At 73.2% G+C, this 57,023-nt stretch carries 48 protein-coding genes and 3 pseudogenes (1 of these 51 running past the window's edge); 33 read left to right on the top strand and 18 right to left on the bottom strand.

Features of this window, described 5'->3' with window-relative positions; genetic code table 11:
• The 4 genes from CTZ28_RS20855 to CTZ28_RS20840 all read left to right on the top strand — a co-directional run.
• Positions 1-829, top strand: partial view of an acyl-CoA dehydrogenase family protein gene (locus CTZ28_RS20855; RefSeq protein WP_121891168.1) — the 3' portion only. Its footprint begins 353 nt before the window's first position; 829 of the gene's 1,182 nt are visible here — the last part of the coding sequence; its start codon lies beyond the left edge, outside the window; its stop codon occupies positions 827-829.
• Positions 826-1,911: an acyl-CoA dehydrogenase family protein gene (locus CTZ28_RS20850; protein WP_121891167.1), complete on the top strand. Its 1,086-nt coding sequence runs from the start codon at positions 826-828 to the stop codon at positions 1,909-1,911. Before CTZ28_RS20855 ends, CTZ28_RS20850 begins: the two co-directional genes overlap by 4 nt.
• A gap of 183 nt (positions 1,912-2,094) precedes the next feature.
• The gene (locus tag CTZ28_RS20845; protein WP_121891166.1) at positions 2,095-2,958 is read left to right on the top strand and encodes a phosphatidylinositol-specific phospholipase C/glycerophosphodiester phosphodiesterase family protein; all 864 of its coding nucleotides are present in this window, start codon (positions 2,095-2,097) and stop codon (positions 2,956-2,958) included.
• Positions 2,959-3,071: 113 nt separating this feature from the next.
• Positions 3,072-3,266: a hypothetical protein gene (locus CTZ28_RS20840; RefSeq protein WP_121891165.1), complete on the top strand. Its 195-nt coding sequence runs from the start codon at positions 3,072-3,074 to the stop codon at positions 3,264-3,266.
• A 33-nt stretch (positions 3,267-3,299) separates the two neighbouring features.
• Here CTZ28_RS20840 and CTZ28_RS20835 read toward each other — a convergent pair whose 3' ends face one another.
• Both CTZ28_RS20835 and CTZ28_RS20830 read right to left on the bottom strand, forming a co-directional pair.
• Positions 3,300-4,538 carry a phosphodiester glycosidase family protein gene (locus tag CTZ28_RS20835; protein WP_121891164.1) on the bottom strand — a complete coding sequence of 413 codons (1,239 nt, stop codon included), beginning with the start codon at positions 4,536-4,538 and terminating at the stop codon, positions 3,300-3,302.
• A 75-nt stretch (positions 4,539-4,613) separates the two neighbouring features.
• Positions 4,614-4,973 (bottom strand): DUF779 domain-containing protein, encoded by a 360-nt coding sequence (locus CTZ28_RS20830; protein ID WP_121891322.1) that lies wholly within the window; start codon positions 4,971-4,973, stop codon positions 4,614-4,616.
• A gap of 195 nt (positions 4,974-5,168) precedes the next feature.
• Between CTZ28_RS20830 and CTZ28_RS47110 the strand changes: the two genes are divergently transcribed.
• The 4 genes from CTZ28_RS47110 to CTZ28_RS20805 all read left to right on the top strand — a co-directional run bounded on the left by CTZ28_RS47110 (position 5,169) and on the right by CTZ28_RS20805 (position 11,553).
• Entirely contained in the window at positions 5,169-5,489 is a 321-nt protein-coding gene (locus tag CTZ28_RS47110; protein WP_121891163.1) for a MarR family winged helix-turn-helix transcriptional regulator, read from the top strand.
• A 168-nt stretch (positions 5,490-5,657) separates the two neighbouring features.
• Complete coding sequence (locus CTZ28_RS20815; protein WP_121891162.1) at positions 5,658-7,742, top strand: SpoIIE family protein phosphatase; 2,085 nt, start codon at positions 5,658-5,660, stop codon at positions 7,740-7,742.
• A 146-nt stretch (positions 7,743-7,888) separates the two neighbouring features.
• Complete coding sequence (locus CTZ28_RS20810) at positions 7,889-10,360, top strand: SpoIIE family protein phosphatase (protein ID WP_121891161.1); 2,472 nt, start codon at positions 7,889-7,891, stop codon at positions 10,358-10,360.
• Positions 10,361-10,638: 278 nt separating this feature from the next.
• Complete coding sequence (locus CTZ28_RS20805; RefSeq protein WP_121891160.1) at positions 10,639-11,553, top strand: hypothetical protein; 915 nt, start codon at positions 10,639-10,641, stop codon at positions 11,551-11,553.
• A 435-nt stretch (positions 11,554-11,988) separates the two neighbouring features.
• On the opposite strand, the gene CTZ28_RS20800 is transcribed toward CTZ28_RS20805, so the two are convergent.
• A complete protein-coding gene (locus tag CTZ28_RS20800; RefSeq protein ID WP_121891159.1) occupies positions 11,989-13,155 on the bottom strand; it encodes an MFS transporter in 1,167 nt (388 codons plus the stop codon).
• Between the two features lie 90 nt (positions 13,156-13,245).
• Between CTZ28_RS20800 and CTZ28_RS20795 the strand changes: the two genes are divergently transcribed.
• From CTZ28_RS20795 to CTZ28_RS20765, 7 genes and pseudogenes are all read left to right on the top strand, one after another.
• Positions 13,246-14,007 (top strand): DeoR/GlpR family DNA-binding transcription regulator, encoded by a 762-nt coding sequence (locus CTZ28_RS20795; protein WP_121891158.1) that lies wholly within the window; start codon positions 13,246-13,248, stop codon positions 14,005-14,007.
• A gap of 100 nt (positions 14,008-14,107) precedes the next feature.
• A pseudogene (locus CTZ28_RS20790) lies at positions 14,108-14,856 on the top strand (SAM-dependent methyltransferase); the annotation flags it as partial.
• 382 nt (positions 14,857-15,238) lie between these two features.
• Entirely contained in the window at positions 15,239-16,981 is a 1,743-nt protein-coding gene (locus CTZ28_RS20785) for a sensor histidine kinase (RefSeq protein ID WP_121891157.1), read from the top strand.
• Positions 16,982-17,097: 116 nt separating this feature from the next.
• The gene (locus tag CTZ28_RS20780; protein WP_259471716.1) at positions 17,098-17,517 is read left to right on the top strand and encodes a roadblock/LC7 domain-containing protein; all 420 of its coding nucleotides are present in this window, start codon (positions 17,098-17,100) and stop codon (positions 17,515-17,517) included.
• Entirely contained in the window at positions 17,514-17,870 is a 357-nt protein-coding gene (locus CTZ28_RS20775) for a DUF742 domain-containing protein (RefSeq protein ID WP_183154494.1), read from the top strand. The genes CTZ28_RS20780 and CTZ28_RS20775 overlap by 4 nt, the downstream gene beginning before the upstream one ends.
• On the top strand, positions 17,851-18,468 hold the full coding sequence (locus tag CTZ28_RS20770) for a GTP-binding protein (RefSeq protein WP_121891155.1): 618 nt from the start codon (positions 17,851-17,853) through the stop codon (positions 18,466-18,468). Before CTZ28_RS20775 ends, CTZ28_RS20770 begins: the two co-directional genes overlap by 20 nt.
• On the top strand, positions 18,465-19,721 hold the full coding sequence (locus tag CTZ28_RS20765) for a cytochrome P450 (protein WP_121891154.1): 1,257 nt from the start codon (positions 18,465-18,467) through the stop codon (positions 19,719-19,721). Before CTZ28_RS20770 ends, CTZ28_RS20765 begins: the two co-directional genes overlap by 4 nt.
• Before the next feature lie 189 nt (positions 19,722-19,910).
• Here CTZ28_RS20765 and CTZ28_RS20760 read toward each other — a convergent pair whose 3' ends face one another.
• The 4 genes and pseudogenes from CTZ28_RS20760 to CTZ28_RS20745 all read right to left on the bottom strand — a co-directional run bounded on the left by CTZ28_RS20760 (position 19,911) and on the right by CTZ28_RS20745 (position 24,565).
• A complete protein-coding gene (locus CTZ28_RS20760) occupies positions 19,911-21,137 on the bottom strand; it encodes a cytochrome P450 (protein ID WP_121891153.1) in 1,227 nt (408 codons plus the stop codon).
• A 203-nt stretch (positions 21,138-21,340) separates the two neighbouring features.
• Positions 21,341-21,516: pseudogene (locus CTZ28_RS48400) on the bottom strand (ATP-binding cassette domain-containing protein); the annotation flags it as partial.
• Positions 21,517-21,717: 201 nt separating this feature from the next.
• Positions 21,718-23,538, bottom strand: coding sequence for an endonuclease/exonuclease/phosphatase family protein (locus tag CTZ28_RS20750; protein ID WP_121891152.1), 1,821 nt, complete (start codon positions 23,536-23,538; stop codon positions 21,718-21,720).
• 271 nt (positions 23,539-23,809) lie between these two features.
• A complete protein-coding gene (locus CTZ28_RS20745; RefSeq protein WP_121891151.1) occupies positions 23,810-24,565 on the bottom strand; it encodes an alpha/beta hydrolase in 756 nt (251 codons plus the stop codon).
• A gap of 300 nt (positions 24,566-24,865) precedes the next feature.
• Between CTZ28_RS20745 and CTZ28_RS20740 the strand changes: the two genes are divergently transcribed.
• The 7 genes from CTZ28_RS20740 to CTZ28_RS20710 all read left to right on the top strand — a co-directional run bounded on the left by CTZ28_RS20740 (position 24,866) and on the right by CTZ28_RS20710 (position 32,464).
• Positions 24,866-25,585 (top strand): cupin domain-containing protein, encoded by a 720-nt coding sequence (locus tag CTZ28_RS20740; protein ID WP_121891150.1) that lies wholly within the window; start codon positions 24,866-24,868, stop codon positions 25,583-25,585.
• Positions 25,582-26,643, top strand: coding sequence for a hypothetical protein (locus tag CTZ28_RS20735; RefSeq protein WP_121891149.1), 1,062 nt, complete (start codon positions 25,582-25,584; stop codon positions 26,641-26,643). The genes CTZ28_RS20740 and CTZ28_RS20735 overlap by 4 nt, the downstream gene beginning before the upstream one ends.
• Positions 26,640-27,752 (top strand): hypothetical protein, encoded by a 1,113-nt coding sequence (locus tag CTZ28_RS20730; protein WP_121891148.1) that lies wholly within the window; start codon positions 26,640-26,642, stop codon positions 27,750-27,752. Before CTZ28_RS20735 ends, CTZ28_RS20730 begins: the two co-directional genes overlap by 4 nt.
• Position 27,753: 1 nt before the next feature.
• Positions 27,754-28,602 (top strand): hypothetical protein, encoded by an 849-nt coding sequence (locus tag CTZ28_RS20725; RefSeq protein WP_121891147.1) that lies wholly within the window; start codon positions 27,754-27,756, stop codon positions 28,600-28,602.
• A 106-nt stretch (positions 28,603-28,708) separates the two neighbouring features.
• Positions 28,709-29,230 carry a hypothetical protein gene (locus tag CTZ28_RS20720; protein ID WP_121891146.1) on the top strand — a complete coding sequence of 174 codons (522 nt, stop codon included), beginning with the start codon at positions 28,709-28,711 and terminating at the stop codon, positions 29,228-29,230.
• Between the two features lie 77 nt (positions 29,231-29,307).
• The gene (locus CTZ28_RS20715; RefSeq protein WP_121891145.1) at positions 29,308-31,077 is read left to right on the top strand and encodes an asparagine synthetase B family protein; all 1,770 of its coding nucleotides are present in this window, start codon (positions 29,308-29,310) and stop codon (positions 31,075-31,077) included.
• A 34-nt stretch (positions 31,078-31,111) separates the two neighbouring features.
• Positions 31,112-32,464 carry an aldehyde dehydrogenase family protein gene (locus tag CTZ28_RS20710; RefSeq protein ID WP_121891144.1) on the top strand — a complete coding sequence of 451 codons (1,353 nt, stop codon included), beginning with the start codon at positions 31,112-31,114 and terminating at the stop codon, positions 32,462-32,464.
• A 171-nt stretch (positions 32,465-32,635) separates the two neighbouring features.
• On the opposite strand, the gene CTZ28_RS20705 is transcribed toward CTZ28_RS20710, so the two are convergent.
• A complete protein-coding gene (locus tag CTZ28_RS20705; RefSeq protein WP_121891143.1) occupies positions 32,636-33,034 on the bottom strand; it encodes a hypothetical protein in 399 nt (132 codons plus the stop codon).
• Between the two features lie 303 nt (positions 33,035-33,337).
• On the opposite strand from CTZ28_RS20705, the gene CTZ28_RS20700 reads away from it, so the two are divergent.
• Entirely contained in the window at positions 33,338-34,243 is a 906-nt protein-coding gene (locus CTZ28_RS20700) for a universal stress protein (RefSeq protein WP_121891142.1), read from the top strand.
• Between the two features lie 141 nt (positions 34,244-34,384).
• On the opposite strand, the gene CTZ28_RS20695 is transcribed toward CTZ28_RS20700, so the two are convergent.
• Both CTZ28_RS20695 and CTZ28_RS20690 read right to left on the bottom strand, forming a co-directional pair.
• Complete coding sequence (locus tag CTZ28_RS20695) at positions 34,385-35,038, bottom strand: CBS domain-containing protein (RefSeq protein WP_121891320.1); 654 nt, start codon at positions 35,036-35,038, stop codon at positions 34,385-34,387.
• Between the two features lie 41 nt (positions 35,039-35,079).
• Positions 35,080-35,544 carry a Crp/Fnr family transcriptional regulator gene (locus CTZ28_RS20690; protein WP_121891141.1) on the bottom strand — a complete coding sequence of 155 codons (465 nt, stop codon included), beginning with the start codon at positions 35,542-35,544 and terminating at the stop codon, positions 35,080-35,082.
• Between the two features lie 275 nt (positions 35,545-35,819).
• Between CTZ28_RS20690 and CTZ28_RS20685 the strand changes: the two genes are divergently transcribed.
• The 4 genes from CTZ28_RS20685 to CTZ28_RS20670 all read left to right on the top strand — a co-directional run bounded on the left by CTZ28_RS20685 (position 35,820) and on the right by CTZ28_RS20670 (position 40,677).
• A complete protein-coding gene (locus CTZ28_RS20685; RefSeq protein WP_121891140.1) occupies positions 35,820-36,443 on the top strand; it encodes a DoxX family membrane protein in 624 nt (207 codons plus the stop codon).
• Between the two features lie 374 nt (positions 36,444-36,817).
• Positions 36,818-39,079 (top strand): formate C-acetyltransferase, encoded by a 2,262-nt coding sequence (gene pflB, locus CTZ28_RS20680; protein WP_121891139.1) that lies wholly within the window; start codon positions 36,818-36,820, stop codon positions 39,077-39,079.
• Entirely contained in the window at positions 39,076-39,822 is a 747-nt protein-coding gene (gene pflA / locus CTZ28_RS20675) for a pyruvate formate-lyase-activating protein (protein WP_183154493.1), read from the top strand. The genes pflB and pflA overlap by 4 nt, the downstream gene beginning before the upstream one ends.
• A 162-nt stretch (positions 39,823-39,984) precedes the next feature.
• A complete protein-coding gene (locus CTZ28_RS20670) occupies positions 39,985-40,677 on the top strand; it encodes a response regulator (RefSeq protein WP_121891138.1) in 693 nt (230 codons plus the stop codon).
• A 55-nt stretch (positions 40,678-40,732) separates the two neighbouring features.
• Here the strand turns inward: CTZ28_RS20670 and CTZ28_RS20665 are convergent, their stop codons facing one another.
• The 8 genes and pseudogenes from CTZ28_RS20665 to CTZ28_RS20630 form a co-directional block, all read right to left on the bottom strand.
• Positions 40,733-41,314, bottom strand: coding sequence for an Rv1733c family protein (locus CTZ28_RS20665; protein ID WP_121891137.1), 582 nt, complete (start codon positions 41,312-41,314; stop codon positions 40,733-40,735).
• Positions 41,315-41,509: 195 nt separating this feature from the next.
• The gene (locus tag CTZ28_RS20660; RefSeq protein WP_121891136.1) at positions 41,510-41,857 is read right to left on the bottom strand and encodes a cupin domain-containing protein; all 348 of its coding nucleotides are present in this window, start codon (positions 41,855-41,857) and stop codon (positions 41,510-41,512) included.
• Between the two features lie 252 nt (positions 41,858-42,109).
• Positions 42,110-42,386: pseudogene (locus CTZ28_RS47105) on the bottom strand (DUF6457 domain-containing protein); the annotation flags it as partial.
• Between the two features lie 62 nt (positions 42,387-42,448).
• Positions 42,449-43,084 (bottom strand): vitamin K epoxide reductase family protein, encoded by a 636-nt coding sequence (locus CTZ28_RS20650; RefSeq protein ID WP_259471714.1) that lies wholly within the window; start codon positions 43,082-43,084, stop codon positions 42,449-42,451.
• A 5-nt stretch (positions 43,085-43,089) separates the two neighbouring features.
• Positions 43,090-43,863 (bottom strand): respiratory nitrate reductase subunit gamma, encoded by a 774-nt coding sequence (narI, locus tag CTZ28_RS20645; protein WP_121891135.1) that lies wholly within the window; start codon positions 43,861-43,863, stop codon positions 43,090-43,092.
• Entirely contained in the window at positions 43,860-44,642 is a 783-nt protein-coding gene (gene narJ, locus CTZ28_RS20640) for a nitrate reductase molybdenum cofactor assembly chaperone (protein ID WP_121891134.1), read from the bottom strand. Before narJ ends, narI begins: the two co-directional genes overlap by 4 nt.
• Positions 44,639-46,183, bottom strand: a complete 1,545-nt coding sequence (gene narH / locus CTZ28_RS20635) for a nitrate reductase subunit beta (RefSeq protein ID WP_121891133.1) — start codon at positions 46,181-46,183, stop codon at positions 44,639-44,641. The genes narJ and narH overlap by 4 nt, the downstream gene beginning before the upstream one ends.
• Position 46,184: 1 nt before the next feature.
• On the bottom strand, positions 46,185-49,880 hold the full coding sequence (locus tag CTZ28_RS20630; protein WP_121891132.1) for a nitrate reductase subunit alpha: 3,696 nt from the start codon (positions 49,878-49,880) through the stop codon (positions 46,185-46,187).
• 331 nt (positions 49,881-50,211) lie between these two features.
• Between CTZ28_RS20630 and CTZ28_RS47100 the strand changes: the two genes are divergently transcribed.
• The 6 genes from CTZ28_RS47100 to CTZ28_RS20605 form a co-directional block, all read left to right on the top strand.
• Complete coding sequence (locus tag CTZ28_RS47100; protein ID WP_183154492.1) at positions 50,212-50,715, top strand: hypothetical protein; 504 nt, start codon at positions 50,212-50,214, stop codon at positions 50,713-50,715.
• A gap of 315 nt (positions 50,716-51,030) precedes the next feature.
• Positions 51,031-52,305: a TIGR04053 family radical SAM/SPASM domain-containing protein gene (locus tag CTZ28_RS20625; RefSeq protein ID WP_121891131.1), complete on the top strand. Its 1,275-nt coding sequence runs from the start codon at positions 51,031-51,033 to the stop codon at positions 52,303-52,305.
• A complete protein-coding gene (locus CTZ28_RS20620) occupies positions 52,286-54,907 on the top strand; it encodes a multicopper oxidase domain-containing protein (RefSeq protein WP_220795367.1) in 2,622 nt (873 codons plus the stop codon). Before CTZ28_RS20625 ends, CTZ28_RS20620 begins: the two co-directional genes overlap by 20 nt.
• Positions 54,907-55,353 carry a hypothetical protein gene (locus tag CTZ28_RS20615; protein ID WP_121891130.1) on the top strand — a complete coding sequence of 149 codons (447 nt, stop codon included), beginning with the start codon at positions 54,907-54,909 and terminating at the stop codon, positions 55,351-55,353. The genes CTZ28_RS20620 and CTZ28_RS20615 overlap by 1 nt, the downstream gene beginning before the upstream one ends.
• 43 nt (positions 55,354-55,396) lie before the next feature.
• Positions 55,397-56,386, top strand: a complete 990-nt coding sequence (locus CTZ28_RS20610; protein WP_121891129.1) for an Acg family FMN-binding oxidoreductase — start codon at positions 55,397-55,399, stop codon at positions 56,384-56,386.
• A gap of 222 nt (positions 56,387-56,608) precedes the next feature.
• The coding region (locus CTZ28_RS20605) for a cbb3-type cytochrome c oxidase subunit I (RefSeq protein ID WP_259471726.1) at positions 56,609-57,023 on the top strand (415 nt) is incomplete at its 3' end.

Genomic DNA, 57,023 nt, shown 5'->3' with positions numbered 1-57,023 from the left:
CGCCGGATCCGACCTGGCCGCGCTCGGCACCCGGGCCGTCCGCGACGGCGACACCTGGGTGGTCGACGGGCAGAAGGTGTGGACCTCCAGCGCCCATCTCGCGCGCTGGGCCATCCTCATCGCCCGCACCGACCCGGGCGTGCCCAAGCACCAGGGCATCACCTACTTCGTCTGCGACATGACCGACCCCGGCGTCGAGGTGCGGCCGCTGCGCCAGCTCACCGGCGAGGCCGAGTTCAACGAGGTGTTCCTGACCGGCGTCCGCATCCCCGACTCCCGCCGCCTCGGTGCCGTCGGCGACGGCTGGCGGGTGGCGCGGACCACGCTCATGAACGAGCGCGTCTCCATCGGCGGGATGCGGCTGCCCCGCGAGGGCGGCATGATCGGCCCGGTCGCCAGGACCTGGCGGGAACGCCCCGAGCTGCGCACCCATGACCTGCACCAGCGGCTCCTCGGCCTGTGGGTCGAGTCCGAGGTGGCCCGCCTCACCGCCGAACGCCTGCGCCAGCAGCTCGTCGCGGGCCAGCCAGGGCCCGAGGGCTCCGGCACGAAGCTCGCCTTCGCCCGCCTCAACCAGGAGATCAGCGCGCTGGAGGTGGAACTCCTCGGCGAGGAGGGCCTGTTGTACGACGACTGGACCCCGCGCCGCCCCGAACTCGTCGACTTCACCGGCCGCGAGGCCGGCTACCGCTACCTCCGCGCCAAGGGCAACAGCATCGAGGGCGGCACCAGCGAGATCCTGCTGAACATCGTCGCCGAGCGGGTCCTCGGCCTGCCCGCCGAGCCCCGCACCGACAAGGACGTCGCCTGGAAGGACCTGGCCCGATGAGCACCGATCCGGACCTGCTCCACTCGCCGGAGGAAGAGGCGCTGCGCGCCGCCGTCCGCGACCTGCTCACGGACCACTGCGACGCGGCCGGCGTCATCGCCCGCACCGAGTCGGACGCCCCGCACGACGTGCCGCTGTGGAAGTCGCTCGCCGGCGGCATGGGCCTCGCGGGCCTGCTGGTGCCCGAGGAACTCGCAGGCCAGGGCGCCGGCCACCGCGAAGCGGCCGTCGTCCTGGAGGAGTTGGGGCGCAGTGTCGCGCCCGTGCCGTATCTGACGAGCGCCGTGGTGGCCACCGAGGCGCTGCTGGCCTGCGGCGCCGACGACCTGCTGGCCGGGCTGGCGAGCGCGACGACGATCGGTGTGCTCGCGGTCGGGCTGCACACCGCACCGGGCGCCCCGTTCGACCGGGTGCGGCTCGAAGGTGGCGCGCTGCGCGGGGAGTTGACCGGGATCGCCGACGCGGCCGTCGCCGACGTGCTGCTGGTGCCCGCCGACGACGGCGGGCTGTACGCGGTCGACGCCGCCGCCGCGGCCGTCGTCCCGCAGGTGTCCCTCGACCTGACCCGGCCGGTGGCCCGCGTCGTCCTCGACGGAGCGCGGGGCGCACGCCGGCTGGGCGAGGCCGAACCCGCCGTACGACGGGCCCTGCGGGCCGGAGCCGGACTGCTCGCCTCCGAGCAACTGGGCGTAGCGGAGTGGGCGTTGACCGAGACCGTCCGGCATCTCAAGGAGCGCAGGCAGTTCGACCGGCCGGTCGGCGGATTCCAGGCGCTCAAACACCGGCTCGCCCAGCTGTGGCTCCAGGTCGTCCACCTCCGGGCCGCCGCACGGGCCGCGGCCGACGCGCTGGCCACCGGCACCGACACCGACGTCGCGGTGGCCGTCGCCCAGGCCTACGCGGCGCCCGTCGCGGTGCGTGCCGCCGAGGAGGCGCTGCAACTGCACGGCGGCATCGGCATGACCTGGGAGCACCCGGTCCATCTGTACCTCAAGCGGGCCAAGGCGGACTCCATCGCCCTCGGCACAGCGGGCGCACACCGCACAGCCCTGGCAGAACTCATCAACCTGCCCGCCCCCTGACCTGTCCCCGCGACAGCTGACGGCGGCCCGTCCCGGCCGGGGTGGGCTGTCCGGGGTGTGCCGGTTCGGGGAAGTGAACGTACGACGGCGGTCCGGCCAACTCCCCGCACGGACAGGGCACTCGGGTCGCGGCGGCACGCATACTCCCTTCGGTCCCACCCGGCCCCACCAGGGAGGCAGAGCATGGCCCTCACCACTCGCCGCAGAGCCCTCACGACCCTCGGCGCCGCCCTCACGGGCGCGGTCGCCCTGCCCGCCGCGCAGGCGTGGGCAGGCGACACCGCGCGCCGCCCCCGTCCGCTGTGGCGCGCCCACGCCCACAACGACTACGAGCATCCGCGCCCCCTCTTCGACGCCCTCGACCACCGCTTCGGCAGCGTCGAGGCCGACATCTACCTCGTCGGCGACCAGCTCCTCATCGGCCACGACGTGGCCGACCTCGATCCGTCCCGCACCCTCGAATCCCTCTACCTCGACCCGCTCGCCGCCCGGGTCCGGGCCAATCACGGCGCGGTGTACCGGGGCGCGCGCAAGCCCCTGCAGCTCCTCATCGACATCAAGACCGAGGGCTCCTCGACCTACCTCGAACTCGACCGCCATCTGCGGCGCTACAAGCATCTGTTCACCACCTACGCGCACGGGCGCGTGCACCCCGGGCCGGTCACCGCGGTGATCTCCGGCGACCGTGCCGCCCGTACGCCGATGGCGGCCCAGAGCGAGCGCCGCGCGTTCTACGACGGCCGGCTGGCCGACCTCGGCACCTCGGCACCGGCCTCCTTCATCCCGCTGATCAGCGACAACTGGACGCTCAACTTCAGCTGGCTGGGCGCGGGCCGGTTCCCGGACGTCGAGCGGCAGAAGCTGCGCTCCATCGTGGCGGCGGCACACGCACGCGGGCAGCAGATCCGCTTCTGGGCCACCCCTGATGCGGCGGGCCCGGCCCGGGACGCGCTGTGGGCCGAACTGCTCGCCGCCGGCGTCGACTACCTCAACACCGACGACCTCGCGGGCCTCGAGGCGTTCCTGGACGCCCACGCCGCGGCGTAGCGGGACCGCGAACACCACTCGATCGGGGGACACGTCAGCCCCCCGGACGAACCCTCCGCTACGCCACACTTACGGCCGAACGCCGCGAACTGGCGTGGCGGAGGAGGTTCGCGATGGCCATTTCCATCTCTGTGGTGCTGCTGCTTCTGATCCTGGCCGTGTTCTTCCTGCGCAACGGCGCGCTGAAGATCTCCCACGCCCTGATCTGTGTGCTGCTCGGCTTCTACCTGGCCAGCACCAGCATGGCCCCCACCATCCAGAGCGGGCTCACCGCGACCGCGGACCTGGTGAGCGGCCTGCGGCCGTGACCCGGCGGCCGCGGGCCGCGCACCCGGCCCGGCTCAGGGAGCCGAGAAGACCCCGATGCCGTTGGGCACCGGACGCTCGACGCCACCGCTCGGGTGGTTGCGCACCGACACCGTGCGCCTGCCGGGCGCCCGGGCGACCAGCGTCGTCGAACCGCCGCCGTCCAGGCTGAACGCGTCGACCGCGCCCAACCTCCGCATCTCGCCCGCCACTTCGGCGATGGTCAGACCGCTGCGATAGGCGGGCGCACCGTCCACGGCGAGCAGCAGCAGGCGCCGCCCGCCGGCCGCGATGCCGACGGCGGTGCGCACCGCGGCGGTGGTGCCGTCGAGGCCGGGCAGCGGCCGGCCGCCGCGCAGCACCGGATAGCCGCCGAGCGCGAAGCGGTAGCGGGTCCGGGGACCGGCCGCCACCAGCCGGTGCCGTACCGTCACCCGCTCGCCCACGGACAGCTTCCGCAGCCGCTGTGCTCCCGCCTCCCGGCCCACCAGGACCGTGGCGCCCGCGGCGACGGGACCACGGCCGGGGGTGCGGGAGGCGGCCACCACGCGTCCCTGACGGACCGTCACCTCGTAGGTGTCCCTGCTGCACGCGGCGGCCCGTTCGGTGTCCGTGCCGCAGGTGGCGCGCACCCGGGAGGCGCCGCCCCACTGCGCGGTGAACGCGCCCACCGAGTCCACCGGCAGCGCGTACTGGTTGAGGCCGCCGAGCGGCACCTGCCCGGCGGGCGTGCGGACGGAGCCGAGCAGTGTGAGCCGGTCCAGGCGGGCCCGCCGGTCGGTGCCCACGCCGAAGACCTCCTCGGTGGTCGTGCCGGGCGGCAGCGGGGGGCCGAACCGCTGGCCCCGCGGCACCGCGGCCTTGACCACCCGGCCGCGCGCGATCACCGGTCCCACGCTCGCGCCCGTCGCCTCGACGCCGGGGTGCTGGGTCTCGGTGATGTTGAAGAAGTCGCCGTTCACACCCGCGACCGCGCCCGCCGCGTCGGCCAGCGCCGAGACGGGGGAGCGGGCCGCGACCGCCCCCGGGTGCAGCAGGTCCAGGCGGACCCGCGGGTCGCGCAGATCGACGCCGAGCACATGGATGTGCGTCGTCCCCTTGGCGGCCGGCAGGTCGAACTGCCGGTAGGTCACGCCCGGCGCGAGCGCGGCGGCGCCCGGTACGGCGGCGGCCGGTGCCGCCCCCGTCAGGGCCGCACCGGCCAGGACGCCGAATGCCGTGAGGACCGTGAGTGCCGTTCTGCCTGCCGCGAGCCGCCTGTGCCGACGTGTCACTGCCACCCCTGATGTCTCGTCAACCGACGCTGGAGTCAGGGGAAGTGCAGCAGACTCCGATGTCCGCGGAGGTGCCTAGGCGTCGACCACACGCGAACGGGTGAGGAAGCGCACGCCTTCGGGTGCCTCCAGGGAGAAGCCGCTGCCCCGTCCGGGTACCACGTCCACGATCAGCCGCGTGTGGCTCCACACCTCGTACTGGCTGCGCGACATCCAGAACGTGACCGGCTCGGCGACGCCCTCGACCTCCAACTCGGCCAGCAGCACGTCCGAACCGCCGGTGCGGAACTCGCCGTCCGGGTAGCACATGGGGGCGCTGCCGTCGCAGCAGCCGCCGGACTGGTGGAACATCAGCGGGCCGTGCGAGGCGCGCAGCCGGCGGACCAGGTCGGCGGCCTGCGGGGTGAGTTCGACGCGCGGAGTTTCCTGATACATGATCACCATCCCGGTCGAGGGCTGCGAAGCCTCCAGTCTCACGGCTCGTCAGGTCACCGTCCACCGTGCCGCGTCGGCCTGTCAGCTCGCCGCGCGCTCCATGACCGGGCGCAGGCAGTCGATGCTGTACCCGGCGGTGATCGGCCGCGGACCCCGCCGTGCAGGAAGCCGTACTGCCGGCACAGCTCCTCGCGGATGTCCGGTTCCAGCGTCACCTCGCCGCCGCCGGAGGCGCGTTCTACTCGGTGCGCGACCGGCCGGGCCTTTTCCTCGGCCTGCGCGAGTCCCCGCTCACCGCCGTCGGTCCGCCGGCTCACCGCCGCCGGTCTGCCGGCGAAGGCGCCGCACCCGCGTGAGCACCGCGCCGTCGTCCTGGAACCGACCGAGGCGGGGAACACCGCGCTGGACGCCACCCGGCCCGTGGCCGACCGCTTCGACGCCGAACCGCGTGCCCTGCTCGGGCCGGGCGGATTCGCCCGCATCGCCGGGGTGCCGCGGCGGCCGGCGTTCCGGTGACCCCGACCCGCCCGCCGGCCCTGGCCGTCCTGCGGTGGCCGCCGCGCCGGCGGATGCGTGCCCGCCACCGGCGGAGAGACCATGGGGGCAGGTCGCGCCGGCCACCGCCCGGGGCCGGCGCCGCACGCTGCGCAGCGCTACCCGCTGCCGGACGGAGGGAGGACCGGGATGACTGCCGAATCCTTCCGGGCCGACGGCATTCTGCGGAGCGCCGGATCGCGCGAGCGGTACGGACTCCTCGACGTCCTCGGCGTCGCCGCGGTGGTACTGGACTCCGACGGCCGCATCGTGTTCTGGAGCGCGCCCGCCGAGGAGCTGTTCGGCTACAGCGCCGAGGAGGCGCTCGGCGCGTATGCGGCCCGGCTGTTCGTGCACGAGGCGGACCTGGACCTGATGAAGGCCCTGTTCGCCGATGTGATGGCGACCGGCGCCAACTGGGCCGGTTCCTTCCCGATCCGGCACAAGGACGGTGGCACCCGGCTGGTCGAGTTCCGCAACATGCGGTTGCTCGATCATCTGGGGGACGTCTACGCCCTGGGCATCGCCGCCGACCACGACACCCTCCAGCGGGTCGAGACCGACCTGGCCCTGTCCGAGCGTCTGGTCTCCCAGTCCCCCATCGGACTGTCGATCAAGGGCACCGACCTGCGGTACCTGACCGTGAACCCCGCGCTGGAGCGGATCAACGGCATCCCCGCCGAGGCCTGCATCGGCCGGACCGTGCGCGACATCCTGCCGAACCTGAACGTCGACGCCATCGAGGCCGCGCTGCACGGGGTGCTGGAGACCGGCCGCCCGATCATCGACCGGTACACGGTCGGCCGCACGCCCGCCGACCCCGATCACGACCACGCCTGGTCCGTCTCGTACTTCCGGCTGGAGGACTCCGGCGGGCGGGTGCTCGGCGTCGCCGGGGCCTTCGTGGACGTCACCGAACGCCACCGCGCCACCCTGGAGGCCGAGCGGGCGCACAAGCGCCTCGCCCTGATCGCCGAAGCCTCCGCACGCGTCGGCACCACCCTGGACGTCGACCGGACCGCCCGTGAACTCGCCGAGGTCACCGTGCCCGGACTCGCGGACGTCGCGGCCGTGGACGTCCTCGACTCGGTCCTGTCCTGCCATCCCGGCGCGCACACCGGCGGTCCCGCGCTGTTGCGCACCCTCGCCCTGGTCGCGGGCCACCCGACCGACGCAACCCGGGCCGCCGACGTGCCCGGGGAACTGGCCGCCTACGCCGCCGACCGGCTGGTCAGCGAATGTGTGCACACCGCCCGGCCGGTCCTGGTCGCACACGTGACCGACCGCGATCTGACGCGCATCGCCCGCGCCCCCGAGGCCGTCGCGCCGCTCGCCCGGGCGGGCATGCACTCCTATCTCGCGGTGCCCCTGATCGCCCGCGGCGAGGTGCTCGGGGCCCTGGACCTCAAGCGGGTCCGCAACCCGCAGCCCTTCGGCGAGGACGACGTCGTGCTGGCCGGGGAGCTGGCCGCCCGCGCCGCGGTCAGCATCGACAACGCCCGCTGGTTCCAGTGCGTGCGCAACACCGCGGTCACCCTGCAGCGCAGCCTGCTGCCCGAGGAACCGCCGCGGCTGGCGGGCCTGGAGGTCGCCACCCGCTACCGGCCCGCCCACGCGGCCGGCGAGGTGGGCGGCGACTGGTTCGACGCCATCGCCCTCGGCGACGGCAGGACCGTGCTGGTCGTGGGCGACGTGATGGGCAGCGGCATCGACGCGGCGGCCACCATGGGCCGGCTGCGCACCGCCGCCCGCACACTCGCCGACCTCGACTTCGACCCGGCGCAGGTGCTCCAGCACCTGGACCGGACCGCCGGCGGTCTCGAGCACTACATCGCGACCTGCCTCTACGCCGTCTACGACCCCGGCCGCGGGGAGTGCCGCCTCGCCAACGCCGGACATCTGCCGCCCGTCCTGGTACGGGGCGGCGGCCCGCCGCGGCTGCTGGACCTGCCCACCGGTGCCCCGCTGGGCGTGGGCGGGGTCACGTTCCTCAGCAGCACCGTCGGCCTCGCCCCCGGTGACCTGCTCGTCCTCTACACCGACGGCCTGGTCGAGACCCGCCACGACGCCATCGACGACCGTCTCGACGTCCTGCTCGGCCTGCTGCTCGGCCTCCTGGACGGCCCCGACCGCTCCCTGGAGGACCTGTGCGACCGGCTGCTCGACGCGCTGTGCGCCCCGGACGGCCGGGACGACGCCACCCTGCTCATCGCCCGGACGCTCGGCACCGACTGAGTGTTCCGCTGGAAGGGCCGAACCACAGCGGACTTCGTTCGACCCGCTCAGCTGCCGGGCGGACCGTGCCGGTAGGCGCCGGTGGCGCGGACCGTGCACATCCGGCGGGCAAGCAGGACCATATTGTCGTATAGAGGATGGGAGAGATGACAGCTGGGCGAAACGGATCCGAAGCGCCTCCGACGGCAGGGCCGCGCGATCTCTTCGACGCGTCCAACGACGCGGTGGCGGTGATCGCCGCACGGGGCACCGTCGTCGGGTGGACCAGCGGCGCACAGGCGCTGCTCGGCTATGCCGCCCAGGAGATCGTGGGCCACTCCGGCGCCCGGCTGCTGGCACTGGCCGGGGATCCGCTGCGGCTCGCCGGCATCGTGGAGCGATGCCGCGAGGGCATGGGCTGGAGCGGCCTGATCCCGCTGCGGCACCGGGACGGCCACCGCATCGAGGCCGACCTGCGGGTGTCGGCGTCGTTCCGGATCGGCGAGGACGAGTGCTTCCTGGTCTCGGCCCGGGAACAGCTGCCGCAGTGGACGATGGGCCAGTCCGTCCTCGACGGCTTCCTGACCCGTTCCCCGGTCGGCATGGCCGTGATGGACCCCCAGCTGCGCTACCTCTGGCTCAACGACACCCTGGAGCGGTTCGGCGGCGTGCCCCGTGAACAGCGGCTGGGCCGGCGGCTGAGCGAGCTGCTGCCCGGTCTGCAGGCGGAGACGCTGGAAGGCCTGATGCGCAAGGTGATGGTGACCGGGATACCGGTCACCGACTACGAGTACGAGGGCTGGAGCTGGGCCGATCCGCACCGCCAGCACGCCTACTCCGCGTCGTTCTTCCCGCTGGTCGACGCCGTCGGCGCGGTCACCGGCGTCTGCTACATGGTCCTGGACATCACCGAGCGCTGGCACGCGCGCCGGCTTCTGCTGATGGTCAACGAGGCCGGCAGCAGCGTCGGCCGGACCCTCGACGTGATGCGGACCGCGCAGGAACTGGCGGACTTCGCCGTGCCCCGCTTCGCCGACTTCGTCGTCGTCGACCTGCTGGAGCCCGTGCTGAGCACACAGGGGCACGGAGCGTGGCTGTCCGACGCCGGACCGGCCACGGCGCGGCCCGTGATGCGCAGGGCCGGCATGAGCTCGGTGCGGGACGGCTGCCCGGAGGCGCTCGCGCGGATCGGGGAGCGGGTGGACTTCATCCCCCCGCCCCACGACCTGAACCTGCTCGTCGAGGGCGACCCGATCTTCACCCCCGTCCTCGACCCCGCCGACCCGCTGTGGGCGTCCGAGGAGCCCGTCCGCGCGGCCCGGATGCGCGAGTACGGACTGCACTCCATGATCGCCGTGCCGATGCGGGCCCGGAACACCGTCCTCGGCCTTGCCTCGTTCATGCGCTCGCTCAATCCGGTCCCCTTCCACCCGGACGACGTCCTGCTGGCCCGGGAGCTGGTCGCGCGGGCCGCGCTCTGTGTCGACAACGCCCGCCGCTACAGCCGGGAGCACACGGCGGCGGTCACGCTGCAGCGCAGCCTGCTCCCGCACGTCCTGACGGGCGGCACGGCCATGGAGGTGGCCTCCTCCTATCTGCCGGCCAACGCGACCGGCGGGGTCGGCGGCGACTGGTTCGACGTGATCCCGCTCTCCGGCGCCCGGGTGGGCCTCGTCGTCGGCGATGTCGTTGGGCACGGCATCGCCGCCGCCGCGACCATGGGCCGGCTGCGCACCGCCGTGCAGACCCTCGCCGACATGGAGATGCCGCCCGACGAGCTGCTGGCCCACCTGGACGATCTCGTGCTGCGGCTGAGCGCGGAGGAGCCCGACGACGAGGCCGCCCACCAGACCGCGACGTCGTTCCTCGGGGCGACCTGTCTGTACGCCGTCTACGACCCGGTGACCCGGCGGTGCGCGATGGCCCGCGCGGGCCATCCGCCCCCGGTGGTGGTCACCCCCGACGGCCAGGTCTCCTTTCCGGAGCTGCCCGCGGGCCCGCCGCTCGGCCTGGGCGGGGTGGCCTTCGAGGCCACCGAGATCGAACTCGCCGAGGACAGCCTGCTCGGCCTCTACACCGACGGCCTGGTCGAGGGGACCGACCGCGACATGGGTGTGGGCATGGCCCGGCTCGGCCAGTTGCTGTCCCGGCCCGGCCTCGACATCGACACCCTGTGCCGCACCGCCGCGCAGCAACTGGTCGCCAAGCCGCAGCTCGACGACATCGCGCTGCTGCTGGCGCGCACGCACGGTCTGGGCGCCGACCGGGTCGCCTCCTGGGAGGTGCCCCTCGACCCGGCGGCCGTCGCCGATCTGCGCACCCGGGCGACCCGGCAGGTGACGCAGTGGGGCTGCCCGGAACTGGCCATGACGACCGAGCTCATCGTCAGCGAGCTGGTCACCAACGCGATCCGCTACGGCTCACCGCCGGTGCGGGTGCGGCTGATCCGTGACTCCCGGCTGACCTGTGAGGTCGCCGACGGCAGCAGCACCGCTCCGCGGCTGCGGCACGCCCGCAGCATGGACGAGGGCGGCCGGGGCCTGTTCCTGGTGGCCCAGCTCGCCCATCGGTGGGGGGCCCGGTACGCGGCCGACGGCAAGATCATCTGGGCCGAGCAGGAGCTCCCGCCGCCTTACTGAGACCGCCGCCGACATGGCGAACTCGTGAAGGATTGACGGGAGTTGTGAAAGGTGACAAGAATTCATCCAGCTCCTTCGCTGTGACTGAAGTGAGCGAAGGGGCGCGAGCGGCTCGGCCGGTCCGGCTGTCGCCCGCCGTATCAGGCGTGTCCGCCGTCTCCGCGGTCTCCATCGGTGCCTGCCGGTGTCGGCCGGGGTCCGTCGGGGTCCGCCGGTCCGCGTCGGTGTCCGTCCTCGCGCCCGCCACCTCCCACACATCACTTTCGCAGAGGCTCACCTTGTCGCGTTCGTATCGCCCCAGAACCGTCGCCGCCCTCGCCGCAACCGCCCTCGCCGCCGCCGTCCCCGTACTCGGGGCGGGCGCGGCGAGCGCCACGCCGGGCGGGGGCTGCCAGTCCGCCACGGTCCAGTACCGGATAGTCGGTGCCGACGGAAACGTCGTCGGCGCCGACTGGACCTCGCAGGGCGGATTCCACCAGTGGGACACCGCCCCGGGAACCGTCGAGGTCCGGCTGGCCGCGGGTCAGTCCGTGGCCGAGGGCTGCAAGTACCCCGTCTCGCTGGCCGAGTACACCACCGAGGGCCCCGACTGGGAGACCTCGGGCCGCCAGACCCTGGCCGACAAGGCCACCGTCTATCTGACCGCCGCGGACATCGCCGGCGCGGACGGCGCGCAGCGGACCTGGCAGCGGCTCACCGTGAAGTCGCCCGACTGCTACGGCCAGATCGACCTGTACGGCGACGACGTCACCTACGACGGCGGGACGGGCGAGGGCCACGGCCCGGCGCCGTACCGGCCCGACAACGTCGCCACCCCCTACCACCTCATCGCGGCGTGGAACGGCGGCGACAAGGCCTGCGCCCCGGGCACGCCCGACTCGCCCACCCCGACGCCCTCGCAGCCGGGCCCGACCCCGACGGAGCCCACGACGCCCGCCACCCCGGCGGACAGCACACCCCCCGCCGAACCGACCACCCCCAAGCCGGACAGGACGCCCCCCACCAGCGCGGACGTCCCGCCCCTGCAGTCGGCCCCGCCCACCGCCGAGCCGTCGCCCGACGACAGCTCCCCGCCGCTGGCGGAGACGGGTTCGAGCGCGCCGGTCGGCCCGATCGCCGGCGCCGCGGCCCTCGTCGTCGTCATCGGCGCCGCAGGGATGTTCGCCGCCGCACGGCGCTCGCGCCGCTCGTGACCCCAGGCCGGCCGGCCCGCAACGCCGCGGCCCGGCCGGCCCGGACGGACCACGGCCGACGACTACGGCACGCCGGAAGGCCAGGTTCCGCGGGGCCAGGTGGCTGAGCCGGCCGACGGCGGCGGGACCGGCTCCCGGGAGACAGGCGTCCGCGGCCGAGTCGTCGGCGTGCTCGATCGCCTCGAAGTGGCTCGGACGGACCGCGGCCGGCGGCCGTGGCGTGCTGAGTTGGGGGTGTGGCATCCATGTGGCGGTGACGCGGCACGTCGGAGGGCCGGCTTCCGTGGGGCCGGGTGGGTGAGTCGGCGATGACGGTGGGACCGGCGAGCATGCCGAGACAGCCGAGGCCGGCCACCCGGGAGGCATTGGCGCCCGCGGCCGGGTCGTCGGCGTGCTCGACGCCTCGAAGTGGCTCGGACTGACCGCGGCCGGCGGCTACGGCATGCTGAGCCGGGGACGCAGTACCCCCGCGGCGGCGACCGCGGCGACGCAGCACGCCACGGGGAGGAAGAAGGCCAGGTTCAGCGGGACCAGGTGGGTGAGCCAGCCGATCAGGGCGGGACCGGCGAGCATGCCGAGATAGCCGAGGCCGGCCACCCGGGAGACATTGGCGCCCGCGGCCGAGTCGTCGGCGTGTCCGGCCGCGCTGAAGAGCTGCGGGACGCAGCCGGACAGCCCGGCACCGAACAGGCCCCACCCGGCCAGGGCGAGCGGTATCCACGGTGACAGCGCGGCGGCCGACAGGCCCAGGGCGGCCACCGCGGCGCCGTAGCGCAGGATCGCGGCCGGGCCGAAGCGGGCCGAGACGCGGTCGGCGAGGAGGCGGCCGACGGTCATCGCCGCCGCGAAGGCGCCGTAGGCGAAGGCCGCCGCGCTGTCGGAGGCGCCGAGGACGGTCCGCAGATGCAGGACGCTCCAGTCGTTGGCGACTCCCTCGCAGAGCATGATCAGCAGGGCGAGCACGGCCAGGAACCAGATCCGGGCGGGCGCGGCGCCGCCCGTGCCCGGTGCGGCGCCGCCGCCGTCGGCGGCGGGCGCGGTGCGGGAGGGCAGCAGGCCGGGCGCGGCGCAGCCGGAGACCACGAGCCCGAGGACGGCCGCCGTGCCCAGCGTCGCCGCCGGGCTCCAGGACCAGCCGGCGGTGGCCGCGCCCGCGAGGGCGGCCAGCACACCGCCGACCGAGAAGGTCGCGTGGAACGCGGACATCACCGGGCGGCCGTACGCCTTCTCGACCTCGACGGCGTGGGCGTTCATGCTCACGTCCAGACAGCCGTTGCCGAAGCCGAGCACGGCGAGGGCGACGGCGAGCGTCCAGGGACCCGTGGCCAGTCCGGGCAGCACCAGGGCGGCGCTGCACAGGGCCGCCGAGGCGGGCACGACCGTTTTCGTGCCCAGCCGGTCCGCCGCCGGTCCGGCCGCCCGCATGCCCACGAAGGCCCCGGCCCCGAGCAGCAGCAGAAACCCGCCCAGCACGGCGTGGCTGATGCCGACGCGCCGCTCGATGGACGGGATCTGCACGATCCACATCCCCAGCAGGGTCCCGTTGAGGACGAAGTACGTGAAGGTGGCCAGACGCGCGGCGCGCAGTGATCGTCGCTCCATGCCGTGAACATATCGAACATCGATTGTGTTTTAAACATCGCCGATCTCACAGTTCTGCTGTTCGTTTCCCGGTGGTGTTCAATCACGGACATGGTGAACACGGACCGTCTGAGGCAGATCACGGACGCGGTGCGGGAAGCGGGCAGCCTCGGCGTCGGGGATCTGGCCGCCCTCACCGGGGCCTCGGAGATGACCATCCGCCGCGATCTGGAGACGCTCGCCGCCCAGGGCGTGCTGGAACGCTTCCGCGGTGGCGCCCGCAGCCTGCTGGTGCGCGGCGAGGAACCCCCGTTCGCGCTGCGCGCCCAGGAGGGCGTCGAGGCCAAGCGGCGCATCGCGGCGGACGTGGCCGGGCTGATCGCCGACGGCGAGACGGTCGTCCTGGACAGCGGCACCACCTGCCTCGAAGTGGCCAGGGCGCTGCGCGGCCGGCGGATCACCGTGCTGCCCCTGTCGCTGCCCGCGGTCAACGCGCTCGCCGACGGCCCCGGCCGGACCGCACTCCTCGTGCCGGGCGGGCGCCCGCGCCCGGGCGAGGGTGCCCTCACCGGACCGCTGACCCTGGCCTCGCTCGCGGCCCTGCGCTTCGACACCGCCGTCGTCGGCTGCTGCGGCCTGACCGCCGAGCAGGGCCTGACCGCGTACGACCTCGACGACGCCGCCGTCAAGCAGGCCGCGATCCGGGCGGCGCAGCGCACCGTCGCCGTGGCCGACGGAGCCAAGCTGTCCCGCACCGCCCACGCCTTCGTGGCGCCGGCCGGCGCCCTCCACACCCTCGTCACCGATGCCACGGCCCCGCGGTCCGAGATCGCGGCGCTCGGCGCCGCGGGAGTGGCCGTGCGGACCGTCTGACCGCCCAACGTCCGTCCCACGCCGTGAAGTTGATCTGAAATTCGTCGGCCGACCGTGGGCATGGGGGTGGCCGTGGCGGTCGCCGGGAGGGGAGCGCAGCGTGCGACAGGACGGCTTCCGCGCCGAGGAGATCGACACCAGCGGGCCGCACCCCGCCCGGATGGACACCTATCCGGTGGACCGCGACGTGGGCGACGCACTCGCCGCCGCGGCGCCCGAGGTGCGCGTCGGCCTCCGGGCCAACCGCGCCTCTCTGGGCCGGGCCGTCCGGTACGTCGTCGGCAGCGGCGTCCGCCAGATCCTCGGCATCGGCACCGGACTGCCCACCTCGCCCAAGGTGCACGAGGCGGCCCAGGAACCGGCCCCGGACGTCCGGGTGGCGCACGTCGACAACGATCCGATCGTGCACACCCACGCCGGCGTGCTGCTGGGCGGCTCCGGCGCGACCGGCCTTGTGCTCGGGGACCTGCGTGACCCGTGGGTCGTCGTGGGACACCGCCGGGTCATCGACTTCGACGACCCCGTCGCCGTGCTCCTGGTGGCCGTCCTGTACTTCCGCACCGACGCCGAGCGGCCGGGGGAGGTCGTCGCCGTCCTGTGCGACGTGCTCCCGGCCGGCAGCTCTCGCACGCCACGGGCGACTTCGCCGACCGCGGCACCGCCCAGGCCGTCTGCAGCAGGGCCACCGCCGGCCTGAACCTGCGCTCCCGTGCCGCGGTCGAGCGGTTCTGCGACGGGCTCGAACTCGTCGGACCCGGCCTCGCCCAGATCCCGTTCCGGCGCCCGGACGCCCCGCCGCCGGCCGGTTCCGACGCGATCGGAATCTACGGCGGCATGGCCCACAAGACGCCCTGGGCAACCATCGAGTGTCATCTCCCCGGCCATGATTGGCCGGAACTCACACCCTGTTGAGTGCCGAAAATGACGGAGGCCGTGGCCCGCGTCGTGAGGGGTGTGGCAACCGCTGTGAAAGCTGGGGCCTTTGGGGTAATGTTCCGCTCCTGATCGGCCGAAACTCCTACCATGTGATTTTCATTCGGTGGCCAAAATCCGACGAAGTTCGCTCCTGGGCGGAGTGTGCAGCTTGTCCGGCATTCGAGGTCAGCGGGATGGCTAGCATGTGCCGGGTGCCGTCCGGACGGCTTCACGCCACGTGTGCCGCCGTTCCGACCTGCGGTCGATACGTGTCGATCGACCTTGCCCTGTTCTCAAGGACCAGAGGGACCGCGGAATGTCAGTGCCTGCTCCCACCAGCCAGCCCCGGACCGCCAAGGCGTCCCGCACCGCACGGGCCGTACCCCCGGCCGTGCTGCTGGTGACCGCCGCGGCGGCCGGCGGTGTCTCGGCGGCGGCGCCCGAGCCCGCCCGGGGCTGGACGCTGGCGGTGGCCGGGGCCTCCTGGCTCTGTGTGTCCTGCGCCGTCCTGGTCACCTCCCGGCTCTCGCGGCGCGCCCGCCGCACGGCCGACCAGCAGGCGGCACAGATCGGCACCCTCAACGCACAGTTGGCCCAGCAGCACGCGGCCACCCTGCACGTGGCGAACGTCGCCCTGCCGGCCGTGGCGAAGCAACTGCGGGACGGGGCGGGCGCCGACGAGGCCCTGGCCAACGCCGCCTCCGTCGCCGAACCCGAACTGCGGCGCATCACACACACCTTCGCCACCCTCGTGCAGGACGCCGTACGGCAGGCCGCCGCGGTCCGGTCCGAGCACCATGAGGTCCAGCGCGAGACGGCGCGGGCGGCGGCGGAGCTGGAACAGCTGACGCAGCGGACCCTGCCCGCGGCGATCGCCCGGCTGCGCGAGGGCGCCTCGGCCGATGTCGTGCTCGCCGAACTGGAGTGGCCCAGCCTGCCGTTGCTGCGCACGCCCGCGGAGCTGTTCATACGGGAGATGGCCCACAGCGAGCGACGCGCCGCCGCCGCGCAGGCCGCCTCCGCCAAGGCCCTCAGCCGGGTCCAGGCCAAGGCCGTCAGCATGCTCGCCGACCTCCGCGAGATGCAGGAACGGCACGGGGAAGAGGTCTTCGGCGACCTGCTGCGCCTCGACCACAGCACCTCCCAGCTCGGCCTCATGACCGACCGGCTCGCCCTGCTCATGGGCGGCCGCTCCAGCCGCGCCTGGAACAAGCCCATCGTGATGGAGAGCATCCTGCGCGGCGCGGTCGGCCGGATCTCCGCCTACCAGCGGGTCCGGATGCACTGCTCCACCCAGGCCGCGATCTCCGGCTACGCGGCCGAGGGCGTGATGCACCTGCTCGCCGAACTGATGGACAACGCCGCCAACTTCTCGCCGCCCATCGACGAGGTCCACGTCTACGTGGAGGAACGTACCGCCGGAATCGTCGTGACCATCGAGGACAGCGGTCTGAAGATGGCCGATGCCGCGATGCGGCACGCCGAGAAGGCGGTGGCGGGGCAGGCGACCGACCTCGCCTCCCTCCAGGGCACCCGACTCGGCCTGGCCGTCGTCGGCCGGCTGGCCGCCAAGTACGGCGTCAGCGTCAACTTCCGGCCGTCGTCGCGCGGTGGCACGGGCGTCGTCATCCTGCTGCCGCCCCAGTTGCTCGCCCAGCAGCGCGAGCCCGCCCCGGCCACGACCGAACGCCGTGCGGAAGCGGTGATCCCCACCCCCGGACCCGCTCCGGCCATGGAGAGCGACCTGCTCGGCACGGACTACCCGGATCACCCGGACATCCCGTGGGTGACCGAAGCGGAGCCGGTCCCGGCGCGCCCCGCTTCCGCCACGCCCAACGGCCTGCCCGTGCGCGCCCCCGGCCGGACCATGGCCGAGGCCGAACTCGAACGTCAGCAGCGCAAGGCGGCCGACGACACCCCCGCCCGCGACGAGTCCCGCCCGGGCGCTCGCGGCGCGCGTGACGCGGGCGCGCAGTTCGGCGCCTTCCACCGCGGGCGCCGGGCCGGCGCGGGCGGTCCGTCCGGCGAGACGGAGTCGGAGCCGCCCGCCCCCGAGTAGCAACACGGCGTCGTCCACACGGCGCCAAGAGCCCTGGCATCCCTGCCCCCTGTTCGTGAGATTGGAGGAACGGGCCGGTGACCGGACAACCGGGCACCACCGTCCCATCACCTGCCATGCAGACCACCGACAACAGCCTGACCTGGCTTCTGCAGAACCTCCTGGAACGCACCCCCGGGACACGTCACTCCCTGGTGCTGTCCCGGGATGGCCTGAAGCTCTGCTGGACCGAGAACCTGACCCTGGACCGGGCCGATCAGCTCGCCGCCATCTGCTCGGGCATCCAGGCCCTCGCCCAGGGCGCCTCCGTGGAGTTCGGCGACGGCACCGGCGGCGTCCGCCACTCCATGACCGAGTTTCACGGTGGGCTGCTGTTCATCGTGGAGGCGGGCGAGGGCGCGCACCTGGCCGTGGTCGCGGACGAGGACGCCGACCCGGGAGTCGTCGGCAACCAGATGACCGAACTGGTCGAGCAGATAGGCGAGCACCTGCGGGCCGAGCCCCGCAACCCGGTGGCGGGGAGTACCTCCTCGTGATGCGCCGGCCCGTGGACACCGGTGATCCGGATCGGCTCTACACGGTCACGGGCGGGCGCAGCCGCGCCGACGACCCCTTCGACCTGGTCACCCTGGTGGTCAGCGAATGCGAACCCACAGCCGGTATGCAGTCGGAACACGTCAGGATTCTCGAACTGTGCCGGCATCCCACGGCCGTGGTCGAGATCTCCGCGGAACTGAAGCTTCCGATCACCGTGGTGCGCATCCTGCTCGGCGACCTGTTGGCCACCAGCCGGATCACCGCACGCCACCCGCGTGCCGCGCAATCCTTCGCTTCGCTTCCCGAAACCGCCCTTCTCAAGGAGGTGCTCGATGGGCTCCGCAATCTCTGAGCTGCCTTCCAGCCGCGCGCCCTTGGCCGATGCAGCCGAGACCGGACTCAAGATCGTCGTCGTGGGCGGATTCGGGGTCGGCAAGACCACCTTGGTCCGCTCGGTGAGCGAGATCCGGCCGCTGAACACCGAGGAAGTCATGACGCAGGCCGGTGTCGGCGTCGACGAGATCAGCGGGGTTCGGGCGAAGACCACCACCACCGTGGCCTTCGACTTCGGCCGGATCAGCCTCAACGACCGCATGGTCCTGTACCTGTTCGGCGCCCCCGGGCAGGAGCGCTTCTGGTTCCTGTGGGACCGGCTCTTCTCGGGCACGCTGGGCGCGGTCGTCCTGGTCGACACCCGGCGGATGGACGACTCCTGGTACGCGATCGACCGCCTCGAACAGCACAAGACGCCGTTCGTGGTGGCGGTCAACCGCTTCGACGACGACCCGTCGAGGTACTCCATGGACGAGATACGCCAGGCGCTCTCGCTGCCCGAGCATGTGCCGCTGATCGAATGCGACGCGCGGGTGCGGGCGTCGGGCAAGGACGTGCTGATCGCGCTCGTGGATCACCTCTACCAGATGGCCGCGGTCAGGGAGGGCGCATCGTGACCGACACCGGATCCGACCTCACACCGCCCCCGGGCTGCCCCGCCCACCAGGGCTCGGTGCCGCTGGCCGGCCTGGAGTACCAGCAGTCTCCGGCGCAGCTGTACCGGAGCCTGCGGCGCGAGCACGGTACTGTCGCGCCCGTGCTGCTGGACGGGGACGTGCCCGCCTGGCTCGTCCTCGGCTACACCGAGGTCAGCTATGTGACCAGCCATGACGAGCTGTTCGCCCGGGACTCGCGGCGCTGGAACCAGTGGCCGGCCATTCCCCAGGACTGGCCGCTGCTGCCCTTCGTCGGCTACCAGCCCTCGGTGCTGTTCACGGAGGGCGAGGAGCACCGGCGCCGGGCCGGGGTGATCACCCAGGCGCTGGAGGGCATCGACCAGTTCGAACTCGCCCGTGACTGCCAGATCATCGCCGACCGGCTCATCGCCTCGTTCGTCGGCAGCGGCCAGGCCGAGCTGATGAGCTCGTACGCGCACGCCCTGCCGATGCGGGCCGCGGTGCAGATGTGCGGGATGCCGCACGAGGGCACCGACACCCAGCAACTCGTGGACGACCTGCGGATCTCGCTCGACGCCGCCGAGGGCGACGACCCGGTCGCGGCCTACACCCGGGTCGGCGAGCGCATCCAGCAGCTGGTCAAGGAGAAGCGGGACAGGCCGGGCCCGGACGTCACCTCCCGGATGCTCCTCGACCCGGCGGGACTGACCGACGAGGAGATCGTCCAGGACCTGATCTCCGTGATCGCCGCGGCCCAGCAGCCGACCGCCAACTGGATCGGCAACACGCTGCGGCTGCTGCTCACCGACGAGCGGTTCGCCCTGAACGTCTCGGGCGGCCGGCTCAGCGTCGGCGAGGCCCTGAACGAGGTTCTCTGGCTGGACACGCCGACCCAGAACTTCATCGGCCGCTGGGCCGTGCGCGACACCCAGCTCGGCGGACGGCAGATCCGGGCGGGCGACTGTCTCGTGCTGGGGCTGGCCGCGGCCAACACCGATCCGCAGATCTGGCCCGAGCAGCACGTCGGCGCGGAGAACTCCGCCCATCTGTCCTTCAGCAACGGCGAGCACCGCTGCCCCTACCCGGCCCCGCTGCTCGCCGACGTCATCGCCCGTACGGCGGTCGAGACGCTGCTGGAGCGGCTGCCGGACCTGGTCCTTGCGGTGGAACCGGAGGAGCTGACCTGGCGCCCGTCCATCTGGATGCGCGGCCTGACGGCTCTGCCGGCGCAGTTCACACCGGTGGTGCAGTAGCGCACCGGCCCGAGACGGCGACGCACCGGTCCGGGACGGGACCGGACGGCGGGTGCGGCGGCGGACCGGGGCACGACGGGGAGGTCGTGCCCCGGTCCGGCCGCGCGCCGACGGCCGGCCGACGCGGACCGGTGCGCGGCCTGAACGGGAGGCGCTTCAGGCGGTGTTACGGCGTACGGCGGGCGCGGATCAGGCGGCGGGCGGTGTGAAGCGGACCGGCAGCGACTGCGGCCCGCGGGTGAACACGCCCTGCTCCACCGGGTCGAAGCCGTCGGCCAGCCGGGCATCGGGCATCGCGTCCAGCAACTGGTCCACGCCGATCTCGACCTCGGCCTTGGCCAGCAGGGCGCCCACACAGAAGTGCCGGCCGAGCGCGAAGGCCAGATGGTCGGCCGCGGCGGAGAAGGCGTTCGTCGCGGTCAGGTCCTCGCGGAAGATGTCGAACCGGTCGGGGTCGGCGTAGCGGTTCTCGTCGCGGTTGGCGGCGCCGATCAGGCAGGTGACGGTCGCGCCCGCCGGTATGGTGCCACCGCTGACCGTGACCTCGGTCGCCGACTGGCGCATGATCATGTGGACGGGCGGCGTGTAGCGCAGCGTCTCGGCGAAGGCGCGGGGGATCAGACCGCGGTCCGCACGGACGGCCGCCAACTGCTCAGGGTGCGCGAGCAGGTTGGCGAAGATGCTGGCGATCGCCTTGTCGGTGGTCTCACCGCCCGCGGCGAGCAGCAGGCTGCAGAAGGCCTTGATGTCCTCGTCGCTCATCCGCACGCCGTCGACCTCGGCGGCGCACAGCGTGGACAGCAGATCGTCGCCGAGGTTCTCGCGCCGCGCCCGGATGATCGGGAACATGTAGTCGGCGAACTCCGACCGGGTGCGCTCACCGGCCGCCGCGACCGCCGGGTCACCGGACAGGTTGCCCAGGAACGCGATGACCGACGTGTACCAGCCGTGGAACTGTTCGTGGTCGTCCTTGTCAAGACCCAGCATGTCCGCGATGACGTTGACGGGGAAACGGGTCGCGTAGTCGTGGACCAGGTCCGCGGAGCCGGTGTGCCGGAAGGCGTCGATCAGCTCACGGGAGTTGCGTTCGATGACGGGCAGGAACTTCTCCTGCAGATCGCTGCCGCGGAAGGCCGGGGCGACCAGTGCCCGCCGTACGGAGTGCTCGCGACCGCTCAGCTGCAGGATGGTTTTTCCGTGCACGGGTTCGAGCTGCCAGTCGTAGTTGTCGGTGGTGAACTCGCCGTCCTTGTCCTTGAAGACGCGCTCCACGTCCTCGTAACGCGAGATGATGTAGCTCTGTGTGACGTCGTGCCAGATGAGGGGCGCACTCTCCCGCATCACCCGGTAGGCCGGATAGGGGTTCTCGGCGAACTCGGGCGAGAGTATGTCGGGTACCTGCTGAGCGGTGGACATAGGGCTCCTAGAGTCAGTCGCGGCCTGCGGGCACAAGGTTATTGATCAACTACGAACCCGAACAGCCGTGTCTTCGCCGATTAGGTGCGTTATGGCCACCCTTGGCCGAAAACTGCCGCCTCGAATCAGCCGGCCCGTCGCGGTGCGCCGCTGCCCGCGCGGGCGCGGCAGACCGTGCCGGGAGTCGCGGAACCGGCGGTGCAGCGGAGCCCCGCCCCGGTCGCCGTCCCCTCGATGGCCTTCATCCGGCCGGTGAGCGCGCTCAGCAGACAGGTGAGGCCGGACCCCGAAGGCCCCTCCACCGCGATCAGCGATCGGGCTCCGCGGTGTCCCTGATCCCGCGGAACGCCCGGCCGCGCGGGCGCTTGAGCCGGCCCACGGCCGCGCGCGAGCGTTCGGCTCCTCGCCCGGACGGCCGGGCTCAGGGACCGTCGGCCCGTGTGCGCGACCGGTCGATGTCGATGCCGCCCGAGCAGAGCGTGGACGAAGGGCCGTCGCCGCAGTCCGCGCAGTCCCGCCCGGAACTGCGGCCGAACGCCCGCCCGGGAGGGGCGGGCGTTCGGCCGGGTGTGGTGTGGGGTCAGGGCAGGAGCCGGACGATCTGCGGATCGTGGTCGCTGGCCTTGTCCGCGAACTCGGCGTTGACGTGGACGATGTCGTAGTCGTACGAGGACAGCGAAGAGCTGGTCAGGATGTGGTCCAGCACCTGGGAGTTGCCCTGGTACACGTAGGTGTAGCGCTCGCCGGCCGGCAGCGTGCCGGGCAGGTCGGTGAGGCCGGTGCCCGCGGTCAGGGTGGACAGGGTGCCGGAGAACTCGTAGTCGTTCAGGTCACCGAGGACCACGACCCGGGCGCTCGGCTGCACCGCCAGAAGCTGCTTCACGAAGGCGTTCACCTGGGTCGCCTGCTGGCCGCGCTGCGTCTCCGAGCTGCGGGTGGGCGGCTGGACGCGGGCGTACAGGGGCTGGTCGCCGCCCTTGGAGGTGAAGTGGTTGGCGATCACGAAGACGGTCTTGCCCTGGAAGGTGAACTCGCCGGCCAGCGGCTTGCGGCTGCTGCTCCACGCGGAGTTGGTGGGGTTGATCCGGCCGGGCGAGTACGAAAGGGCCGCGGTGCCGCCGTTGTTCACCACGGACACCGCGTTGCCGGCGGTGCCGCCCGGCCGGTCCGTGAAGCCGACGCGTGCGGGGTTGTACAGGAAGCCGACCCGGATGTTGCCGCCGGGCTCGCCGCCGTCCTGGTTGTTGGCCGGGTTGATCTGACGGTAGGCGTACGTCGGGCCGCCGGCCGCGGTGATGGCGTTGATCAGCTTGGTGTAGGTCTGGTCGGCGGCGACCACGCCGTTGTCGGTGGCACCGTTGTTGTCCTGGACCTCCTCCAGCGCCACGATGTCCGGGGCGGACAGGTGCGTGACGATGCCGGCCGCGAGCCGGTCGAACTTGGCCTGCGGGTCGGTCGGGTCCAGGTTCTCCACGTTGTACGTGGCGACGGCCAGTTCGCCGGCACCCTGCGCCCGGGTCGTCTCGGCGGCGAGGTTGTTGTCCGTGAGCGCGCCCAGCGTGGTGGCCTGGAGGGTGTAGCCGCCGAAGCCGTCGTAGTCGAGCGGGCCCGCGGTGCTGCCGCCGAGGACGTCGCCCACGTCCGCGGTCGGGAAGGCGCCGGTCAGCGACATGACCTTGACGCGTCCGGCGTTCTGCGAGGCGTACGAGCCGTAGACGGTGCCGCCGCGGGGACTCGGGTTCTCGGTCGGCTTCGTGGTGACGAACAGCTCGTCGTAGTCGTTGCTCGCACCGACGACGCGGGCGTTGTCGACCTGGACGCGCATGCCCTCCAGCGACTCGTACAGGTCGAGCGCGTACCGGGAGGGGTTCAGGGTGAGGCTTTCGAGGCTGCCGGAGGGGGCGTAGGCGGCCGGGACCGAGGCGGCGTCGAGCACGACGGGGGCGGGCAGTGGATTGCCGGTGGAGGCGGTCGACTGGATCTGGGGCTGGGTCAGTTCGGTCAGGGACTGACCGCCGGCCGAGGAGCCGCCCGGGTAGTACTCGGAGACCCTGCCCCGCACGGTGACCTTGTTGCCGACCTTGGTGGCGGGGACGGTGGATCCGGTGTAGGCGAAGACGGCCTCGCTGGTGGCCGGGTTGCCGTCGCCGACGGGGTCCTGGATCCAGTAGCCGCGCGAGGATCCGGTGGACCGGATCGCGGTGACGATCCCGCTGACCGTCACATCCTGGCCGGCGTAGGGGGACTTGCGTGTGCTGCCCTGCACGGCGGCGATGGAGACGGTGGCGGCCGACGCCGGTGCGGGCAGGGCGAGCAGCGTGGCCGTCAGCGCGCTGGTGAGCGCGGTGGCCGTCAGCAGGCTGACGCGCGCGGGACGGTGAGTTCTGAGGCGGGACTTCATGACGGTGCCTTTCGCGATCGGAACGGACGGGTCGCGAGCACCGCGTCGGGGGCGCCTGGGGGAACGCGCCGTGGCGGCAGGGAAGTTGTAGGGGCGCCAGGTGTCACGGAGGCAACCGGCAGATGAGCTGCCCATGTTGCTTCTACGCGCGTTGTGTCGGTGTGTCCTGCACATATGCGGCTGCCGCGCGGCACACCCGAGAGCACCGGCATCGCCGGATCTGCCGTGACCTGACCGGCCGCCAAGGCCGGGCGAGCGCCGGCCCGCGGTCTCAGAGATCGCCGACCAGGGCGTCGACGAAGCGGCGCCGTGACGCCTCGTTCCGCGCGAACCACAGGCCCAGCGAGTGGTCGGCCTCGGGAAGGACGAGCCGGGTGAACCGGGAGCGCACGGCGAGGGCGGCGGCGACGGCGTCGGTCACCGCCGGCGGGATGACCGCGTCCGTGGCGGGCGTCGCGAGCACGGTACGAGTGGTGAGCGTCGCGTAGACGCCCAGCGCCGGCGAGTCCCGCCAGCTGTCCGGGGTCCGGATGACCTCGGTGAAGCCGCCGCCGAACGGAAGCGGCCAGGCGGCCGAGGCGTACACGGCGGGGGCGCACAGCCCGACCGCCGCGACCCGGGGACCGTAGTGGGCCGCGAGGTCGGCGACGGTCTGCCCGCTCATGCTGAACCCGACCAGGACCAGCCCGCCGTCGCCCGGAACGTGATGGTCGATCACCGCCTGGGCCTGCCGGAACCGGCGCCGCAGACTCAACTCCTTGAGCGCCCCCGAACTCTCGCCGTGCCCGGAGAAGTCGAAGGCCAGCGCCTTGTGCCCGCGCGTCGCGACCTCGCCCATCAGCGCGGCGAACCGCTCCTTGTCGCTGGTGCCCGCGCCATGCAGGAACACGACGGCCGGACGTCCGTCCGCCGCCGGACCGGGGGAGGGAACAAGCGTGGCACAGCTGAGGAGTTCCCCGTCGCAGCGCAGCACCGAACGCCGGGGCGCGGGCTCGACGGGCGGCTCCGTGCGGATCCCCTCAGTCATGCGGCCGGGCCTCCCGAACCCTCGGACGAACTGCCGTCCGCAAGCTAGCAGGTCCCCGCCCGGACACCCGCCCCGGGCCGGCGCGCGCTGTGCACGGGTGCGGACAGCCACCGGCGGCGGCCGCGGAATTCACCGGGGCCTGGTGTCCCGTACTCCCCGCCGCCAGGCTGCTGTTCGCGCATCGTTCAGCCCCGTGTCGGCCGTTGGTCCGCGGGCAACCTCGCCGCGTTCTGGATCAGCGGACTACCATGCGCATGCGTTCATGAGCGGCACACGGGGGAGGCGCGCTTGTTCGGCAGCATGGGTGAAGTGTCAGGCGGCCCGGGAGGGCTGGGCAGGCTGCCACGCGGTGTGCGGCTGTACCGGCTGCGGTCCGACGGCTCCGTCGTCCTCGGTGACCGCGACGGCGCCCGGGAACTGGGGCCCGAGCGGGATCTGCTCCGGTTCATCGACGACGGGCAGTTCGCCCACTATCTCGTCGGGGACGCCGCCACGTCCCCCGAGCGCCCCTCCAACGCCACCGTCAAACTCGGCATCGTCGGCCCGCGCAGCGCCTTCACCCCGCATGCGCACGGCGGGGAGCACTTCGTCCTCAGCCTGGGCTACGCGGCCTGCGGCCTGTACGACGGCGAGCGCGGCCGGGTCACCGAAGTCCCGCTCACACCCGGCGAGTTGATCCGGATCCCGGAGATGATGCCGCACTCCTTCGCCAACCGGGACACCGCGCCGCTGACCATCCTGGCCGCCAACACCGGCTACGGCATCGACCACGAGGACTACGCGATCACCGCCCCCGAGGCGGAGCGCAGGGCGGCCGGGCCGTCGTACGACACCGCCACGGCCGCCGGGCCGCACCCGGGCACCAGCACCCTCGCCCGTACCGACTACCTCGCGCTCGCCGCCGCCCTGCGCGACATCGAACGGGTCCAGCGGGTGCGGGGGCCGGGCGTCACCACCGTGCGGGAGCGACTGGCCGCCCGGCTGCGTCGGCTCGCCCAGGGACTGGAAGGCCGTCGATGATCTGTCCGCACTGCGAGAAGTCCCTGCTGCGCAAGGAACGGCCCGGCAACGTCTGCGGCAAGTGCGGACGCGGCTACGCCCTTGACCCCAAGACCAATCCGCTGCGCCTGAACGACCTGCGGGTCCGCCGGATCGCGGCCGGCCTCACCCAGGACGGTGAACTGCCCTGCACACCCGGGCAGTTGTGGTACGCCCTGGCACGCAAGTCGCTGCGGGACACCCAGGTCGAGATGGGCTGCGCCGTCGTGCTGACCGTCTTCGGCGGCGTCGCCGTGTTCATCGCGCTCGGCGCGGAGGTCGTGGCCTTCGGTGTCGTCGGCGGCCTGCTGCTGCTCACGGCGCTCGGCTTCGTGGTCGCCCGGGTGCTGGGCTTCGGCCGGGGCCGTCCCCGGCTCGGCCGGACGGCCTTCCGGACCGGCCCGCTGCAGGAATGGCAGCGCGTCTACGGCTCGCTGCCGCCCGGGGTGATCGACGACAGCCGCTACCCGTCCCCGGGCGCCCACCCGGCGCACGGCGGCGCGGACCCGGCACCGGCCCCGGGCGCCCCGGCCGACGGGCTCGTCCTGGTCTGCCCCGACCGCTCCGTCGCCGTCTTTCTCGACGCGGCGGGCTTGCCCGCCCGTTACGGGCTCACCCTCGTCGCCGACCCGGCCGCCCTGCTCGCCGCACCCGGCGCGGGACCCGTCCTGGTGCTCCACGACGCCGACGCCCGCGGCCTGCTGCTCGTCCAGCGCGTCCGCACCGCGCAGCCGGGGCGCCGGGTCGTCGACGTCGGTCTCCCGCTCGGCGCCGTGCACGGTCACGCACGGGCGGTGCCCGTGCGCGGCGAATCACCGGGGCCGAGCGTCATGGCGCCGCTGCGGAACAGCGGCGAGTTCAGCCGCGACCAACTGACATGGCTGGCCAAGGGGTGGGGGTTCCCGCTCGTCGGAGTGCCGCCCGCCAAACTGCTGGCCGTCGTCTCCCGGGCCGTCGAGCGGGCCGGCGCGGCGGCCGATCCACAGCGGCGGCGGGCCGCCTCCGTCGGCTTTCTGACCTGGCCCGGGGAGAGCGGATGATCTGCCCCTCCTGCCAGGCGTCCCTGCTGCGCAAGGAACGCGCCGGCAGCGTGTGCTCCAGCTGCGGGCGCGCCTTCGCCCTCGATCCCAAGGTGCACGGCCGCGGCATGCACGACACCCGGATCCGGCGCATCGCCGAGCACGCCACCGACGGCGGGCGCCGGCAGATCACCGTCACCCAGCTCTGGTATCTGGCCCGGAACGCCAACCGCACCTGGACGGCGGCCCCGGCGAGCGGACGCCCACCGTGGATCGGCCGCACGGTGGGCGTGGTCCTCGTCGCCGGGCTGGTGGCGCTCGGGTTCCTGATCGGAGAAGGGCACTTCTCCGGACTCCTCTGGTGGGCGGGCGCGGCCGTCGCCGCCCTCGTGTACATGGTGGCGAAGGGCAGGCCGCATCGGCCCGCGCGCCGCGCCGGTGGATATCTCTCGCCCTCGCTGCGGGACTTCCGGTCGATGATCTGCGTGCGCTGGGTGCAGGCGTACGGCAGCCTGCCGCCCGGGATCGTCGACGACGAGAAGTACCAGGAGACGGGCGGGGACACCCGGGGCGGTGCGGGCGCGGTCCGGCGCACCGGCGGGCAACCGCGGCCGGAGGCAGTCGAGTTGCTCTGTTCCGACCGGGCCGTCCGGGTCTTCCTGGCGGCGAACGGCTTTCCCCGGCGGCTGAACCTGACACTCGCCGCCCGGCTCGACGAACTCTCCGGGACCGGACCCGTCGTGGTCCTCCACGACGCCGACGTGCGCGGCCTCCACCTGGTCGCCGACACCCGCGCGAGCCTGCCGCAGCGGGTGGTCGTGGACGCCGGGCTGCCGGTGCGGGCGGTCGTCGGCAACAGCACGGCCGTGAAGCTCCACGAGGAACCGCCCGCCGGTGTGCTGCGGGAACAGCCGCCCTGGCTGGCACGGATCGCCCAGGCCGCACCCGAGGAGGCCGCATGGCTGACCGAGGGCTGGCGCAGCCCCGTCGCCGCGGCCCCGCCCGCGCTGCTGGCCTCGGCCGTCGAGCGGGCCGTCCAAAAGGCCCGCGGCGGCCGGGAGCGGCAGCCGGCCGCCGCGGTCGGCTTCATGAGCTGGCCGGAACCTGCGGCGCCGAAGGACGGGACCTGACATGCCGACATCCACGCGATCCACGGGCCCGGTCGGCCGGCTGCTGCTGGAGCGGGCGATCACCGTCGCCGCACGCCGCGCCGCCACCCCCGGCGGCCTCCGCTTCACCGAGCGGCAGCTGTACTACGAGACCTGCCGGGTGCTGCGCCCGACACCCGCGCCGGTGCGGCGCATCCCGCACAGTCCGGCCCCGCCGCTGAGGCTGTCCCGGTTCACCGAGGTGCTGCGCGGCAGGGAGCCGGCCGGACTGCTGCCCGCTCCGGCCGCCGCCCCGACGATCGGCGGGCCCGCGCGCGAGCCCGACCTGTACGCGTACGGGCTGCCCCGGCTGTTGATCTGCCAGGACCGTTCCATCGCCCGGATGCTGCTGGCCAACCACGTCCACCTGGAGGCCGCCTGCCCGGTGCTGAGCGCCGAGGACGATCTGCCGCTCGACTCCCGGCTGGTGGCGGCCCTGGAACGGGCCGGGGACGCCACCGTGCACGTCCTGCACGACGCGAGCCCCGCCGGGATCGCCCTGCCCGCGCGGGTGCGCGAAGGACTGGGCCCGGGGCCCGCCCGGGTCGCCTCGCTCGGTCTTGTGCCCCGGCACGCGCAGGCGCTGCGCCTGGTGTCCGGACGCAGACCCGGCCCGGTGCCGCCGTTCGGACCCGTGCCGCGCGGGCTCAGGGCCGCGGAGGTCGACTGGCTCGCCGCCGGCCGGTTCGCCGAGGTCGCCGCGGTACCGCCCGCCCGACTGGTGCGCGCCGTACTGCGGCTCACCCGCGGGCCCCGGCCGGCCCGCCACTCCGTCTGGGGCGATCTGCGCGAGCTGCGCAGCGCCGGCTTCCTGACCTGGCCCGACGTGTGACCGGCGACAGGCGTGACCCGGCCCGATCTCACCCGTCCCGAAGCATGACCCGACCCCGCCCCGAGGACCGTATGCCCGAGCACCGCAGACCCAAGGACCGAAGCGCATGATCCGCCCACGCGAAATCGGCTACACGGACGAACTGCTCGCCGACCGCAGCGTCCACCGCAGCTACGAGGACGGCCGGCAGGAATGGCGTCGCCGCGGCCCGGCTGGCGAGGTGCACTGGCGCGACGACCAGGGCGGCACGGGCACCGACGAACCGCTGGGCAGCAGAATCGTCAAACGCACGCACGCCGACGGCACGGTGACCTACGGGCGGGACATCGGCTATGGCCGGACCCTCTGGGGGCGCGGCGAGACCGTCATGATCAACCGGACGTCGTTCGGCGGCCGGATGGGGGCCGTCCTCGTCGGCCTCGGCGTGGCGGGACTCGCCGTCACCGCCTCCCAGCTTCCGCCGCTCAGCCTCACCCCGGAGGAGGAAGAGGAACTGCGCCAGCAGGCCCAGAGCTCGTCCTCCGGCGGGGGCGAGGTTGGCTACGACGGCGGCGGCAGCGACGACGACTGGGACGGCGGGGACTGGAGCGACGACGGCGGCGGCTGGAGCGACGACGACTTCGGCTGACCGCCGGACCCGCCGGCCGGTGGAAGGACCCGCGCACCCGGACATCCGGGGACGCGGCAACAGGAAAGGAGCCTCCGATGGCGCGCTTCTGCGTCTGTCTCGCGTCGGGAACCGGGCCCGCCGACGGTCGGCCCGGCCCGGCCGACCTGCACCTCGCCGCCATGGGCGCCCCGCCCGTCGCGCCCGGACTTGCCCTCGTACGGGACGAACCCGGGCACGCCCAGGGGCCGTTCGACGCGCACGGAATGCGCGCCGTCGGAGAGGTCACCCTGCACAACCGCGCCGAACTCCGCGCCGCCCTCACCGCCGACGGCGCCCCCGCGCCGCAAGACGCCGCCGACGGCGAGCTGCTGCTGCGCTGCTGGGCCCGGCTCGGCGCACAGGGGATCGCACTGGCCGAGGGCATGTTCGCGCTCGCCGTCCTCGACGGCGACGACCTCGTGCTGATCCGCGACCACGTCGGCGCCCGCACCCTCTTCTACGCCCGGGCCGCGGACGCCTGGGCGGCCGCCACCTCGCTGCGTGCCCTGCGCCGCTGGCCCGCGCTGGACACCCGGATGAACCTGTCCGCCGTACGCTCCTTCCTCACCTTCGCCTATCTGCCCGGCGACGAGACGCTGCTGGAGGGCGTGCGCGAAGTGCTGCCCGGCCGGGTGCTGCGGCTCGCGGCCGACGGGACCGTGACCGAGACGGTCCACTGGGAACCCCGGGAGCGGCTCGACGGGCCGCCCGGCGGATCCGACGACCATGTCCTCACCCTGCGCGCCCTCCTCGAAGAGGCCACCGCGCGGCGGCTGCCCGACGCCGAGGCCGTCGGCGTCCTGCTGTCCGGCGGGATCGACAGCTCGCTCGTCACCGCGCTCGCCGCGAAGCTGCACAGCCACCCGGTGCACACCTACTCCATCAGCTTCGGCGACGAACTCCCCAACGAACTCGGCTACTCGGGCCTCGTCGCCGCCCACTGCCACACCCGGCACCGGGTGCTGACGGTCTCCGGTACGGCCGTCGCCGCCCGGCTCGCCGACACGGCCGCCCTGCTCGACAGCCCGGTCGGCGACCCCCTGACGGTGCCGAACCTGATGCTCGCCGAGGCGGTCGCCGGCGACGGGCTGCGCACCGTCCTCAACGGGGAGGGCGGAGACCCGGTGTTCGGCGGGCCGAAGAACCTCCCGATGCTGGTCCAGGAGATGCACGCCGGAACTCCGGGAGCGGCCGGGTCGCCCTGGTACGAGGACCGGGCCACCGCCTATCTGCGTTCCTACCGCAAGTGCTGGACCGACCTCCCGCAACTCCTGACCGCCGACGCGCTGTCCGCGCTGGAGCCGGCGCCGCCCCCGCAACGCTTCGTCGAGCCGTACCTCACGGGCCCGGACCGGATGACCCATCTCCTCAACCAACTGCTGCACTGCAATCTGCGGACCAAGGGCGCCCATCACATCCTCACCAAGGTGGAACGGCTGACCGCCTCCCAGGGGCTCCAGGGCCGCGCCCCGCTCTTCGACCGACGGGTGGTGGACCACGCCTTCGCCACCCCGCCCGCGCTCAAACTCCGGGGCACGGCCGAGAAGTGGGTGCTGAAGGAGGCCGTACGGGACCTGCTGCCCGCCACCGTCGTGGACCGGCCCAAGAGTGGGATGCGGGTGCCGGTGCAGCAGTGGCTGAGCGGGCCGCTGCGCGAACTGGGCGGCGATCTGCTGCTCGGCCGGGCCGCGCGCCGACGGGGGCTGTTCCGGCCGGACACCGTACGGACCTGGATGCGCGGCGAGGGCACGCTGCTGCCCCGTCAGGGCGGCAAGCTGTGGCTGGTGCTCACCCTTGAGCTGTGGTTGCGGGCGTACGACCTGTGAACTTCCGCGAACGGACCGAGGAGACGACCCACTCGTGAACACCACCCTCATCGACCCCCGCACGGGACGCGAGCGGGGCACCGCCCCCGTCGCGCGCGAGAACGAGGTGCGGTCGGCGGTCGAGGCCGCCCGCGCGGCCCTGCCCGGCTGGCGCGGCCTCACCCCCCGGGAACGGTCCCGCCGGCTGGAGCGGCTGGCCGCACTGGTGGAGGAGCACGCCGACGCCTATGCCGCCCGGGAAGCCGCCGGGACCGGCAAGCCGGACAGCGAGACGACGGGCGAGGTGGCACAGGCCGCGGACCTCTTCCGGTTCTACGCCTCCGCCGTGCGCGCCCAGTCGGCACCGGCCGCCGGACGGCTGGTCGACGGCCACGAGAGCTGGGTGCGCTGGGAACCCCTCGGGGCCGTGGGTGTCGTCGTGCCCTGGAACTACCCGCTGATGATGGCCGCCTGGCGGTGCGCGCCGGCCCTCGCCGCCGGCAACACGGTGGTGGCCAAGCCCGCCGAGACCACCCCCGACACCCTGCAACTCCTCGCCGAGCACGCCGCCGAGGCGCTCGGCCCCGCCGTCCTCGGTGTCCTTCCCGGCGACCGGCGGACCGGCCGGCTGCTGGTCGAGGCCGATGTCGACATGGTCGCGTTCACCGGCAGCGCGGCGGCCGGGGCCGATGTGGCGGCGCGTGCCGCGGGGCGCCGGGTCAGTCTCGAACTCGGCGGCAACGCCCCCGCGCTCGTCCTGCCCGACGCGCCCGACGACACCTGGGCGCAACTGGCCCGCGCCTGCACCTACAACGCCGGGCAGAGCTGCGCCGCCCCCGCCCGCGTCATCACCCTGCGCGAGAACTACGAGCAGACGGTGGAGCAACTGGCCGCCGCGGCACGGGACTGCCGTGCCGGACGGGACTTCGGCCCGCTCAACAACCCGGACCAGCTGGCTCGTTACGACGGCATCGTCAAGGCGTCCGCCGCCGGCCGGAACTTCGCCGCCGACATCGCCCCGCGGCCCGGCGAGGAGAACGGATTCTGGCGGCCCGCCCGGATCCTGGCCGACCTCCCCGAGGACGACCCGGCGGTGCTGGAGGAGGTCTTCGGCCCGCTGCTCACCGTGCAGTGGGCCGAGGACGCGGACGCGGCCCTGGCGCTGGCCGACTCCGTACCGCAGGCGCTGGCCGCGAGCGTGTGGACCCGCGATCTGGCCACGGGGCTGGATCTCGCCGGCCGTCTCGACGCGGGGGAGACCTGGCTCAACTGCCACCTCGTGCAGACCGCCGAACTTCCGCACGGCGGCCGGGGAGCCTCGGGCCACGGCACCGACCTGAGCACCCTGGCCCTGCCCGAGTACCAGCGCCCCAAGACGATCACCGCCCGCCTGACCAGCGGCCGTTGACACCACCGGGAAACACCCGCCACCGCTCCTCGAAGCGGCGGCCCCGGACGAATGCCGGGTGAAGGCCGGTTCTGCCGTCGCCGACCAGGGGCGTTCCGCGTGGGTGATGCGCACCAAGCGGCTGACGGCGGGCAGTCCTCGTCACCGACCGGACCCGGACTCACCGTGGGCTCACGCGGGGTGAGGGTCGGTCTTGTCGTCGCTGGGGGTGCCGGGGCCGCCGCGCCAGGGTGGGGCTGCCGTCCGGTGGGTGTTGTGTGCGGTCCTGTCGGTCTGGCGGCGCAGTCGGTCCTGGAGGTGGTCGACGAGTTCGGGGCCGGTGGCCTCCTCGGCCAGTACGACGACGTGGCGCCGGCCGATGCGCAGGTCTGCCGTCGCCGACCAGGGGCGTTCCGCGTGGTGGGTGGCCGCGTGCATGATCCGTACCACGCCGCTGACGGCGGGCAGCCCCGGCCGGTCCACGACCGCGTCGATCTTCGAGCGGGCGTACGCCAGTATCTCCTCGTCCACGTCGCCGTCCGAACGCAGCAGCACGGTGGGAGCGGTGTTCCGGGTGTCGTCGCTGGTCATGCCGGTTCCTCTCGTGGAAGCGCGGTGGGATGTCCCGAGGTCGTTCAGGCGGCCGGGCCGGGCAGCGGGTCGTGATCTCGCCGAGCGACTTCTGTGTAGCACCCGCCCGGCCGTGTTTCAGCAGGGTTTCGCCGCGCTGGGCGAAGAAGGGCCGAACGGCCCCGTCGATTCGGGCGCGTCGGGCCCGCGGCGCATTCCGCCGCGGGGCCGATCGGTCCCGGACCGGGGACCTGCGGTCTCTGCACCGTGCCGCCCGCCCGCCGCCACCCTGGGACCGGAACCCCGATTCAGGAGGAGGACACCATGTCCCGCACCGTCATCGTGGGCCTCGACGGCTCGTCCGAGAGCCGTGCCGCCGCCGAGTGGGCGGCCCGGGAGGCGAAGTTGCGCGGCCTGCCGCTGCGGCTCGTGCACGTCTGGGAACCCGTCCCGGAGCCCATGGCACAGGCCCCGATCCTGGGCGGCGAGACCCAGCGGCACTGGAGCGAACGAATTCCGCGCGAGGCGGCCGAGGGGCTGCGGCTGCGCCACCCGGGCGTGGACGTGGCCGCGGAGCAGATCTCCGGCCGGCCGATGAACGTGCTGGCCGAGGTGGCGAAGGGCGCCGAACTGCTGGTACTCGGCTCGCGCGGGCTGAGCGGGTTCGGCGGATTCCTCGTCGGATCCGTGGCTATGGTGGTGATCGCGCACACCGAGACCCCCGTGGTCCTCGTGCGCTCCGGTGAGCAGGCCGCCGACGAGCACGAGAACGACCCGGCCGGCATCCCGTCCGCCGCCACCTCGTACCGGCCCGTGGTGCTGGGGCTCGACACCGACCACGCCGACGACGCGGTGCTCGCCTTCGCCTTCGAGGAGGCCGGCCGCCGCGGCACCGCCCTGAAGGTCGTGCACGGCTGGAACCTGCCGCCGTACTACGGCTACGGCCTGCCCGCCGACCCCGGACTCGACGCCGAACTGGGCCGGCAGGACGCCGCCGAGCTGGCCAAGGTGCTGCGCCCGTGGCGGCGGAAGTACCCGGACGTCGTGGTCGTCGAGGAGTCCCGGCTCGGCAGCCCCGCCCTGCACGTCGTCGACGCCTCCCGTGAGGCATCGCTGGTCGTCGTCGGCCGCCGGATCCGCCGCAGCCCGATCGGCGCCCACATCGGACCCGTCACCCACGCGGTGCTGCACCACGCCACGGCGCCCGTCGCCATCGTCGCGCACCACTGAACGCGTCCTTCGGCCGCGGGCGCGGACGGTTCCGGTCCGCGCCCGCGCGCGGCGGTGCGGGCGCCGGCCGAGCGGTTGCCGGCCGTCGAACGCACCGCCCCGCCGGCCGCCGGCCGGGGTTCGGCGGCCGGCGGGGCGGCTTCAGCTCCTGCGGGGGTGCCCGGAGAGGTCGAAGGTCACGTCCACGACCCCCTCGACGGCCCGGATCCGACGCGCGGCCACGGGGATCAGGGACCTGTCCCCGATGTGGCCGCTGAGCGTCAACACCCCGTCCCGCACCGCGACGCGCGCGGACGACACCGGCGCGGGGAAGAGGCGCGGCACCATCTCCCGGACCTCCTGGGCGATGTCCTCGTCATCGCGCAGGAACACCTTCAGCAGATCGGCGCGGCTCACGATGCCCCGCAGCAGGCCCACGTCGTCGACGACGGGAAGCCGTCTGACCTTCGCCTGCGCCATGGTCCGCGCGGCCTGGGCGAGCGTCGCGCCCGCGCGGACGGTGAGCGCCGGCGAGGTCATCAGCTCCCCGGCGGTCACCGCGCCGGCCTTCGCCAGGTCGGACAGGCGCCGCAGCTGGGTGTAGCGGTCGGGGTCGCTGTCGCGGAACTCCTCCTTGGGGAGCAGGTCGGCCTCGGACACGACCCCGACGACCCGGCCCTCGCCCGCCAGCACCGGCAGGGCGCTGACCCTCCGGTCCCGCATCAGCCGGACGATCTCCTTGAAGGTGGCGTCACGGCCGACGGCGGCGACGGTCCGGCTCATCACATCGCCGACGAGGTGCGGGGCGCCGTGCAGGCCGCCTTCTTCGATGTGGCCACGTCGACTCGTCGGTTCGGTCACAGGGTGCTGCCGCTGCCGTAGGGGGCGTACAGGTCCAGCAGCCGGGTGCGGGCCGAGCGCAGGCGGTGCACGAGGACCCCGCCCACCCACTGGGCCACGCTCGCACCGAGTGCGGGGTCGTCGTGGCACATCGAGCGGACCGCGGTGGCGTCGAACTCGTAGGCGCGCACCGGGCTCGTCGCCACGGCCCCCAGCTGCCGGTAGTGCGGTGCGAACAGCCAGGAGCAGCCGACGAGTTCGCCCGGCCCGAGCGTCTCGATGACGGCCGCGCGGCGGCCGGGCACGCGCATGTCGAGGTCGACGCCGCCGGTACGGACGACCCAGAACCGGTCGGCGCGGTATCCCTCCTCGAAGAGGCGGGCGCCCTGCGGGAACGACACCTCCCGGGCTGATCGCAGCAGCCGATGACGATGCTCGGCCGGCAATGCCTGAAGCATGCCGGCCGTGGTGGGAGCGTTCATGACGTGTCTCCAGTCCGGGCGTACCAACACCGGCCACCAGCGTGCTCCCGGGCCCGGTGCCGGGCGATGGGCCACCCGGCCCCGGCGGCCGGGCCGCCCGGCACCCGTGCACCGGACGCCCGCCGTGCCCCCAACAGGTCCCGGACCGAGGGACGTTCGGCCTGCCGTCCGGGCCCTGCAGCCCCTCTTCCGGGCGTTGACGACGCGAGACATTGAAGGTGCAGCGAGAGCCCACCACATCCTGCGTGACACACCCTTCGGAAGGGATGAGCACCATGGCAGTGCAAGACCAACCCCACCCGCACCGAGGACTCCGCTTCCCGTCCCCGCGCAGGGCCGGAGCGGCTCCCGCCGTCACCGACGAGACGACCGCCGCCGCGCCGGCGACCCGGGCGTATGCGTTCGCCGGGCTGCGCATCCTGACCGGGTTCGTCTTCCTGTGGGCGTTCCTGGACAAGGTGTTCGGCCTCGGTTACGCGACCCCGTCCGGCAAGGGCTGGATCGACGGCGGCTCGCCCGCCCAGGGGTTCCTCAGCGGTGTCGCCGCCGGACCGATGAGGTCCACCTTCCACGACTGGGCCGGGGCCGCCTGGGTGGACTGGCTGTTCATGCTCGGCCTGCTCGGCGTCGGTGTCGCCCTGATATCGGGCATAGCCCTGCGGCTCGCCGCGCTCGCCGGTACCGCCATGATGGCGATGATGTGGATCGCGGAGTGGCCGCCGGCCAAGCACCTGGCCGACGGCTCGGCGAGCATGTCGACCAACCCGTTCGCGGACTACCACGTGATCTACGCCATCGTCCTGGTCGCCCTTGCGGCCGCGGGCGCCGGCGCCACCTGGGGGCTGGGGCGGATCTGGGCGCGGCTGCCCTTCGTCAGCCGTAACCGCTGGCTGCTGTGAGGGCCGCACTCCGTCCCCACCGGGGCACCCCCGCCCGAAGGCGGGGGTGCCCCGGACCCATGTGCGCCCCCGCAGGCCCGGTGGGCGGAGCGCTCCGCCCACCGGGCCGTGGGCCGTGGCCCGCCGTCGGCTGCGGCGCCATTGTGGCCGGTCGCGCTGTTCCCCGCGCCCCTTCGGGGCGCTACCCCAGCTCGCCGGCAGGCCCATCCGGGTTCCCCGGCCGCGGCCCGCCCCGGCCGGGCCGGACGGCCCAGGCGGGCCAGGGACGGATGGCGCGCCCCGGGTGCGCCGACAGGCCCTCCTCGCAGGCCCGGCGGGCGACGAGCATCGAGAGTGCAAGACAGTTCATCGTGCAAGTGAGGGAGAGACCGGCGATGACGGCAACGGTGACAGCTGGCCCCCGGGCGACGACCGAGGCATGGCGGGACTTCGTCGGCACCGGCTGGCGGGACCAGGTCGACGTGCGCGACTTCATCCAGGCCAATTACACCCCCTACGAAGGCGGTTCGGCGTTCCTGGCCGGGCCGACCGAGCGCACGCTCGCCGTCTGGGGCGAGGTCGCTCGGCTGTTCCCCGAGGAACGGCGCCGCGGCGTTCTCGACGTCGACCCGGGCAACCCGTCCACGATCACCTCGCACCGGCCCGGCTTCATCGACCGCGACCGTGAACTGATCGTCGGCCTGCAGACGGACGCCCCGCTGCGGCGGGCGATCATGCCCAACGGCGGGCTGCGGATGGTGGAGAACGGGCTGAAGGCGTACGGCTACCGGACCGACCACTTCGTCAGGCGCGTCTTCAGCACCTACCGCAAGACCCACAACGACGGTGTCTTCGACGCCTACACCCCCGAGATGCGGGCCGCCCGCAGGGCCGGGATCATCACCGGGCTGCCGGACGCGTACGGCCGCGGCCGGATCATCGGCGACTACCGGCGGGTCGCGCTGTACGGCACGACCCGGCTGATCGAGGCGAAGCGGGCCGACCGGGCCCGGCTGGACGCCCGGCCCTCCAGCCCCGACGTCATCCGCGACCGCGAGGAACTGGCCGAGCAGATCCGGGCGCTGGGCGAGCTGACCAAGATGGCGGCCGGCTACGGCTGCGACGTCTCGCGCCCCGCGGCGACCGCGCACGAGGCGGTGCAGTGGCTCTACCTCGGCTTCCTCGCGGCGGTGAAGGAGCAGAACGGCGCCGCGATGTCGCTGGGCCGCACCTCCACCTTCCTCGACGTCTACCTCCAGCGCGACCTGGACGAGGGACGCATCGACGAGACCCGCGCCCAGGAACTCATCGACGACTTCGTGATCAAGCTGCGGATCGTGCGGTTCCTGCGCACCCCCGAGTACGACGCGCTGTTCTCCGGCGACCCGACCTGGGTGACGGAGTCCATCGGCGGCATCGGCACCGACGGCCGCACGCTGGTCACCCGCACCTCCTTCCGCTTCCTGCAGACCCTCTACAACCTCGGCCCGGCCCCCGAGCCCAACCTGACCGTGCTGTGGTCGCCGCGGCTGCCCGAGGGCTTCAAGCGGTTCTGCGCGCAGGTCTCCATCGACACCAGCGCCATCCAGTACGAGTCCGACGACCTGATGCGTCCGCGCACCGGCGACGACACGGCGATCGCCTGCTGCGTCTCGGCGATGGCGGTCGGCAAGCAGATGCAGTTCTTCGGCGCCCGGGTCAACCTGGCCAAGGCGCTGCTGTACGCGGTCAACGGCGGCCGGGACGAGATGACCGGCGAGCAGGTCGCGCCCGCGACGCCCCCGCTGACGGGCGAGTACCTGGACTACGAGGAGCTGTCCGAGGCGTACGAACGGGTCCTGGAGTGGCTGGCGGGGACGTACGTCGACGCGTTGAACGTCATCCACTACATGCACGACAAGTACGCCTACGAGCGCATCCAGATGGCCCTGCACGACTACCCGGTGCACCGCTTCATGGCCTGCGGCATCGCCGGTCTTTCGGTCGCCGTGGACAGCCTGTCGGCCGTCAAGCACGCGCGCGTGAAGGTCTTCCGGGACGCCGACGGACTCGCCGTCGACTTCCGCACCGAGGGAGACTTCCCCGCGTACGGCAACAACGACGACCGTGCCGACAGCCTCGCCGTCGACCTGGTCCGGTCGTTCATGGCGAAGGTGCGCGAGCACCCCACCTACCGGGACGCCGAGCACACCCAGTCGGTGCTGACCATCACCTCGAACGTGGTGTACGGCAAGCACACCGGCAACACGCCCGACGGCCGCCGTGCGGGAGCCCCGTTCGCGCCCGGTGCGAACCCGATGAACGGCCGGGACCGGCACGGCGTGGCGGCCTCGGCCCTCTCGGTGGCCAAGCTCCCCTACGAGCAGGCCAGGGACGGCATTTCGCTGACCTCGACGATCACGCCGGAGGGGCTGGGACACGACCCGGCCGAGCGCGCGGGGAATCTGGCCGGCATCCTGGACGCGTACATGGCCTCCGGTGGCTTCCACATGAACGTCAACGTCCTGGACCGGGCGACCCTGGAGGACGCCATGGAGCACCCGGAGAAGTACCCCGAGCTGACGATCCGGGTCTCCGGGTACGCGGTCAACTTCGTCCGCCTGACCCGCGAGCAGCAGCTCGATGTGATCAGCCGCACCTTCCACGGATCGCTGTGAGCACCACCGTCGAACCGGTGACGGGCCGGGTCCACTCCTGGGACCTGTCCACGGGAGTGGACGGTCCCGGGACCCGGTTCGTGCTGTTCCTCAGCGGCTGCCCGTTGCGCTGTCTGTACTGCGCCAACCCGGACACCTGGCACATGCGTGACGGCAGACGGACCACCGTCGACGAGGTGATGGCCGAGGCCGAGAAGTACCGGGCCTTCATCACCACCGCCGGCGGGGGAGTGACGCTCACCGGCGGTGAGGCACTGCTGCAGTCCGCGTTCACGGCCGGGATCCTCCGCCGCTGCAAGGAACTCGGTCTGCACACCGCCCTCGACACCTCCGGCTTCCTCGGTCACCGCGCGAGCGACGCACTGCTCGCCGACACCGATCTGGTCCTGCTGGACATCAAGTCCTTCGACGTCTCCGCCTACCGCCGGCTGACCGGCGGAGACCTCGCCCCGACCCTCACCTTCGCCACCCGCCTCGACCGGCTCGGCGTCCCGGTGTGGATCCGTTATGTCCTCGTGCCCGGCTGGACCGACGACCCGGGAGCCGTCGACGGGCTCGGCGCGTTCCTCGCCGGGCTGGGCAACGTCGACCGGGTGGACGTCCTGCCGTTCCACAAGCTCGGCGCCCACAAGTACGACGCGCTGGGCATCCCCTTCCCGCTGCGCGACACACCCGTACCGGACCCGGAGCTGACGGAGCGGGTACGTGAACAGTTCCGGGAACACGGACTGCGGGCGCTGTAGCGGTGCTCGACGATGGTCCGGGGCGGCAGGGGCCGACCGGCCCTGGCTCTTTTGCCCGGGATCGCGGAAGATCTGCGTCAGGCAGGGACCGGCCGCGTCCAGTGGGCGAGGTCCGGCGCAGGTTTCAGAGAGCGCAGAACGCAGAACAACGAGGAGTATCCGATGGCGGACGGCGAGCAGCCCGGACCCGACAACCCGATCCGGGTCTTCCTGCTGGACGACCACGAGGTGGTACGGCGCGGGGTGCACGACCTCCTGGACGACGAACCGGACATCACCGTCGTCGGCGAAGCCGCCAACGTCGAGCAGGCCCTGGTCCGGGTGCCCGCCCTGCGCCCGCAGGTGGCGGTGCTCGACGTGCGGCTGCCGGACGGCGACGGGGTGACCGTGTGCCGGGAGCTGCGCTCACGGATGCCGGAGCTGGCCTGTCTGATGCTGACCTCGTTCGACGACGAGGAGGCCCTGCTGGACTCGATCATGGCGGGCGCGTCCGGGTATGTGCTCAAGCAGATCCAGGGCTCCGACCTGGTGTCGGCCGTCCGCACCGTGGCCCGCGGCCAGTCCCTGCTCGACCCCAGCGCCACCGCCAGGCTGATGGCCCGGCTGCGGCAGGGCCAGGAGCCGGAGCCCGAGCCCGAGGCACTGCCGGGGCTGACCGAGCGCGAGCGGGAGATCCTGGCGCTGATCGGCGAGGGCCTGACCAACCGCCAGATCGGCCAGCGGCTCTACCTCGCGGAGAAAACGGTGAAGAACCACATCTCCCGGCTGCTGGCCAAGCTCGGAGTGGAGCGGCGCATCCAGGCCGCCGTCATCGCCACCCAGGCCCAGGACCGGACGAGGCAAGAGGGCTCCTGAAGCCGCCGGGCCGGTTCTCCGGGTTCCCCCGAGGGCCGGCCACGACACGGGCCCGTCACGCGTGCCGCTGTCCCCGCTGCGCGTCGAACCTGGCCCAGGCGTCGTCCCATTGCGTCCTGCGGCGCCCGTCCAGCCATCCCCGGGCGGCCCACCAGCCGCCCACCACCAGGGCGCACGCGCCCGCCCCTGCGCTCGCGCCGAGTGCGACCCCCTGGGACCTGGCCTGTGCCGGAGTGGGCGGGGCGGGACGCAGGCGGCCCGCCCCGTCGAGCCACACCGTGGTGGACGAACCGGCCCTGCCGCCCGCCGCCACCGGGGCCTCACCGGTCTTGAGCGATCCGTCGGGCGTCGTCCAGCGCACCGTCGCCCGCACCTGGTCCTCCGCCATGCCGGGGAGCCCCGACGGCGTCGCGGCGGCGTCCTCGACGAGGCGCGCCGCGGCGCGGTGCAGACCCTGGGCCTGGCCGAGAGCGGCGCTCTCGCCGACGCCGGCCATCGTCATGCCCACCGCAGGCGCCGTGACCAGCAGCGTCGTCGCCGCTGCCACACCGATCCAGGCTTCGGCGACGTCGGAACGGCGCTTGAGCGGGTTGCGCCGCCAGCGCCAGAACCACACCCTGCCACCGCGTATCAGCATCTGTGCGTCCCTCCGGGCACGATGGACCTGAACGTCACACCGCTACGGTGACGGATCGGCGCCGGATGGCGGCAGAGACCAACGGGGCCGTCCTGTCAGGGCCGATGGGCCCGTCGTGCAAGGCCGGCCGGACTCGGCGGGCTGCCGAGGCCCGGCCGCGCGGAATCAGGGGCAGGGCACACGGCGGTGCGTCGGTCATGCCGCGGCGGGCGGCCCGGACGGTTCGGGGGCGGGCAGCATGGTCAGCAGCATCACACTGGGTTCGACGGCGCGCACGGTGTGCGGCAGCCGGGCGGGCAGGTGGATCCAGCCTCCGGGTGTCGCTTCGGTCCTCTCCTCGCCCAGGACGAGGTCGAGCCGGCCCTGGACGACCTGGATGACGACGGGAAGCGCGGAGGTGTGCTCGGTCAGTTCCTGGCCGGCGGCGAAGGCGAAGCCGACCACGCGCAGCCGGTCGTCGCGGTACAGGACACGGCTGAGCGTGCCCTCTTCGGGCACCTTCAGTTCGGCGACCAGATCGGTGATCACGGTGGCGGTCGGCACGGATGCCTTCTCAAGGCTGCGGCGCTGTCCTGCGCGGCCTGGTACGGGGGTGCTCTTCTGCGGCGCCGCGCGATCGTCCGACGCCGTGCTCGCGCCTCGCGCTCTGCCCGCACCGGCCTTGTCCGGACAAGCCTGAGCGGGAGAAGCGGCCGGCGGCGGGGCCGTCCCGGTCGACGGACCCGACGGGCCCCATGGTGGGTGAGCTCGGCGGGGCGGTGGCGCGGGCGTCCCGCCGGTGGTGGGGGAGGGCGGTCAGCCGGTCCCGGAGGTGGGTTCGGGGCCGGTCTCGGCGGCCCACCGGGCGGCCATGGCCCCGGCGCGCCGGGCCGCGGCGGCCACCGCGTCGGGCCCGCCGTCCGCCTGTCCCGCCGCGTACCCGACGAGGAAGGTCGTCAGTGGCGCGGCCGGCCGTGCGACGCCGTGGGCGGCATCGCCCGCGAGCGCGAGGAGGAGCGCCTGGTCGACGTCGAGATCGATGCCCAGGCCGGCCTTGAGGGCGGCCATCCATTCCTTCAGTACATCGTCCATGATCTTGTACTTTCGTTCGGGTGAGCGGAGTGCGGAGTGCGGCGAGCGGAGTGCGGCAGCCGGTTACAGCAGGCTGCTCCAGTACGGCCAGAAACGGGTGAGGACGAGCAGTGCGATCACCCCGTACCAGGCCGTGAGCAGCAGCCAATGTGTGTCCCGCAGGACCTCCAGGACACCCCGGGGCGCGGGGACGACGCCGTGTTCCAGGCAGTGCAGGGTCACACACCAGAACAGGCCGATGGTGACGACCCAGACGACGGCGCAGTAGGGGCAGATCTTGTTGAGCTCGTAGAGCGACTGCCCGATCAGCCAGTGGACGAACACCACCCCCGCCAACGCCCCGGCATCCAGCGCGAGCCACAGCCGGCGGTGCAGCCGCGCCCCCGCGAGCACGGCGACGCCCAGGGCGGCCACGGCGGCGAACGCCCCGAGACCGAGCAGCATGTTGGGGAAACCGAACAGGCTGCCCTGCCGGCTGGACATGACGCTGCCGCACGTGACGACGGGACTGATGTCGCACGGCGGTCGATAGGCGGGATCGCCGAGGAGCCGCCAGCCGTCCACGGTGAGCTGGAAGGAGGCGAGCCAGCCGACGACCCCGGTGAGGACCATCGCCCAGCCCGTCCGGCGGCTCGCGCCCCCTGCGGGTGTGCGCCGGGCGATCGTGGCGTCCGGCGCGAGCCCGGGGCCCTGACCCATGCCGCTCACCGGGAGCCGGAGACCGACCGGGGCCGGTGCGCGGCCTTCGGGTCCGCGGCCGGTGCGGTGCGCCGCCGGTAGACCAGGTAGGGGCGGGCGAGATAGCCGATCGGGACGCTCCACACATGGACGAGGCGGGTGAAGGGCCAGGCGGCGAAGAGCAGGCAGGCGGTCAGGGCGTGCAGCTGGAACAGCAGCGGGGCACCGGCGATCGCCTCCGGCTGCGGCTGGAGGGTGAAGATGCCGCGGAACCAGACGGAGACCGTCTCCCGGTAGTCGTAGCCGCCGCCGAACACGTTGTGCGCGGCGGTGGCCGTGATGCCCAGCAGGACCGTGGCGGACAGCAGCGGGAAGAGGAGCTTGTCGCTGCGGTCGGTGCCGAGCCGGATCCGGCGGGTCAGCAGGCGCCGCGCGCACAGCATCCCGAGTCCGGTGACCATGGCGACGCCCGCCACGGAACCCGCCCACACGGCCACGGTGTGGTAGGCGTGCTCGCTGATCCCCGCCGCCTCGGACCAGGACGCGGGCACGGCGAGTCCCACGACATGTCCGCCGATCACCATGAAGGTACCCAGATGGAACAGCGGGCTGCCCCAGCGCAGCCAGCGGTGCTCCAGCAGCTGGCTGGTGTGGGAGGTCCAGCCGAACTGGTCCTGCCGGTAGCGCCACACGTGTCCGACGGCGAACACGGCGAGGCAGACGTAGGGGAAGGCGACCCACAGGAGCAGATCGGCGCCGCTCGCCGAGCCGGTGGCCAGGGGCGGGACAGGGGCGGTCATCGGGGGCCTTCCGTGCGGCTGGTCGGGGCGGGCGGAACCCGGGTCGGCGGGGCGGGCGGCGGCGGCACGAAGGCGTCACGTGGCGCGAACTCCCCGTCCCCGTAGGGGTCGAGGCCGACCTCCTCGCCCGGCGGGCCCTCGGCGACGAGCTGGGCCACCGCCGCGCGGTCGGCCTCGGTGGCGGGCGGCAGCAGCGTGAGCAGCGCGCCCAGGACATGCCGGTACGGGGAGTCGGAGTCGGTCAGCGCCCGGTGGATCAGCTCCAGCCCTCGCCGGTGCCGGCGCAGCGGCGCCTCGCCCCCGCCCGGACCCGCGAGGGCGGCGAACTCCAGGACCACCGGCAGATGGTCGGGCAGTTCGCCGCCGTCGGTGTCCCAACCGGCGGCCCGGTAGCACTGGGCGAGGGTGAGCAGGGCCATGCCCCGGCGGCGGGTGTCGCCGTGCAGGTAGTAAGTGAGGTAGAGGCTGCTTCTGCGGCGCAGGTCGAACATCTCGACGTAGTGCCGCTCCCACGCGTCGGGCTCCTGGCCGGTGAGCCAGCCGGTGAAGGCGGTCAGCTGCTCGGCGGCGGGCGAGGGCGGCAGCGCCTCGACGGTGGCCGTCAGCACCGGCCGGGCGGTGGCGAGTTCACGGTCCGGGTACTGCAGCAGCAGGGAGCAGAGGCGGAGCAGCAGAGCGCGGTCCGCTGCCTCCTCGGGGGTGAGCCGGGGCCGTCGCCGCACGGCCGCGCGGACGCGGGTGCGGACGAGGGCGGGAATCGTCGCGGGCAGCGGGCTCATGGACGGCCTCCGTCGGCGGCTTCGGGCGCACGGCGGCGCAGGGTGGGGATGCCGAGCAGCACGCGCCGCCCCCCGGCGTCCGTCGGGTCACCGGACGACTCGACCGGGCAGCGGTTCTCCATCGCGGTCAGCGCGGCCGCGTCCTCCTTGTGCGCGGCGGGCACGACGTACCGGTCCTGGTACTTGGCGACGGCGAGGAGCCGGTGCAGGTCCTCCGCCTCCTGGGCGGTGAGCCCGACGGCCTTGAGCACGGTCTCGTCACCGGTCTCGCCGAGGATGCGTTCGCGCATGTACGAGCGCAGCGCGGTGAGTTTCATCAGGACCCCGGCGACGACGTCGGTGTCCTTGGCGGTGAACAGTTCCGCCAGATACTCCAGCGGGATCCGCAGCCGGGTGACGGCGGCGAAGACATGGTCGGGGTCGTCCTGGTTCCCGCCCGCCGCGTCGACGGCGTCGAGGACGGGGGAGAGCGGCGGCACGTACCAGACCATCGGCATCGTCCGGTACTCCGGGTGCAGGGGCAGCGCCACCTTGTAGCGCATCACCAGGTCGTATACGGGGGAGCGGCGGGCCGCCGCCAGCCAGTCCTCGGGGATCCCGGACTCCCGGGCGGCGGCGATCACTTCGGGGTCGTGCGGGTCGAGGAAGACGCCGCGCTGGGCGTCCAGCAGGTCCTTCTCGTCCGGGGTGGCCGCGGCCTCGCCGACCCGGTCGGCGTCGTAGAGGAGCAGACCGAGGTAGCGCAGCCGGCCCACACAGGTCTCGGAGCAGACGGTGGGCTGGCCGGCCTCGATGCGCGGGAAGCAGAACGTGCACTTCTCGGCCTTGCCGGTGGCGTGGTTGATGTACACCTTCTTGTACGGGCACGCCGTCACGCACATCCGCCAGCCCCGGCAGCGGTCCTGGTCGACCAGGACGATGCCGTCCTCGACGCGCTTGTACATCGCGCCGGACGGGCAGGCGGAGACGCAGGCCGGGTTGAGGCAGTGCTCGCACAGACGGGGCAGATGGAACAGGAAGGTCTGCTCGAACGCGAACTTCACCTTCTGCGCCCACTCGCCGGTCAGATTGGGGTCGCCGCCCGCGTGCTCCGGGGCGCCGCCCAGGCCGTCCTCCCAGTTGGCGCCCCAGGTGATGGCGGTGGGCCGGCCGGTGAGGACCGAGCGGGGGCGGGCGACCGGGACGTCCTTTCCGGCCGGGGCCGAGACCAGGTTGTCGTAGTCGTAGGTGACCGGCTCGTAGTAGTCCTCGATGGCCGGCAGGTCGGGGTTGGCGAACAGGGACAGCAGCCTCTTGACCCGGCCGCCTGAGCGCAGGACCAGGCGGCCCCGCTTGTCGAGCATCCAGCCGCCCTTCCAGCGCTCCTGGTCCTCGTAGCGGCGCGGGTAGCCGACGCCCGGTTTGGTCTCGACGTTGTTGAACCAGGCGTACTCGACGCCGGTGCGGTTGGTCCATGTCTGCTTGCAGGTGACCGAGCAGGTGTGGCAGCCGATGCACTTGTCGAGGTTCATGACCATCGCGATCTGTGCCATGACGCGCATGTCAGTACTCCACTTGCTGGCTGCGGCGGCGGATGACGGTGACCTCGTCGCGCTGGTTGCCGGTCGGGCCGTAGTAGTTGAAGGCGTAGGTGAACTGGGCGTAGCCGCCCGCCAGATGGGTGGGCTTGAGCAGCAGCCGGGTCAGCGAGTTGTGGATGCCGCCCCGCTTGCCGCCGACCTCGGTCTTCGGGACGTCCACGGTGCGGTCCTGGGCGTGGTACATGTACACGGTGCCCTCGGGCATCCGGTGGGTGACCACGGCCCGGCAGGCGACGACGCCGTTGCGGTTGTACGCCTCGATCCACTCGTTGTCCTTCACGCCGATCTTCTCGGCGTCGGCGGTGGACATCCAGATCACCGGGCCGCCGCGGGACAGGGCGAGCATGTACTTGTTGTCCTGGTAGTTCGAGTGGATGGACCACTTGGAGTGCGGGGTGAGGTAGCGGACCGTCACCTCGGCCCGGCCGTCGTGCAGCCGCTCGTCGCCGTAGTGCCGGGGTGTGTTCAACGGCGGCCGGTAGACGGGAAGTTGTTCGCCGAGCTCGGCCATCCAGTCGTGCTGGACGAAGAAGTGCTGGCGGCCGGTGAGGGTGTGCCAGGGCTTCTTGTGCTCGGTGTTGATGACGAACGGCGAGTAGCGCCGGCCGCCGGTCTCCGAGCCCGACCACTCGTAGGAGGTCATCACGGCGCGCGGCTGGGTGCGGGTGTCGGCGAAGGTGATCCGCTCGGCCTCGCGTTCGCCGGCCAGTTCCACCAGGCCCTCGCTGCCGGTCTGCCGCTCCATCTCGCGGAATCCCTCGGTGGCAAGACGGCCGTTGGTGGTGCCGGACAGGGCGAGGATCGCCTCACACATGTCGGCGGCGGTGGCCAGGGAGGGCCGCCCCGTGGCGACCCCGTCCCGTACGGTCCCGCAGCGCCGGCGCAGCTCGTCCAGCTCCTGGTCCGGGTGGACGGTGATGCCCTTGGTGGTGGTGCCCAGGGTGTCCAGCAGCGGGCCCACGGCGCGCATCTTCTGCGCGGTCGCGGCGTAGTCCCGTTCGACGACGACGAGCTTCGGCATGGTCCGCCCGGGGACCGGCTCGCATTCGCCGGTCTTCCAGTCCCGCACCACCCCGCCCGGCTGGGCGAGTTCGTCGGGGGTGTCATGGGTGAGCGGCACGGCGAGCACATCGGTCCGGGTGCCGAGGTGCTCGGCGGCCAGCTCGCTGAACCGGTCGGCGATGGTCAGGAACGTGTCGTAGTCGGTGCGGGCCTGCCAGGGCGGGGCGATGGCCGGGGTGAAGGCGTGCACGAAGGGGTGCATGTCCGTGCTGGACAGGTCGTCCTTCTCGTACCAGGTCGCGGCCGGCAGGACCACGTCGGCCATCAGCCCGGTGGACGTCATCCGGAAGTCCATGCAGACCAGCAGGTCGAGCTTGCCCTCGGGCGCCTCCTCGCGCCACACCACCTCCTTGGGACGTCCCTCGGCCGGGGTCTCCGCGGAGCGGACCGCCGCGTCCGTGCCCAGCAGGTGCCGCAGGAAGTACTCGTTGCCCTTGCCGGAGGAACCGAGCAGGTTGGCCCGCCAGACGGTGAGCACGCGCGGGAAGTTGGCGGGGTCGTCCGGGTCCTCGGCGGCGAACCGCAGCCTGCCGGACTTCAGTTCGTCGACTATGTGCTCGGCGACCGGCCGGCCCGCCCGCGCCGCCTCGTCCGTCAGGTCCAGCGGGTTGCGGTTGAAACCGGGGTGACCGGGCGTCCAGCCGAGTCGCACGGCCTGCGCCAGGCAGTCGGCGAACCCCTTGCCCGCGAACCGCCCGTCCCCGAGCGGGGAGGCCAGCTCGTCGGGCCCGAACGCCTCGTACCGCCACTGGTCCGAGTTCAGGTACCAGTACGACGTGCCGGCCATGTGCCGTGTGGGCCGCTGCCAGTCGAAGGCGAAGGCCAGATGCTGCAGCCCGGTGACCGGGCGTACCTTCTCCTGGCCGACGTAGTGCGCCCAGCCGCCGCCGTTGACGCCCTGGCAGCCGGTCATGGTCACCAGGGCCAGGAACGCGCGGTAGATGGTGTCGGAGTGGAACCAGTGGTTGGTGCCGGCACCCAGGGCGATCATCGAACGGCCCCGGGTCCGTTCGGCGTTGCGGGCGAACTCCCGGGCGATCCGGGCCGCCTGCTCGGCCGGGACGGACGTGATTTCCTCCTGCCAGGCGGGGGTGTACGGCTCGTCGGCGTCCTCGTAGGAGGCCGGCCAGCTGCCCGGCAGACCCGGCCGCCGCACTCCGTACTGCGCCAGCATCAGGTCGAACACCGTGGTGACCGTACGCCCGCCGATGCGCCGCACCGGCACGCCGCGCACCATGACCGAACCGCCCTCCGTGCTGCCCTCGTCGAAGCGGGGCAGGGCCACGGCCACCGTCTCCTCCGCACCGTCGAGCAGGCTCAACTCGGGGACCACATCGCCCAGTTCGAGGTTCCAGCGGCCTCGCTCGGCCTCCCCCCACCGGAAGCCGAGCGAGCCGCCCGGGACCACCGGTTCGCCGGTGGCCCGGTCCAGGAGGACCGTCTTGAAGTCGGCGTGCTCCTCGGTACGGCCGAGATCCGCGGCGGTCAGGAACCCGTCCGGCACCAGACCGTGCTCGTGCTCGCGCAGGGCGACCAGGAACGGCGCGTCCGTGTAGGTCCGCAAGTAGTCCTGGAAGTACGGCACTTCGCGCTCGACCAGGAACTCGCGCAGGATCACGTGCCCCATCGCCATCGCCAGCGCCCCGTCGGTGCCGGGGTGCGGGGCCACCCACTCGTCGGCGTGCTTGACGTTGTCGGCGTAGTCGGGACTGACCGCGACGACCTTGGTGCCGTTGTACCGGGTCTCGGTGAGGAAGTGCGCGTCGGGCGTGCGGGTGACCGGGATGTTGGAACCCCACATGATCAGATAGCCCGCGTTCCACCAGTCGGCCGCCTCGGGCACATCGGTCTGGTCGCCGAAGACCTGCGGCGAGGCGATCGGCAGATCGGCGTACCAGTCGTAGAAGGACAGCAGGGTCCCGCCGATCAGCGACATGAACCGGGCACCGGCCGCGAAGGACGCCATCGACATCGCCGGGATCGGCGAGAAGCCCGCGACGCGGTCGGGGCCGTACGCCTTGACCGTGTGCACATGCGCGGCGGCGACGAGCTCGCTCACCTCGTCCCAGTCGGCGCGGACCAGACCCCCCTTGCCGCGGGCCCGCTTGTACGCCCGTGCCTTCGCCGGGTCGGAGGTGATCTCGGCCCAGGCCGCCACCGGGTCACCGAGCCGCCGGCGGGCCTCACGCCACAGCTTCAGCAGCGCGCCGCGCACATACGGGTAGCGGACCCTGCTGGGCGAGTAGGTGTACCAGGAGAACGAGGCACCACGGGGGCAGCCGCGCGGCTCGTACTCGGGGCAGTCCGCGCCGATCGAGGGATAGTCCGTGGCCTGGTGCTCCCAGGTGATGATGCCGTCCTTGACGTACACCATCCACGAGCAGGAACCGGTGCAGTTGACGCCGTGCGTGGAGCGCACCACCTTGTCGTGCGCCCACCGGTCCCGGTAGAAGCCCTCCCACCGCGGATCGCCCGTGCCGAACACGGCGCGTCCGTCGGCGGACACCTCGCGGCGGGTGAGCAGCCTGCGGGCGGCCAGCGGCCAGCCCTCAGCGGCCTGCGGCGCCTGACGCCGTGCTGTCTGATCGTTCTCCATGGCCGGAACGCTAGAGGCCGCGGTCCGTGGTGAACCTGGGGCGGGCGGTCCACGCCGGACGACCTTCCGGCCCCATCCGGGCGGCCGCAAGAGGGCCCAATGGTCCCGGCGGCGGGGCCCGGTCGGCCGCCGAGCCGGGTGTACCGGCGCTGCATGCTGGGCGGTGATCGGGCCGCGGACAAACCGTCCGTGCCACCGCACGCGGCGCCGGGAGCCTTCGGCTGCGGCTCGGTCGCCGCTGCCCCGAAGCCACCCCACACAGTGCGGCGGCGCACGGGCCCGGCCCGAGCCGCCGCACCCGCACATACCTCAGGAAAGAAGGACACCAGTCATGGACGGATCACACCGGCGAGCCGGCATCCTGCTCCGGACGGTCGGCATGGCCCTGGGCGTCGCCGGACCGGTCATGGTGCTGCGCGGCTGCACCGGCAGGAAGGAGATCCGCACCGAACTGGCCGCCCAGAAGATCACCTTCCCCGGTCGCGGGCTGCCCGCGGAACTCGCCTCCTACGCGGGCCGGAGCGTGGAGACCGGACCCGAGGCACACGCCTACGCCGAGTTCATCAAGGGCAACCTCGCCCGCACCACCGGCGGTCGCACCTATGCCGAGATCACCGCGGAACTCCACGCCGCGGGCGACCACGACGAGAAGCTCGCCGAGCTGCGCCAGACCGCGTTCACGGGCCAGTCCCTGCGCGCCTCACTGATGTCCGCCTACCAGGCGTGGCACCTCACGACCCTGGTCACCGGCCTGGGCGCCGCACTGACCGGCCTGGGCGTGACCCTGGTGGCCACCGCGGACGCCCTGACCTCCCACTCCCCGAACCGCTCCTGAACCCACGGCGGCCCGCGACGAGTCCGACGGCCCGCACGGCCCTGTGGTACCCGCCGCGAACAGGGACCGTCGGCCCTGTGCGAGAAGACCATCGGCCGCCGCGCCGAACCCCGTCGCCGGTGAATGCTGACGACGACCGATCCGGAGGTGTCCCGTGCACGACGAAGTCGACCGCCCTCACGGCCGATTCCACCGCAGTCGCTCGCGGTGGGTGTCAGGCACGGTCCGGCCCGGTCACCGTCCGGCCGCCCGCCACGTACGCCCCGACACCAGGGCGGCCGGACACCGGCCAGGCAGGCCGGGGAGGACCGTGCGATGAGCGCCGTTCCCCAGGCCATCCGACGCCAGCGGCACGACGCGGGGGAGCGGCCGTTCATCGTCATCTGGGAGTCCACCCGGGCCTGCCCGCTGGCCTGCCTGCACTGCCGCGCCGAGGCCGTGCCCGACCGTGACCCACGGGAGCTGGACACCGCCGCCGCGAAGGACCTGCTGCACCAGGTGGCCGCCTTCGGGCAGCCCGCCCCGCTGTTCGTGATCACCGGCGGTGACCCGTTCCAGCGCCCCGACCTGACCGAGCTCATCGCCCACGGCCGTCAGGCCGGGGTCCGGGTCGCGGTCTCCCCGTCCGGCACCCCCACGCTCACCGCGGCGCGGCTGCGGGAGCTGCACACGGCGGGCGCGGTCGGGCTCTCGCTGAGCCTGGACGGGTCCACCGCCGCGATCCACGACACCTTCCGCGGCGTACCGGGGGTGTTCCGCTGGACCCTGGACGCCTGGGACACCGCGCGCGCCCTCGGCATGAAGGTGCAGATCAACACCACGGTCACCCGGCACAACCTGCACGACCTCCCCGACATCGTCCGGCTGGTCGCCGAGCACGGGGCGATGCTCTGGAGCGCCTTCTTCCTGGTGCCCACCGGCCGTGGCCGCGGCCTCGGCGCCCTGACCCCCGGCGAGGTCGAGGACGTACTCAACTTCGTCCACGACGTGGGCCTGACGGTGCCCGCCAAGACCACCGAGGCCCATCACTTCCGCCGCGTCGCCCTGCAGCGCCGGATCCTCGCCGCCACCGGTGACGACCACGCGGTGGCACTCGGACTCGGCCCGCTGTACCGGGAGTTGCGCGAGCGAGCCGCCCAACTGGGCCTGGACGCCCACACCCGCCGGGTACGGCGCCCGCCCCTGGACGTCAACGCGGGCCGCGGCTTCGTCTTCGTCTCGCACACCGGCACCGTGCACCCGAGCGGCTTCCTCCCGCTCGGCGCCGGAAGCGTGCGCGAGAAGCCGCTGACGGAGATCTACCGCACCTCGGAACTCTTCACCGGCCTGCGGGACGCCGACCGGCTGGGCGGCCGGTGCGGCGCGTGCGAGTTCCGCCGCGTCTGCGGCGGCTCACGGTCCCGCGCGTACGGCCTCACCGGCGACCCGTACGCCGAGGAACCGTGGTGCGGCTACGTCCCCGGGTCCTTCCCGTACCAACGGGAACTGGCCGCGCTGCTGTCGGGCGACACCGCCGCGGACCCGCCCGCTCGTCCCCGTCCGACCGCCGCCCCGGGCGGCAAGGAGCACCGTGCACCGCGAGAACGATGACCCCGCCCCAGGCGGTGGCCGCCCGCCCAGCAGATTCAAGGCGTCCGGCCTGCGCCGCCGGCACCTGGGCGCCCATGTCCTGGTCGCGGCCTGGGCCGTGCTCGCGCTGGCGGCGGCGAGCGCCCAGCAGACGCTGCCCGTGGCCCGCTGGCTGGCCGTCCACCTGTTTCTGCTTGGCGCCGCCACCACCGCCATCGTGGTGTGGAGCGAGCACTTCGCCGTCGCCATGCTGCACGCCCAGCTGCCCGACCGGCGGTGGAGCGACGCCCGGCTGGCCGGCGTCAACACCGGGGTCGCCGGCGTCCTCACCGGTGTATGGGCCGACCTGCCCGTCCTGACCGGTGCCGGCTGCGCGCTGCTGATCACCGCGGTCACCGCACACCTGGTGGTGCTGGTCCGCATCGGCCGGGGCGCGCTGGGCGGCCGGCTCGCCCCGATCGCCGACTACTACCGGGCCGGTGCGGCGGCCCTGGTCGTCGGCGCGGCGCTGGGCTGGGTGCTGGCCACCGGCCAAGTCGGCCCGCACCACTACAGCGGGCTGAAACTGGCCCATGTGCAGGTCACCCTGCTCGGCTGGATCGGACTTCCCGTGCTGGGCACGCTGTTCATGCTCTGGCCCACCGTGCTGGGTGTGCGCATGGCCGAGCGCACCACCCGGCTGGCGCGCCGGGTGCTGTGGCTGACGGCGGGCGGTCTCGCCGTCGCGGTCGCCGCGCTGGCGGGCGGCCTGCGCCCCGTCGCCGTGCTCGGCGTCGGCGGCTACGCGGCCGGAGTCACCGTCGCGGTCCAGCTGTTCGCCCGTACGGTGCGCCGGCGGCCCGCGATCGCGGCGGGCGCCGCGTGGACGCTGGCCGCCGCCGCGGGATGGCTGTGCGCCGGCGTGCTCGTGGACCTGGGGCTGCTCGCCGCACGGCCGCTCACCGAGGTACGGGACGACATCGGCGCCCTGGTTCCGGTGCTGCTCGTCGGGTTCGTCGCACAGGTCCTCATCGGGGCCCTCACCTACCTGCTGCCCGTCGTGCTGTCCGGCGGCTCCGGGGAACGGGCCGCGCTGCGGGCGGTACTCGAACGGGGCTGGGTGCCACGGCTGGTCGTCCTCAACCTCGGGGTGGCCCTCCTGGCGCTTCCGCTGCCCGGTCCCGCCGGCACGGCCGGCATGCTGCTGGCCGGTGTCGCGGGGGCCGCGTTCCTCGCCCTGGTGGTGCGCGTACTGGTCCGCGGCGGACGAGGCGTCCTCCAGGACACGGACAGGGCCGGCGGCGGGTCACGGAGCCCCGTCCTGTGGGGCACCGGCGTCGGCGCCGTGATGACCGTACTGGCCGTCCTCCTGGCGAACAGCGGCGGGGACACGGGCGGTGGGACGAGCGCCGGCGGGACGGCACAGGCGGGCACCGCGGCCACGCGCACGGTCGCCGTCACCCTGGCCGACATGCGGATCCGCCCGGCCCGTATCGAGGTCGCCGCGGGCACCGCCCTCAGACTGAACGTCACCAACACCGACACCCAGCGCCACGACCTCAAGGTCGAGGACGGTCCCGCCACCCCGATGCTCGCCCAGGGCACCACCCGGGTGCTCGACCTCGGAACGGTCACCGAGAGCCGCGAGGCGTGGTGCACCCTGCCGGGCCACCGGGCGGCCGGGATGACGATGGACATCGTCGTGACGGACGGCGCGGCAACCGGGAGCGGCGGACACGAAGGACACACCTCGGCGGCCACCGACGACGGCGGCCTGGACCTCGCCGCCGACTTCTCCACCGGCTGGAAGGAACGCGACGCCGAACTGGCCCCCGCGCCCGGCGGGACGGTGCACAAGGTCGAACTGCGTGCCGTCCCCAGGACCGTGGAGGTGGCTCCGGGCGTGAAACAGCAGATGTGGACCTTCGGCGGCACCGCACCGGGCCCCACCCTGCGCGGCACGGTGGGCGACGTCTTCGAGGTCACGCTCGTCAACGACGACCCGGCCATGGGCCACGGCATCGACTTCCACGCCGGTTCCCTCGCCCCCGACCGGCCCATGCGCACCCTCGCGCCCGGTGAGCGTCTCATCTACCGCTTCCGCGCCGACCGGGCCGGGGCATGGCTCTACCACTGCAGCACCGCGCCGATGCTGCAGCACATGGGCAACGGCATGTACGGCGCCGTCATCATCGACCCGCCCGGGCTGGCCGAGGTGGACCACGAGTACGTGCTGGTCTCCTCCGAGCTCTATCTCGGCACCCCGGGCAGCTCGGCCCAGGTGGCGAAGATGCGTCAGGGCACCCCGGACGCCTGGATGTTCAACGGCGCCGCCGACCAGTACCGGCAGCGACCCCTGAAGGTGAAGGCCGGCCAGCGGATCCGGTTCTGGGTCATCGCCGCCGGGCCCAGCGACGGCACCGCGTTCCACATCGTCGGGACCGTCTTCACCACCGTGTACAAGGAGGGCGCCTACCTGCTACGGCCGGGCCAGGCCGGTGGCTCGCAGGTGCTGGACCTGGCCCCGGCGCAGGGCGGATTCGTCGAGACCACGTTCCCCGAGGCCGGCCACTACACGTTCGTCGACCACGACATGCGGCACGCCGAGGCAGGCGCGCACGGCATGGTGGAGGTGAGGGACTGATGGACACCGTCGGCCTGTGGGCCCTGGTGCGATGGGTGCATGTGGCGGGCGCGGCCCTGTGGGTCGGCGGCCAACTGGCCCTGACCCTGGTGGTGCTGCCGCTGGCCCGGCGCATGCTGGCAGCGGACGCCAGGGACCGGTTCGCGGCCGAGGCGGGCCGCCGGTTCGGGATGCTGACCGGAGCGGTCTTCCTGCCGTTGCAGCTGGCCACCGGCTGGGCCATGGCCTGGCACAAGGGAGTCACCTGGGCCTCCCTCGCCGAACCCGGCTACGGCCGCACCCTCGGGGCCAAACTCGCCCTGTTCGTCGCGGTGATGCTCGCCGCGGCCGGACACGGCATTGCCCACGCCAAGGGCCGCGCAGGCCTGGCCCGGGCCCTGGCGGTCGCCTCCCTCGTCGGCTCGCTCGGAGTCGTCCTGCTCGCCACCGCCCTGCCCGCCACCTGACCCACGGCCACGACGTAGCCACGACGTACAAGGAGGACACATCATGCGCACCCGAGCCGCGCTGGACGCGGCCACCGTGGAGTCGCTGCTGGCGGCCGCCGTCGCAGCACCGTCGATCCACAACACCCAGCCCTGGCGCTTCCGGCTGGACCCCGACAGCCAGGCGCTGGAGGTCCATTCGATGCCGCAGCGCACACTGCCGCTGGCCGATCCGACGCACCGCGCCCAGTATCTGTCCGTGGGCGCGGCGATCTTCAACCTCCGGCTCGCCGCCGTCCACCTGGGCCGGCGCGCCGAGGTGCGGCTGCTGCCGGACCCGCACCAGCCCGGCCTGCTGGCCGCCGTACGGCTGACCAGCCCGCTCGGTACGCACGACGAACCGCCGGACCCGGGTCTCCATGAGGCCATCGCACGGCGGCACACGAGCCGGCTGCCCTTCACCGGGCGCCCGGTGCCCGAGCCGATCGTGGCGGAGATGGCGGCGGCCGCGCACGCCGCCGCGGCCCGCCTGCACATACCGGACATAGCCGGTGCGCGGCGGCTGCTGCGTCTGACCGCCGCGGCCGAAGGGCGCAACCACACCCATCCGGCACGCATGGCCGAGACCCTCGCCTGGATCACCGCCCCGGGAGCGGCCACCCCCTACGGCATTCCCCTCACCGCCCTCGGCCCGCCCGACGCGGGCCGAAGGATACCGATGCGGGACTTCACCGGTCCGCTGCCCGTCGTCCGGCGGCCCGCCCTGTGGTTCGAACGCCACGTTCAGCTGGCCCTGTTGTGGACGCCCCACGACCGGCGGGACGACTGGCTGCGGGCCGGGCAGGCGCTGCAGTACGTGCTGCTCACGGCGACCGCCCACGGGCTGCGCACCTCACTTCTGCACCAGGCCATGGAATGGCCCGACCTGCGGGCCGCCATGGCCCCGCCGCACTACAAGCGGTGCCATCCGCACATGCTGATCCGGTTCGGGTACGGCCCGGACGGCACCGGCACACCGCGAGGTCCCGGGCGGTCCGCTCCCGCCGCGGCGTGAAGAGGGCCCGTTGGCCCCCGTCCGGGGGCCGATCCGGGGCTGTTCGGCCCTATCTGCCCCGGGTACCCCTGCGGCGATCATGAGGCGGCGGCCGGGAAGGCCAGGTTCAGACCCGCACCCGTGGCACTTCCCGGCCGGTCGCCCAAGGGCAGAAGGGGAGGACACCGTCCGGTGGACGAGACGCAACAACAGGTGGAGACCGGCCGGTCGAAGGACCCGGCGGTGGTCTCGGCGGCCGCGGGGACATCCGGCCGCGGGGCGCGGACGGCGGGCGGACGGCCCTCGTGGGCGGACTGGCTGACGACGACGGATCACAAGCGGATCGGGACGATGTACCTGGTCAGTGCGTTTGTGTTCTTCGTTGTCGGTGGTGTGTTGGCGTTGTTGATGCGTGCGGAGCTGGCGCGGCCGGGTCTGCAGATCATGTCGAACGAGCAGTTCAACCAGGCGTTCACGATGCATGGTTCGATCATGCTGTTGATGTTCGCGATGCCGTTGTTCACGGGTTTCGCGAACTGGATCATGCCGTTGCAGATCGGTGCGCCGGATGTGGCGTTCCCGCGGTTGAACATGCTGGCGTTCTGGCTGTTCCTGTTCGGTTCGTCGATCGCGGCGTTCGGTTTCTTCACGCCGGACG

The organism is Streptomyces shenzhenensis (assembly GCF_003688995.1).
Classification (GTDB): domain Bacteria; phylum Actinomycetota; class Actinomycetes; order Streptomycetales; family Streptomycetaceae; genus Streptomyces; species Streptomyces shenzhenensis_A.
This window is presented reverse-complemented; position numbering and strand designations above follow the sequence as displayed.

Excerpts from the sequence above, each read along its gene's own strand:
- CTZ28_RS20610 (WP_121891129.1), top strand. The coding sequence starts at position 55,397 with ATGCGCACCCGAGCCGCGCTGGACGCGGCCACCGTGGAGTCGCTGCTG.
- CTZ28_RS20735 (WP_121891149.1), top strand. The coding sequence starts at position 25,582 with ATGATCTGTCCGCACTGCGAGAAGTCCCTGCTGCGCAAGGAACGGCCC.
- CTZ28_RS20795 (WP_121891158.1), top strand. The coding sequence starts at position 13,246 with ATGGTGAACACGGACCGTCTGAGGCAGATCACGGACGCGGTGCGGGAA.
- CTZ28_RS20800 (WP_121891159.1), bottom strand. The coding sequence starts at position 13,155 with ATGGAGCGACGATCACTGCGCGCCGCGCGTCTGGCCACCTTCACGTAC.
- narJ (WP_121891134.1), bottom strand. The coding sequence starts at position 44,642 with ATGAGCCCGCTGCCCGCGACGATTCCCGCCCTCGTCCGCACCCGCGTC.
- CTZ28_RS20740 (WP_121891150.1), top strand. The coding sequence starts at position 24,866 with ATGGGTGAAGTGTCAGGCGGCCCGGGAGGGCTGGGCAGGCTGCCACGC.
- CTZ28_RS20730 (WP_121891148.1), top strand. The coding sequence starts at position 26,640 with ATGATCTGCCCCTCCTGCCAGGCGTCCCTGCTGCGCAAGGAACGCGCC.
- CTZ28_RS20670 (WP_121891138.1), top strand. The coding sequence starts at position 39,985 with ATGGCGGACGGCGAGCAGCCCGGACCCGACAACCCGATCCGGGTCTTC.
- CTZ28_RS20830 (WP_121891322.1), bottom strand. The coding sequence starts at position 4,973 with ATGTATCAGGAAACTCCGCGCGTCGAACTCACCCCGCAGGCCGCCGAC.
- CTZ28_RS20615 (WP_121891130.1), top strand. The coding sequence starts at position 54,907 with ATGGACACCGTCGGCCTGTGGGCCCTGGTGCGATGGGTGCATGTGGCG.
- pflB (WP_121891139.1), top strand. The coding sequence starts at position 36,818 with ATGACGGCAACGGTGACAGCTGGCCCCCGGGCGACGACCGAGGCATGG.
- CTZ28_RS20815 (WP_121891162.1), top strand. The coding sequence starts at position 5,658 with ATGACTGCCGAATCCTTCCGGGCCGACGGCATTCTGCGGAGCGCCGGA.
- CTZ28_RS20770 (WP_121891155.1), top strand. The coding sequence starts at position 17,851 with ATGGGCTCCGCAATCTCTGAGCTGCCTTCCAGCCGCGCGCCCTTGGCC.
- CTZ28_RS20745 (WP_121891151.1), bottom strand. The coding sequence starts at position 24,565 with ATGACTGAGGGGATCCGCACGGAGCCGCCCGTCGAGCCCGCGCCCCGG.
- CTZ28_RS20810 (WP_121891161.1), top strand. The coding sequence starts at position 7,889 with ATGACAGCTGGGCGAAACGGATCCGAAGCGCCTCCGACGGCAGGGCCG.
- CTZ28_RS20760 (WP_121891153.1), bottom strand. The coding sequence starts at position 21,137 with ATGTCCACCGCTCAGCAGGTACCCGACATACTCTCGCCCGAGTTCGCC.
- CTZ28_RS20785 (WP_121891157.1), top strand. The coding sequence starts at position 15,239 with ATGTCAGTGCCTGCTCCCACCAGCCAGCCCCGGACCGCCAAGGCGTCC.
- CTZ28_RS20845 (WP_121891166.1), top strand. The coding sequence starts at position 2,095 with ATGGCCCTCACCACTCGCCGCAGAGCCCTCACGACCCTCGGCGCCGCC.
- CTZ28_RS20780 (WP_259471716.1), top strand. The coding sequence starts at position 17,098 with ATGCAGACCACCGACAACAGCCTGACCTGGCTTCTGCAGAACCTCCTG.
- CTZ28_RS20705 (WP_121891143.1), bottom strand. The coding sequence starts at position 33,034 with ATGACCAGCGACGACACCCGGAACACCGCTCCCACCGTGCTGCTGCGT.
- CTZ28_RS20750 (WP_121891152.1), bottom strand. The coding sequence starts at position 23,538 with ATGAAGTCCCGCCTCAGAACTCACCGTCCCGCGCGCGTCAGCCTGCTG.
- CTZ28_RS20650 (WP_259471714.1), bottom strand. The coding sequence starts at position 43,084 with ATGGGTCAGGGCCCCGGGCTCGCGCCGGACGCCACGATCGCCCGGCGC.
- CTZ28_RS20850 (WP_121891167.1), top strand. The coding sequence starts at position 826 with ATGAGCACCGATCCGGACCTGCTCCACTCGCCGGAGGAAGAGGCGCTG.
- CTZ28_RS20725 (WP_121891147.1), top strand. The coding sequence starts at position 27,754 with ATGCCGACATCCACGCGATCCACGGGCCCGGTCGGCCGGCTGCTGCTG.
- CTZ28_RS20625 (WP_121891131.1), top strand. The coding sequence starts at position 51,031 with ATGAGCGCCGTTCCCCAGGCCATCCGACGCCAGCGGCACGACGCGGGG.
- CTZ28_RS20630 (WP_121891132.1), bottom strand. The coding sequence starts at position 49,880 with ATGGAGAACGATCAGACAGCACGGCGTCAGGCGCCGCAGGCCGCTGAG.
- CTZ28_RS20840 (WP_121891165.1), top strand. The coding sequence starts at position 3,072 with ATGGCCATTTCCATCTCTGTGGTGCTGCTGCTTCTGATCCTGGCCGTG.
- CTZ28_RS20700 (WP_121891142.1), top strand. The coding sequence starts at position 33,338 with ATGTCCCGCACCGTCATCGTGGGCCTCGACGGCTCGTCCGAGAGCCGT.
- CTZ28_RS20685 (WP_121891140.1), top strand. The coding sequence starts at position 35,820 with ATGGCAGTGCAAGACCAACCCCACCCGCACCGAGGACTCCGCTTCCCG.
- narH (WP_121891133.1), bottom strand. The coding sequence starts at position 46,183 with ATGCGCGTCATGGCACAGATCGCGATGGTCATGAACCTCGACAAGTGC.
- CTZ28_RS20690 (WP_121891141.1), bottom strand. The coding sequence starts at position 35,544 with ATGAACGCTCCCACCACGGCCGGCATGCTTCAGGCATTGCCGGCCGAG.
- CTZ28_RS20715 (WP_121891145.1), top strand. The coding sequence starts at position 29,308 with ATGGCGCGCTTCTGCGTCTGTCTCGCGTCGGGAACCGGGCCCGCCGAC.
- CTZ28_RS47110 (WP_121891163.1), top strand. The coding sequence starts at position 5,169 with ATGTCCGGTTCCAGCGTCACCTCGCCGCCGCCGGAGGCGCGTTCTACT.
- narI (WP_121891135.1), bottom strand. The coding sequence starts at position 43,863 with ATGACCGCCCCTGTCCCGCCCCTGGCCACCGGCTCGGCGAGCGGCGCC.
- CTZ28_RS20665 (WP_121891137.1), bottom strand. The coding sequence starts at position 41,314 with ATGCTGATACGCGGTGGCAGGGTGTGGTTCTGGCGCTGGCGGCGCAAC.
- CTZ28_RS47100 (WP_183154492.1), top strand. The coding sequence starts at position 50,212 with ATGGACGGATCACACCGGCGAGCCGGCATCCTGCTCCGGACGGTCGGC.
- CTZ28_RS20720 (WP_121891146.1), top strand. The coding sequence starts at position 28,709 with ATGATCCGCCCACGCGAAATCGGCTACACGGACGAACTGCTCGCCGAC.